The 57,671-nt window shown below is 69.3% G+C and carries 46 protein-coding genes and 1 tRNA gene (2 of these 47 only partly in view); 26 read left to right on the top strand and 21 right to left on the bottom strand.

What is annotated here, in order from left to right; translation table 11 throughout:
* From yjjJ to AC099J_RS23630, 3 genes are all read left to right on the top strand, one after another.
* Positions 1–1,172 carry the 3' portion of a type II toxin-antitoxin system HipA family toxin YjjJ gene (gene yjjJ, locus AC099J_RS23640; protein WP_479617746.1) on the top strand. The gene continues 142 nt to the left of window position 1, outside the view, so the window shows 1,172 of its 1,314 coding nt (coding positions 143–1,314); its start codon lies off the left edge, out of view; its stop codon occupies positions 1,170–1,172.
* 266 nt (positions 1,173–1,438) lie between these two features.
* A complete protein-coding gene (locus AC099J_RS23635; protein ID WP_479617745.1) occupies positions 1,439–2,836 on the top strand; it encodes a phosphomannomutase/phosphoglucomutase in 1,398 nt (465 codons plus the stop codon).
* Positions 2,837–2,897: 61 nt separating this feature from the next.
* Positions 2,898–4,157 (top strand): 3-deoxy-D-manno-octulosonic acid transferase, encoded by a 1,260-nt coding sequence (locus tag AC099J_RS23630; protein WP_479617744.1) that lies wholly within the window; start codon positions 2,898–2,900, stop codon positions 4,155–4,157.
* 279 nt (positions 4,158–4,436) lie between these two features.
* On the opposite strand, the gene tnpC is transcribed toward AC099J_RS23630, so the two are convergent.
* The 10 genes from tnpC to AC099J_RS23580 all read right to left on the bottom strand — a co-directional run bounded on the left by tnpC (position 4,437) and on the right by AC099J_RS23580 (position 15,734).
* Positions 4,437–6,002 (bottom strand): IS66 family transposase, encoded by a 1,566-nt coding sequence (gene tnpC, locus AC099J_RS23625; protein ID WP_479617743.1) that lies wholly within the window; start codon positions 6,000–6,002, stop codon positions 4,437–4,439.
* 63 nt (positions 6,003–6,065) lie between these two features.
* The gene (tnpB, locus tag AC099J_RS23620) at positions 6,066–6,386 is read right to left on the bottom strand and encodes an IS66 family insertion sequence element accessory protein TnpB (protein WP_479617742.1); all 321 of its coding nucleotides are present in this window, start codon (positions 6,384–6,386) and stop codon (positions 6,066–6,068) included.
* A 5-nt stretch (positions 6,387–6,391) separates the two neighbouring features.
* Positions 6,392–6,742 carry an IS66-like element accessory protein TnpA gene (gene tnpA, locus AC099J_RS23615; RefSeq protein WP_479617741.1) on the bottom strand — a complete coding sequence of 117 codons (351 nt, stop codon included), beginning with the start codon at positions 6,740–6,742 and terminating at the stop codon, positions 6,392–6,394.
* A gap of 688 nt (positions 6,743–7,430) precedes the next feature.
* The gene (locus AC099J_RS23610; protein ID WP_479617740.1) at positions 7,431–8,753 is read right to left on the bottom strand and encodes a TolC family outer membrane protein; all 1,323 of its coding nucleotides are present in this window, start codon (positions 8,751–8,753) and stop codon (positions 7,431–7,433) included.
* Positions 8,754–8,784: 31 nt separating this feature from the next.
* Positions 8,785–9,135 (bottom strand): rhodanese-like domain-containing protein, encoded by a 351-nt coding sequence (locus AC099J_RS23605; protein ID WP_479617739.1) that lies wholly within the window; start codon positions 9,133–9,135, stop codon positions 8,785–8,787.
* Positions 9,136–9,162: 27 nt separating this feature from the next.
* Positions 9,163–9,849, bottom strand: coding sequence for a protein-L-isoaspartate O-methyltransferase family protein (locus AC099J_RS23600; protein ID WP_479617738.1), 687 nt, complete (start codon positions 9,847–9,849; stop codon positions 9,163–9,165).
* 67 nt (positions 9,850–9,916) lie between these two features.
* The gene (locus AC099J_RS23595; protein ID WP_479617737.1) at positions 9,917–13,078 is read right to left on the bottom strand and encodes an efflux RND transporter permease subunit; all 3,162 of its coding nucleotides are present in this window, start codon (positions 13,076–13,078) and stop codon (positions 9,917–9,919) included.
* Positions 13,079–13,098: 20 nt separating this feature from the next.
* Complete coding sequence (locus AC099J_RS23590; protein ID WP_479617736.1) at positions 13,099–14,229, bottom strand: efflux RND transporter periplasmic adaptor subunit; 1,131 nt, start codon at positions 14,227–14,229, stop codon at positions 13,099–13,101.
* On the bottom strand, positions 14,226–14,879 hold the full coding sequence (locus tag AC099J_RS23585; RefSeq protein ID WP_479617735.1) for a TetR/AcrR family transcriptional regulator: 654 nt from the start codon (positions 14,877–14,879) through the stop codon (positions 14,226–14,228). Before AC099J_RS23585 ends, AC099J_RS23590 begins: the two co-directional genes overlap by 4 nt.
* Before the next feature lie 75 nt (positions 14,880–14,954).
* Positions 14,955–15,734, bottom strand: coding sequence for a YdcF family protein (locus AC099J_RS23580; protein WP_479617734.1), 780 nt, complete (start codon positions 15,732–15,734; stop codon positions 14,955–14,957).
* A gap of 175 nt (positions 15,735–15,909) precedes the next feature.
* Here AC099J_RS23580 and AC099J_RS23575 point away from each other — a divergent pair, with 175 nt between their 5' ends.
* The 3 genes from AC099J_RS23575 to AC099J_RS23565 all read left to right on the top strand — a co-directional run bounded on the left by AC099J_RS23575 (position 15,910) and on the right by AC099J_RS23565 (position 19,439).
* Positions 15,910–16,287, top strand: coding sequence for a hypothetical protein (locus tag AC099J_RS23575; RefSeq protein ID WP_479617733.1), 378 nt, complete (start codon positions 15,910–15,912; stop codon positions 16,285–16,287).
* 78 nt (positions 16,288–16,365) lie between these two features.
* Positions 16,366–18,462 carry a TonB-dependent receptor gene (locus AC099J_RS23570; protein WP_479617732.1) on the top strand — a complete coding sequence of 699 codons (2,097 nt, stop codon included), beginning with the start codon at positions 16,366–16,368 and terminating at the stop codon, positions 18,460–18,462.
* A 35-nt stretch (positions 18,463–18,497) separates the two neighbouring features.
* Entirely contained in the window at positions 18,498–19,439 is a 942-nt protein-coding gene (locus tag AC099J_RS23565) for an AEC family transporter (protein ID WP_479617731.1), read from the top strand.
* Here AC099J_RS23565 and AC099J_RS23560 read toward each other — a convergent pair.
* Positions 19,417–20,229 carry an IclR family transcriptional regulator gene (locus AC099J_RS23560; RefSeq protein WP_479617730.1) on the bottom strand — a complete coding sequence of 271 codons (813 nt, stop codon included), beginning with the start codon at positions 20,227–20,229 and terminating at the stop codon, positions 19,417–19,419. The two genes, AC099J_RS23565 and AC099J_RS23560, sit on opposite strands and share 23 nt — an antisense overlap.
* A 136-nt stretch (positions 20,230–20,365) precedes the next feature.
* Between AC099J_RS23560 and AC099J_RS23555 the strand changes: the two genes are divergently transcribed.
* The 6 genes from AC099J_RS23555 (at position 20,366) to fahA (ending at position 26,969) form a co-directional block, all read left to right on the top strand.
* On the top strand, positions 20,366–21,328 hold the full coding sequence (locus AC099J_RS23555; protein WP_479617729.1) for an MBL fold metallo-hydrolase: 963 nt from the start codon (positions 20,366–20,368) through the stop codon (positions 21,326–21,328).
* Between the two features lie 31 nt (positions 21,329–21,359).
* A complete protein-coding gene (locus tag AC099J_RS23550) occupies positions 21,360–23,015 on the top strand; it encodes an FAD-dependent oxidoreductase (protein WP_479617728.1) in 1,656 nt (551 codons plus the stop codon).
* 11 nt (positions 23,016–23,026) lie between these two features.
* Complete coding sequence (locus tag AC099J_RS23545) at positions 23,027–23,230, top strand: DUF2783 domain-containing protein (RefSeq protein WP_479617727.1); 204 nt, start codon at positions 23,027–23,029, stop codon at positions 23,228–23,230.
* Positions 23,231–23,424: 194 nt separating this feature from the next.
* Complete coding sequence (locus tag AC099J_RS23540; RefSeq protein WP_479617726.1) at positions 23,425–24,393, top strand: Bug family tripartite tricarboxylate transporter substrate binding protein; 969 nt, start codon at positions 23,425–23,427, stop codon at positions 24,391–24,393.
* Positions 24,394–24,405: 12 nt separating this feature from the next.
* Positions 24,406–25,698: a homogentisate 1,2-dioxygenase gene (hmgA, locus tag AC099J_RS23535; RefSeq protein ID WP_479617725.1), complete on the top strand. Its 1,293-nt coding sequence runs from the start codon at positions 24,406–24,408 to the stop codon at positions 25,696–25,698.
* Positions 25,695–26,969: a fumarylacetoacetase gene (gene fahA, locus AC099J_RS23530; protein ID WP_479617724.1), complete on the top strand. Its 1,275-nt coding sequence runs from the start codon at positions 25,695–25,697 to the stop codon at positions 26,967–26,969. The genes hmgA and fahA overlap by 4 nt, the downstream gene beginning before the upstream one ends.
* Before the next feature lie 23 nt (positions 26,970–26,992).
* Here the strand turns inward: fahA and AC099J_RS23525 are convergent, their stop codons facing one another.
* The 7 genes from AC099J_RS23525 to msbA all read right to left on the bottom strand — a co-directional run bounded on the left by AC099J_RS23525 (position 26,993) and on the right by msbA (position 41,395).
* A complete protein-coding gene (locus AC099J_RS23525; protein ID WP_479617723.1) occupies positions 26,993–29,407 on the bottom strand; it encodes a putative bifunctional diguanylate cyclase/phosphodiesterase in 2,415 nt (804 codons plus the stop codon).
* Between the two features lie 70 nt (positions 29,408–29,477).
* Complete coding sequence (locus AC099J_RS23520; protein WP_479617722.1) at positions 29,478–30,848, bottom strand: metallophosphoesterase family protein; 1,371 nt, start codon at positions 30,846–30,848, stop codon at positions 29,478–29,480.
* 58 nt (positions 30,849–30,906) lie between these two features.
* Positions 30,907–33,375, bottom strand: coding sequence for a CHAT domain-containing protein (locus AC099J_RS23515; protein WP_479617721.1), 2,469 nt, complete (start codon positions 33,373–33,375; stop codon positions 30,907–30,909).
* A 16-nt stretch (positions 33,376–33,391) separates the two neighbouring features.
* Positions 33,392–36,751 (bottom strand): CHAT domain-containing protein, encoded by a 3,360-nt coding sequence (locus tag AC099J_RS23510; protein ID WP_479617720.1) that lies wholly within the window; start codon positions 36,749–36,751, stop codon positions 33,392–33,394.
* A 129-nt stretch (positions 36,752–36,880) separates the two neighbouring features.
* Positions 36,881–38,395, bottom strand: coding sequence for an L-piperidine-6-carboxylate dehydrogenase (amaB, locus tag AC099J_RS23505; RefSeq protein ID WP_479617719.1), 1,515 nt, complete (start codon positions 38,393–38,395; stop codon positions 36,881–36,883).
* A gap of 10 nt (positions 38,396–38,405) precedes the next feature.
* Positions 38,406–39,647, bottom strand: a complete 1,242-nt coding sequence (locus tag AC099J_RS23500; protein ID WP_479617718.1) for an MFS transporter — start codon at positions 39,645–39,647, stop codon at positions 38,406–38,408.
* Positions 39,644–41,395: a lipid A export permease/ATP-binding protein MsbA gene (msbA, locus tag AC099J_RS23495; RefSeq protein WP_479617717.1), complete on the bottom strand. Its 1,752-nt coding sequence runs from the start codon at positions 41,393–41,395 to the stop codon at positions 39,644–39,646. The genes AC099J_RS23500 and msbA overlap by 4 nt, the downstream gene beginning before the upstream one ends.
* Before the next feature lie 366 nt (positions 41,396–41,761).
* Between msbA and tolB the strand changes: the two genes are divergently transcribed.
* The 12 genes from tolB (at position 41,762) to AC099J_RS23435 (ending at position 53,497) form a co-directional block, all read left to right on the top strand.
* On the top strand, positions 41,762–43,051 hold the full coding sequence (gene tolB, locus AC099J_RS23490) for a Tol-Pal system beta propeller repeat protein TolB (RefSeq protein WP_479617716.1): 1,290 nt from the start codon (positions 41,762–41,764) through the stop codon (positions 43,049–43,051).
* Between the two features lie 41 nt (positions 43,052–43,092).
* The gene (gene pal / locus AC099J_RS23485) at positions 43,093–43,635 is read left to right on the top strand and encodes a peptidoglycan-associated lipoprotein Pal (protein ID WP_479617715.1); all 543 of its coding nucleotides are present in this window, start codon (positions 43,093–43,095) and stop codon (positions 43,633–43,635) included.
* A 5-nt stretch (positions 43,636–43,640) separates the two neighbouring features.
* The gene (gene ybgF, locus AC099J_RS23480; RefSeq protein WP_479617714.1) at positions 43,641–44,447 is read left to right on the top strand and encodes a tol-pal system protein YbgF; all 807 of its coding nucleotides are present in this window, start codon (positions 43,641–43,643) and stop codon (positions 44,445–44,447) included.
* 57 nt (positions 44,448–44,504) lie between these two features.
* Positions 44,505–45,623, top strand: coding sequence for a YeeE/YedE family protein (locus AC099J_RS23475; protein WP_479617713.1), 1,119 nt, complete (start codon positions 44,505–44,507; stop codon positions 45,621–45,623).
* Positions 45,620–46,399, top strand: coding sequence for a tRNA threonylcarbamoyladenosine dehydratase (locus AC099J_RS23470; protein WP_479617712.1), 780 nt, complete (start codon positions 45,620–45,622; stop codon positions 46,397–46,399). Before AC099J_RS23475 ends, AC099J_RS23470 begins: the two co-directional genes overlap by 4 nt.
* 24 nt (positions 46,400–46,423) lie before the next feature.
* Positions 46,424–46,499, top strand: a tRNA-Lys gene (locus AC099J_RS23465).
* Between the two features lie 122 nt (positions 46,500–46,621).
* A complete protein-coding gene (locus tag AC099J_RS23460; RefSeq protein WP_479617711.1) occupies positions 46,622–46,900 on the top strand; it encodes a hypothetical protein in 279 nt (92 codons plus the stop codon).
* Between the two features lie 16 nt (positions 46,901–46,916).
* The gene (gene tadA / locus AC099J_RS23455; protein WP_479617710.1) at positions 46,917–48,149 is read left to right on the top strand and encodes a tRNA adenosine(34) deaminase TadA; all 1,233 of its coding nucleotides are present in this window, start codon (positions 46,917–46,919) and stop codon (positions 48,147–48,149) included.
* Between the two features lie 31 nt (positions 48,150–48,180).
* Positions 48,181–49,194, top strand: a complete 1,014-nt coding sequence (locus AC099J_RS23450) for an LD-carboxypeptidase (protein ID WP_479617709.1) — start codon at positions 48,181–48,183, stop codon at positions 49,192–49,194.
* Positions 49,195–49,265: 71 nt separating this feature from the next.
* Positions 49,266–50,189 carry an adenylate/guanylate cyclase domain-containing protein gene (locus AC099J_RS23445; protein ID WP_479617708.1) on the top strand — a complete coding sequence of 308 codons (924 nt, stop codon included), beginning with the start codon at positions 49,266–49,268 and terminating at the stop codon, positions 50,187–50,189.
* A gap of 22 nt (positions 50,190–50,211) precedes the next feature.
* Positions 50,212–52,725, top strand: a complete 2,514-nt coding sequence (locus tag AC099J_RS23440; protein WP_479617707.1) for a penicillin acylase family protein — start codon at positions 50,212–50,214, stop codon at positions 52,723–52,725.
* A 76-nt stretch (positions 52,726–52,801) separates the two neighbouring features.
* Positions 52,802–53,497, top strand: coding sequence for a flagellar brake protein (locus AC099J_RS23435; RefSeq protein WP_479617706.1), 696 nt, complete (start codon positions 52,802–52,804; stop codon positions 53,495–53,497).
* 38 nt (positions 53,498–53,535) lie between these two features.
* Here the strand turns inward: AC099J_RS23435 and AC099J_RS23430 are convergent, their stop codons facing one another.
* The 3 genes from AC099J_RS23430 to AC099J_RS23420 are packed head-to-tail and all read right to left on the bottom strand — an operon-like array spanning position 53,536 to position 56,092.
* Entirely contained in the window at positions 53,536–54,516 is a 981-nt protein-coding gene (locus AC099J_RS23430; protein WP_479617705.1) for an isopenicillin N synthase family dioxygenase, read from the bottom strand.
* 59 nt (positions 54,517–54,575) lie between these two features.
* Positions 54,576–55,070 (bottom strand): nucleoside deaminase, encoded by a 495-nt coding sequence (locus tag AC099J_RS23425; RefSeq protein WP_479617704.1) that lies wholly within the window; start codon positions 55,068–55,070, stop codon positions 54,576–54,578.
* Positions 55,071–55,075: 5 nt separating this feature from the next.
* On the bottom strand, positions 55,076–56,092 hold the full coding sequence (locus tag AC099J_RS23420) for an ABC transporter substrate-binding protein (protein ID WP_479617703.1): 1,017 nt from the start codon (positions 56,090–56,092) through the stop codon (positions 55,076–55,078).
* A 344-nt stretch (positions 56,093–56,436) separates the two neighbouring features.
* Here AC099J_RS23420 and AC099J_RS23415 point away from each other — a divergent pair, with 344 nt between their 5' ends.
* Both AC099J_RS23415 and AC099J_RS23410 read left to right on the top strand, forming a co-directional pair.
* Complete coding sequence (locus tag AC099J_RS23415; RefSeq protein ID WP_479617702.1) at positions 56,437–57,168, top strand: PEP-CTERM sorting domain-containing protein; 732 nt, start codon at positions 56,437–56,439, stop codon at positions 57,166–57,168.
* Positions 57,169–57,494: 326 nt separating this feature from the next.
* On the top strand, positions 57,495–57,671 hold the beginning of the coding sequence (locus AC099J_RS23410; RefSeq protein WP_479617701.1) for a TRAP transporter substrate-binding protein. Its footprint extends 834 nt past the window's final position; only the first 177 of its 1,011 coding nucleotides appear in the window; its start codon is at positions 57,495–57,497; the stop codon falls past the right edge of the window.

Below are 57,671 nucleotides of genomic sequence, written 5' to 3'. Positions count from 1 at the left end.
TGCGCAAGGTGGGCGCGGCACGTTCGCAGCGCTACATCGTGCCGCGCGCTGTGGCCGGCGTCGGTGCCGAGGTACCCGTCATGCGGGTCGACGCACAAGGCCGCGCTTCGCCGTTCGGCCGCATGGTGCCGCTGGAGGGCGGCGCGTTCTGGGTCGATGAGGCCGATGGCGTCAGCGCCCGGCATGGCGGGCTGCCCTGGTTTCTGGACGACATGCGACCGCAGGGGTTCATCGGCCGCACGTTTGGCCACGCGCACCCTGAGTTGCAATTGAGTGCCGACCCGCGCAACTGGAGCGATGACGAGGTGCTGCGTGCGCTGGCCACGTTCGGCGAAGACCTGCCCGGCAATCTGATCGCCGGGGCGGTGGCGTTCGAGCGGTTTCACACGCTGGCGCTGCGGGCTTCGCGCGTGGCGTCGGCGGCCGACTACCCGCGCCTGGCCAAGCAGGCCATGCAGGGCACGCATCCAGGGTCATTGGCCGGAGGTGAGCAGCCCAAGTTCTGCACGATCACGGCAGGGCGGCACGTCATCGTCAAGTTCTCGCCCGCAGGCAGCGCCCCGGCCGACCAGCGCATGCGCGACCTGCTGGTGTGCGAGCACCTGGCGCTGCAGACGCTGGCGGGCGCGGGTGTCGCTGCGGCGCGGTCGCAGATCTTCGAGGCCGCAGGGCGCGTGTTCCTGGAATCCGAGCGCTTCGACCGCACCGCCCAGGGCCGCATTGGCATGGTGTCGCTGCAGGTCTATGACGCCGAGTACGTGGGCGAGATGGACAACTGGGCCGCCACCGCCAACCGCATGGCCGCCCGCCAGCTGCTGCCCGAGGGCGACGCCCGCACGCTGCGCCTGCTGGAGGCGTATGGCGTGCTGATCGCCAACACCGATCGGCACTACGGCAACATCTCGCTGCTGCTGCAGGGCGACGATTGGGCGCTGGCGCCTGCCTACGACATGCTGCCCATGCTGTATGCGCCGGTGGCCGGTGAAATCGTGCCGCGCGATTTCGCGGCCCGGCCGCTGCAACCCGCCGCCGCCACGCTGCCCGAGTGGGCACGGGCGCTGGATCTGGCGCGTGTCTTCTGGCAGGCAGCGGCGGCGGACAGCCGTGTGTCGGACGCGTTCCGGCAGGTGGCGCTGGCCAATGCACGAACGCTGGACCAACTGGCGGGCTGAATCCGCGCCACCGCGCTGCCATCCTCCCTCGGCTCTCGCGGCAGACGGCGGGTAGGAGGGCGCGCAAGGCGGCGGAATGTGACGCGGAGGGTGGCGGGGGATGTGCGGTAGGTGGCGGGGATGTGGCGCGGGCTGTCGCGGGGGACGTGGCGTGGAACGCGGCTGGGGAGTGGATCTTCAGCTGCCCAAGGTCGCCGCCGCACATCAGGGCTTACCCGATAATCCCCGCGCATTGCGGCCGCCCCGGCCAGCGCACAAGGACATCCATGCAGCTTGCAGCTTCCATCTTCAAGGCCTATGACATCCGCGGCATCGTGCCGGCCAGCCTGAACGAGGCCGTGGCCGAAGGCCTGGGCCGGGCCTTCGGCAGCATCGCCCGGCAAGAGGGAGAGACCACGGTGGCGGTGGGGCGCGACGGCCGGCTGTCCGGCCCGGCGCTGTCGGCCGCGCTGATCCGCGGGCTGGTGGCCAGCGGTGTCGAGGTGATCGACGTCGGCATGGTGACCACGCCGATCCTGTATTTCGCCGCGCACACGCTGTGCAAGAGCGGCATCCAGATCACCGGCAGCCACAACCCCAGGGACTACAACGGCTTCAAGATGATCATGGGCGGGCGCGCCATCTATGGCGAGGAGATCCAGGCCCTGCGCAAGATGATCGAGGCCGAAACGTGGCTGCTGGCCGAAGGCGGCAGCGTGCGCCAGGCCGACGTGCTGCCAGCCTACCGCGAGCGCATCGTCGCCGACGTGAAGCTGGCCCGGCCAATGAAGATCGTGGTCGATTCGGGCAACGGCATCGCGGGCGCCTCGGCACCGGCCATCCTGCGCGCGCTGGGCTGCGAGGTGACCGAGCTGTTCAGCGAAGTCGACGGCAACTTTCCCAACCACCACCCCGACCCGAGCAAGCCCGAGAACCTCACCGACCTGATCGCCGCGCTGAAGACCACCGGCGCCGAACTGGGCCTGGCCTTCGACGGCGACGGCGACCGCCTGGGCATCGTCACGCGCGAGGGCAACAACATCTACCCCGACCGTCAGATGGCCTTGTTCGCGCAGGATGTGTTGAGCCGCGTGCCCGGCGGCACCATCCTGTTCGACGTGAAATGCTCGCAGCGCCTGGCGCCGGCGATCGAGGCCGCAGGCGGCAAGGCGCTGATGTTCAAGACCGGCCACTCGCTGATCAAGGCCAAGATGAAGGCCATCGAGGCCGAGGGCGGGCAGGCGCCTCTGGGTGGCGAGATGAGCGGCCACATCTTCTTCAAGGAGCGCTGGTTCGGCTTCGACGACGGCACCTACGCGGGCGCGCGGCTGCTGGAGATCCTCAGCAAATCGCCCGATGCCAGCGCCGTGCTGGATGGGCTGCCGACCAGCTTCTCCACGCCCGAGCTGAACGTCGGCTGCGCCGAGGGCGAGCCGCATGCGCTGGTGGCCCAGTTGGTCGCCGCGGCCCGGTTCGATGCACCGGCAACAGTCAACACCATCGACGGCCTGCGCGTGGACTGGCCGGACGGCTTCGGCCTGATCCGCGCCAGCAACACCACACCGGTGCTGGTGCTGCGCTTCGAAGGCCACACGCAGGACGCTCTGGCCCGCATCGAGGCGCAGATGATGGCGCTGCTGCGTACCGTCAAGGCCGACGCGCAGATCCAGGCGGCCGCGCATTGAGCGCCGCGCCGCAGGTTCGGCGCATGCAGCAGGTGTTCACGCCCGACGCCACGCGCACACCATGATGTTGCGCCTGTACGGTTGGCTGATGTGGCTGGTGCAGCCACTGCTGCGGCGCAAGCTGGCGCGCCGCGCCGTCGCCGAGCCCGGCTACGGCCAGTGGGTGGACGAGCGCTTTGGCCGCTACACGCAGATGCCATCGGCCGGCTGGGTCTGGGTGCATGCCGTCTCGCTGGGCGAGACGCGCGCCGCCGCCGTGCTGATCGCCGCGCTGCGCGATCGCCGACCGGGCATGCGCCTGCTGCTGACGCATGGCACCGCCACCGGCCGCGCCGAGGGCGCACGGCTGCTGCGCGAGGGCGACCTGCAGGTCTGGCAGCCCTGGGACACGCCGGGCGCCGTGGGCCGCTTCCTGGCGCAGCATCGCCCGGCAGTGGGCGTGCTGATGGAAACTGAGATCTGGCCCTGGCTGATCGCCGCCTGCGCGCAGGCCGGCGTGCCGCTGGCGCTGGCCAATGCGCGGCTCTCTGACAAATCGCTGCGGGGCGCCCAGCGCGTGCCGCTGCTGCCGCCGGCCTATGCGGCGCTGGCGGCAGCCTACGCGCAGACCGAGGCCGACGCCGCGCGCCTGCGTGAGGCGGGTGCGCCGGTGGCTGGCGTCTTCGGCAACCTCAAGTTCGATGCCACGCCCGATGCGGCGCAGCTGGTGCGGGGCCAGCAGTGGCGCGCCCAGGCCGGGCGGCGCATCGCGCTGTTCGCCAGTTCGCGCGAAGGCGAGGAAGACGCCTTGCTGCAGTTGCTGCGCACGCAACCCGCGCTGGTCGATGGCCTGCAGTGGCTGATCGTGCCGCGCCATCCGCAGCGCTTCGATGCCGTCGCCGCGCTGGCGCAGACGCATGGCTTTGCCGTGTCGCGCCGCAGCACCTGGGCCGACGGCCCGCCCCCCCAGGGCGCCGTATGGCTGGGCGATTCACTCGGCGAAATGGCGCTGTACTACGGCCTGGCCGACCTCGCCTTGCTGGGCGGCAGCTTCGAGCCGCTGGGTGGCCAGAACCTGATCGAGGCCGCCGCCTGCGGCTGCCCGGTGGTGATGGGCCCGCACACCTTCAACTTCGCCGAAGCGTCTGCGCTGGCGGAGGAGGCAGGTGCAGCGCTGCGGGTGGGCGACCTGGCCGCCGCAGCCGCCACCGCACTGCGCCTGGCCGGCGACGACGCGGCCCGCACGCAGGCCGCCGAGGCCGGCCTGGCCTTTGCACAAGCGCACCGTGGTGCAGCGGGCCGCACGGCCGATGCGGTGCTGGCGTTGGTGCCACGCGTTTGAGCTCAGCGCTGCCGGACGCAGCAACCCGAGCTGCCACCGCAGGGCCGCGGACCGTGCGCTGACCACCTACTGCGCCTCGGCCTCTGGCCACAGCCTGGGAAAGTAAGAGCGCAGCGCATGGTCGGATTGGAGGCGACGCGGGCTGGGCAAGGCCGCCCGGCCTGGGGTGCCCGGCGCGGTGCGGGCGCATTGCACAACTCATGCTACTCACTGCGTTCGCTGCATTCGGACAAGTGTATCCGTCCGGTCAAGGCATCTTGACGCCGGAGGATTGGCCAGTCAGGCCGCCGGCTTCCAGCGATACGGCAGCAGGTCCGCTAGTGCCGAGGCTGGTTGCGTAGGCAGTCGTTCGAGCACGTCCTTGAGGTACGCGTAAGGCTCATGCCCGTTGAGCCGCGCGGTGTGCAGCAAGCTCATGATGGCCGCGGCCCGTTGACCAGCGCGCAAGCTGCCGGCGAACAGCCAGTTCTTCCTGCCCAGCGCGATGGGCCGGATCAGGTTCTCGATGCGGTTGTTGTCGGCTGCCAGCTCGGCGTTGTCGATGAAGCGCGTGAGCGCCGCCCAGCGCTTGAGGCTGTAGTCGATGGCCCGGGCCGTTGCTGTGCCATCGGGTACCTTCTGGCGGTTGGCCAGCAACCAGGCATGCAGCAAGTCGGCCACCGGCTTGGACTTGAGTTGCCGAATGCGAAGCCGCTCGTCGCGGTCCAAGTCCTTGATCTCGCGCTCGATGTCGTACAGGGCGCCGAACAGCTGGAGCGCTTGCTCGGCCAATGTGCTGCTGTGGTTGGCCCACAGCTCGTGGAACTTACGCCGGGCGTGCGCCAGGCAACCGGCCTCGGTCACGCCGGCGCTCATGAGTTGCTTGTAGCCGGCGTAGTCGTCACAGATCAGCGTGCCGCGCCAACATCCGCTGCCGTCCTCGGTGATGCCCAGGAAGCGCCGCGCGTTGTGCCCGGCCCGGCTCTCGGCGAAGTCAAAGACCACGGCGTTGATGTCGTCCCAGGCCGTGGTGCAGTAGCTCCACAGGTAGGCCCGGTGGGTCTTGCCATCGCGTTGGCTGGCCGGCTTGAGCATGGCCACCGGCGTCTCGTCGGCGTGCAGCACGCTGCGGCTCAGCAGATCGTCGCGCATCGCCTGCACCAGGGGCGCCAGCTCGACACCGATGGCGCCGATCCACTCGGCCTGCGTGGAGCGTGGCACGGCGAAGCCCGCGCGTCCGAGGATGCCTTCTTGGCGGTACAGCGGCTGGTGGTCGATGTACTTGGCCACCACCACATGCGCCATCAGCGCGGCCGTGGCGATTCCTTTGTCGATGACGCAGGCCGGCACGGCCGCCTGGACCAAGGTCTGGCACTGGGCGCAGGCCCACTTGCCACGCACATGGCGCTCCACGCTGAAGCGGCCCGGCTCGTAGTCGAGCTTCTCGGACACGTCTTCGCCGATGCGCTTCATCTGGCAGCCGCAGCCCGGCGTGGTGCAGGTGGTGCTTTGCGGTTCGTGCTGGACATCTCGGCGCGGCAGGTTGGCCGGCAGTGCCTGGCGCTTGGGCTTGTGCTTCTCGCCCGGCTTGTTGGCCGGCCGCTGGAGCTTGCCGATCTCCCGGTCCAGCGCCTCCAAATCCTCGTCGACGGCTTCCTCCAGCAGGCTCTTTTGCTCAGGGCCGAAGCGTTCCGACGTGGCGGCGAACTTCAGCCGCTTGAGCACGGCCATCTCGTGGGCCATCTTGGCGTTCAGGGCGCTGATGTGCTTGATCTGCGCTTGCTGCCTCTGAGCCAGCGCGCATACGTCGGCGAAGCTCATGCCCGCGAAGGCTGGATCGATGACGTGGTTGTTGCTGCTGTCCATCACGGCGGTGATGCTGCCAGCGCCACCTGCAGGGTGCCATCAGCACTGTCCGCAATGGACGGCTCACACCAGCGTGATCACACCGGCCTCGCCAATGCGCTGCCAAGGCAAACCCAGCACCAGCGCGTCCATCTGCGCCCGTGTCAGGGCCAGCGTGTTGCCGTCCTTGGGCCAGACGAAGCGGCCCACGTTCAGCTGTCTGGCCGCCAGCCACATGCCAATGCCGTCGTGCACCAACGCCTTCATGCGGTTGGCCCGCCGGTTGGCAAACAGGTAGGCGTGGTGGGGCCGCGCCTGGCCGAAGACCTGGACCACGCGGCCCAGCGCGGTCTGCGTGCCGGCACGCATGTCCATGGGCTCACAGGCGAGCCAGATCGCGTCCACCCGGATCACCGCAGCAGCTCGCGGGTCCACATGGCGAAGTCTGCCGCTGCGCTGGCAGGCCAAGTGACGTTCATCGTGACCGCGCCGCGGCGCAGCTCGACGCGGATGTCCGCTGGTGTCACTGCGGGAACTGCCGGCATGGCAAGCGGCAACGCGATGAACTCGCCTGTCGTGGCAGGTACCTGGAACTTGGCCTCACGGGCCAGTTGCCGCCATCGGTGCACGACGTTGGCATTGATGCCATTCGCCATCGCGACCTTGGCCACTGACGCACCGGCCTTGCCGCACTCGGCCACGACCTGGGCCTTCATTGCCGCGCTGTACCGCCGCCGTGTCTCTGTCTTCTCGCTTGTCATCGTGTCCACCTAAGTTACGTGGACGCGATCCTTGCCGCTGCACGCGGGCGATTCAAGATGACTTGGGCGGACGGATACGGACAAGTGCAATGAGTCAGTCATTGAGGCGTGCTGCGCCGCCGCCCGCAGTCCTGCGCTCCTCGGCGCGGCCACAGGTTGGCCACGGCGGGCACCCCAGGCCGGGCTACGTTGCTGGTGGCTGAAGCGCTGTCGGGGGAACCGGGGACAGGCTCGCGTGACGCGGGCTCGCCCTCCGGACGACAGCGGCCCACCCTCGGGACTACCAGCACGCACCGCGCATCGGGTTCAGCCGCACCGAGCCCGGCATGGGGTACCCCCAGGGCCGGCCCTGCAGACGCGCCGAGGAGCGCAGTGGCAGGGGCGGCGGCGCAGCACGCTTCGTGAACTGACTCATTGCACCTGTTCGAGGTGAACGAACGAAGTGAGTGGTGCGAGTTGTGCAATGCGCCCATGCCGCGAGCACCGCAGGGGACCCCGAGCCCCTGGGCGAGGGGCGCGGAGCCGGGCCGGCCCTGGGGGTGCCCCATGCCGGGCGGCCCCCGGGCCGCGTCCCACCAACCCACCGAGCACACCGGGCACACCGGGCACACCGGGCACACCGGGCACACCGGGCACACCGGGCACACCGGGCCACGCTCCGGCCCCAAGATCCCGAAGGGCCGGGCCCTCAGCGCGCCAGCAGCGCGTTGACCGACTGCAGATCTTCGGCGCGCAGGGTGCCGTTGGCCTGGCGCAGGCGCAGGCCGCCCATCAGCACGTTGTAGCGCGCCTGGGCCAGATCACGCTTGGTCTGGAACAGCTGGCTCTGCGAGTTCAGCACGTCGATGTTGATGCGCACGCCGACCTGGTAGCCCAGCTTGTTGGCGTCCAGCGCGATCTGGCTGGAGGCTTCGGCGGCTTCCAGCGCCTTGATCTGGCCCTGGCCCGATACCACGCCCAGATAGGCGGTGCGCGTGTTCTGCACGACGGTGCGGCGCGCAGCTTCCACGTCGGCTGCGGCCTTGTCTTCCAGCGCCAGCGTTTCGCGTATGCGGTTTTGCACTGAGAAGCCGGCGAACAGCGGCAGGTTCAGCTGCACGCCCACGCTGGCGAGGTTGCTGCGCGTGCTGAGCGGCGAGGTCGGGCTGCCTTGCGGGTTGCGGTTGATGGCGTAACTGGCGGTCAGGTCAACGGTGGGCTTGTGGCCGGCGCGGGCCTTCACCGTTTCCAGCCGGGCGATGTCCAGCGCGACCTGGGCCTGCTGCAGCACGGGGTGCTGCGTCTCGGCCAGCCGCGCCAGGCTGTCGATGTCGCCCGGCAGCGGCGGCGGCGCCATGGGCAGAGCCAGCGGGGCCGGTTGCGTGTCGGTACGGCTGACCACGGTGTCCAGGGCCAGCTTTTTCACGCGCAGATCGTTCTCGGCGGCAATCTCCTGGGCCAGCACCAGGTCGTAGCGCGCCTGCGCCTCGCGGGTGTCGGTGATGGTGGCGGTGCCGACCTCGAAATTGCGCCGGGCCGAGGCCAGCTGCTCGGCCACGGAGGTCTTCTGCGCCCGTACGAAGGCCAGCGTGTCCTGCGCGGCCAGCACGTCGAAATAGGCTTGCCCGACCCGCACCACCAAGTCCTGCTCAGCCACCAGCAACTGTGCCTGCGCTGCATCGACCGACCGCATGCCCTGCTCGTAGCCGGCCCAGTTGCCCGGCCGGTACAAGGGCTGCGAGGCGCCGATGGACGCGGTGACCGCGGTGTAGGTGCGGTCGATCGGCGGCGCCGTGTTGTCGAACACGTTGCGCGTCACGCCGGTGGACAGGTTGGCGCTGGGCAGGATCAATGCCCGCGACTGGTCAGCCTTGGCCAGGTTGGCGTCGTATTGCGCGCGCGCCGACTGATAGGTGGCATCGCTGGCACGGGCCGATTCGTACAACTCGACCAGCGTCTGCGCCTGAAGTGGTGCGGCACCCAGGGCCAGAACCGCAAGACAGATCGACGCGAGACGGTGGTGAGAGGTCATGGGTGTCCTTGCAATGCGCAGTGGAAGGCGGTCAGTACCGGGGAACTGCGGGGTCGCGTTGCTGTGACCAGGCGTCGATGCCGCCCGTGATGTTGGCCAGGTGCACAAAGCCGTTCTGCGCCAGGTATTGCGCCACCCGCATGCTGCGCGCGCCGTGGTGGCACAGGCAGGCGATGGGCTGGTCGCGGTCGAGCTCGTCCAGCCGCGCCGGGATCTCGCCCATGGGGATGGCCAGGAGGGTGAAGCCGTCGGGCTGCACGCTGGCCGTGGCCAGCTCGCCCGGTTCGCGCACGTCCAGCACGACGACACCAGGCCCCTGCCCGGCGGCGGCTGATGTGGGGTTCCAGTGGGCCAGGCCGGTGGGCGTGATGTGCTCGATCATGGTGGGCAATGGGCTCCGGTCGGGGCGTCAGAACTGGAAGGGCGAGGGCTCGGGGAAATTGCGCAGGCGCGGCGTGATGGCGTCCCAGGGCTGGGCGGTCTCGAAGCGGCCTTCGCCGACGCGGGTGACCACAGTGGCGCGCATCATCGGTTCCTGGCCGACGATGGCGAACAGCCGGCCACCGGGTTTGAGCTGCTGCAGCAGCGCCGGGGGCACGGCAGCCACGGAGCCACTCAGCACGATGGCGTCGAACGGGCCCTGGCCGGGTGCGCCGTTGGCGCCGTCGGCGTGGCGCACCTCGACATTCGTGACGCCGGCCTGGCGCAGGTTGGCGCGGGCGGTGTCGGCCAGCGCTGCGTCGATCTCCAGGGTCAGCACCTGGGCCGCCAGGTGCGACATCAGCGCTGCGGTGTAGCCCGAGCCGGTGCCGATCTCCAGCACCGTGTCGGTGATGCGAAGGTTCAAGTCCTGCACGGTGCGGGCCTCGACACGCGGCGCCAGCATGCACTGGCCGCTGCGCAGGGCTTCGTCGTGCGGGGCGCGCAGCGGGATTTCGGTGTCCATGAAGGCCAGCGACTGCAAGGCCGCAGGCGCGAACTGCTCGCGGCGCACCTGCCCGAGCAGCGCCAGCACGGTGGTGTCCAGCACATCCCAGGGGCGGATCTGCTGCTCGATCATGTTGAAGCGGCTGAGTTCGATTTCGGCGGGGGTCATGATGGGGAGGTAGGTGCAAGCGTGGAAGTCACGACACGGCGAGGATTTTAGGGGGGCTTGCTGCTGCTCACGGCCCCCGTGCGGGGGAAAAACGACGCTTGCACCAGGCGGCCAGGTCGTCCATGTAGCAATACACCACCGGCACCACGACCAGCGTCAGCAGCGAGGAGGTGATGACGCCGCCGATCACGGCCTGCCCCATGGGCGCGCGCTGCTCCGAGCCCTCGGTCAGCGCGAAGGCCAGCGGCACCATGCCGAACACCATGGCCAGCGTGGTCATCAGGATGGGGCGCAGCCGCACGCGGGCGGCCAGCAGCAGCGCCTCGCTGCGCCCGATGCCGGGCTCGATCACGGCGCCGTCGTCGGCCCGCACGCCCTCGCGCGCGCGGATCGCGAAATCGACCAGCAGAATCGCGTTCTTGGTCACCAGCCCCATCAGCATGACGATGCCGATGATGGAGAACATCGACAGCGTGGAGCCGAACAGCATCAGCGTCAGCACCACGCCGATCAGCGTCAGTGGCAGCGAGGTCATCAGTGCCAGCGGCTGCACAAAGCTCTTGAACTGGCTGGCCAGGATCATGTAGATGAACAGGATGGCCAGCACCAGGGCCGACACGGCGTAGCCGAAGCTTTCCTGCATGTTGCGCGTGGCGCCGCCGAACTGCGTGCGGTAGCCGGGCGGCAGGGCGATGCTGTCCAGCACCTGGCGCACGTCGGCCGACACTTCACCGGCCGAGCGGCCCGACACGTTGGCATTGATCGCCACCTCGCGCGCCAGCGCGCGGCGGTTGATCTGGTTGGGGCCCGTGGTCTCGCCGATGCTGGCCACCTGGTTCAGCCGCACGATCTCACCGTTGGGGCCTGTCGTCAAAGGCAGGCGTTCCAGATCCTGCGGCGTGTTGCGCGCGTCGGGCTCCAGCCGCACGATGACGTCATAGGTCTGGTCGTCCGGCGCGCGCCAGTTGCCCACGGTCTGGCCGGCGACCATGGTGCGCAGCTGCGTGGCGATGCCAGCCACCGACAGGCCCAGGTCGGACGCCGCCTCGCGCCGGATCTCCACGTTCAGCGTGGGCTTGTCCGCCTTCAGGCTGGTGTCCAGGTCGACCAGGCCGGGGATGGTGCGCAGCCGCGCTTCGACCTGGCGCGTGATGCGCTGCAACTCGGCCAGGTCCGGCCCCTGCAGTGAAAATTCGACCTGCTTGCCGCCGCCCACCGCATCGGCCTGGCCCACGTGCGTCACGGTGATGCCGGCCACGCGCTGCAGCCGCTCGCGCAGCACCGCCGAGAGCTGGCCGACGCTGCGGCTGCGGTCCTTGCGGTCGACCAGCCGTACGTAGATGGACGCGAACATCTTGCCCTGTGCGTTGCCGGTGTTCAGGGTGGCGACGGTGGTGCGCACCTCGGGCAGCTCGCGCACGAGGGCCTCGACCTGCCGGGCCTTGGCCTCGGTCACCTCCAGCGACGAGCCGACCGGCGTGTAGAAGCTGATCGAGGTCTCCGAGAAGTCGGCCTGCGGCACAAACTCGGTACCCAGGAGTGGCAGCAGCAGCACGCTGGTGACGAAGATCGCCAGCGCCAGGGCCAGTGTCTTGAGCTTGTGCACCAACGACCAACGCAGGATGCGCTGGTAGACATCCGACATGCGCTCGGTCGCCCGGTCGAACCATCCGGTCACGCGGCCGATGGTCTTGTCGTAGAGCGTGCGGGGCCGGTCCGAGCGCGCGCCGTGGATGCTCGGGTCCTCCCAGATGCTGGAGAGCATCGGGTCCAGCGTGAAGCTGACGAACATGGAGATCAGCACGGCCGCCACGATGGTGACGCCGAACTCGTGGAAGAACTTGCCGATGATGCCGCCCATGAAGCCGATCGGCAGGAACACGGCGACGATGGACAGCGTGGTCGCCAGCACCGCCAGCCCGATCTCCTGCGTGCCCTCCATGGCGGCGCGGTAGGCGCTCTTGCCCATCTGCACATGGCGCACGATGTTCTCGCGCACGACGATGGCATCGTCGATCAACAGCCCCACACACAGTGACAGCGCCATCAACGTGATCATGTTGATGGTGAAGCCGAACAGGTACATGAACAGAAAGGTGCCGATCAGGGCGATCGGCAGCGTCAGGCCGGTGATCACCGTGGAGCGCCACGAGTTCAGGAACAGGAAGACGATCAGCACGGTGAGCAGCGCGCCCTCCACCAGAGTTCGGCGCACGTTGGAGACCCCGACGCGGATCGCGCGCGAGGCGTCGATCACCGGCTCCAGCCGCACGCCGGGCGGCAGCTCGCCGGCCATGGCGGCGACCGTGCGCGCCAGGCCGTCCACCGTGGCGATGGTGTTCTCGTCCTGCGCCTTTTGCACCGTGAGCAGCAGCGTGCGCTGGCCGTTGTAGAGCGCCAGGCTGTCCAGCTCCTGCGCGCCGTCCTGCACGCGGGCCACCTGCTCCAGGCGGATCGGGCCGCCGCTTCTGCGCGCCACGATGATGCGGCCCATGTCTTCGGGCCGCTGCACGCGGCCGTCGATCTGCAGCACGCGGTCCGACTGCAGCGAGCGCACGGCTCCCAGGGGCAGGTTCTGGTTCTCGCCGCGCACCGCGTCCACCACCTGGGCGGTGGTCACGCCCAGCGACTCCATGGCCTGCGGGTTCAGGTAGAGGTTGATCTCGCGCCGCGTGCCGCCCACCAGGGTGACCGAGCCGACGCCGCGCACGTTCTCCAGCCGCTTCTTGAGAACCTGGTCGGCCCAGTTGGTCATCTCCACTGGCGTGGGCGCGGTGGCGCCGGGGCCGGCGTCCGGCAGCACGGCAACCGACCACACCGCCCGGCTGGCCGGGTCGAAGCGCAGCACGCGCGGCTCTTTCACTTCGTCGCGCAGCAGCGGGCGCATGGCGGCCACCTTCTCGCGCGTGTCCTCTGCGCCCTTGCGGCCATCAATGTGCAGCTGGAATTCGATGATCACCACCGACATGCCCTCGTAGCTGCGTGAGGTCAGCGAGTTGATGCCGGCGATCGAATTGACGCCTTCCTCGATCTTGCGGCTGACCTCGGCCTCGACGATCTCGGGCGAAGCGCCGGGGTACTCGGTGGTCACCACCACGACCGGGAAGTCGATGTTGGGAAACTGGTCGACCTGCAGCCGTTGGTAGGAGAAGGCCCCCAGCACCACGATGGCCAACATCACCATGGTGGCGAAGACCGGGTTGCGCAGACTGACGCGGGTGAACCACATGCGCGGTGTGCCTGGGTCCGTCAGGGTTTGGTGATGGGCAAGCGCACGGCGGCGCCCTCGGGCAAGGTGCCCACGCTGCCGCGCAGCACCACCGTGCCGGCCTCGATGCCGCTCACGGCCACCAGCGTCTCGCCACCGTCCTGCCCGCGCAGGCCGGGCTGCACGGTGCGGTGGACGACGCGCCCGTCCTGCACCAGCTGCAGATAGGGCGCAGGCTTGTCGGTGCGCACGGCCGCGAGCGGCACGCTCAGCGCGGCCTGCTGGCCGGTGTCCAGCAAGCCTTGCACGAACAGGCCCTGGCGCAGGCCGGGGGCCGGGTCCAGCAGCAGGTAGACCAGCACGCTGCGGCTGTCGGCCTGCACGCTGGGGTTGATGCGCTGCACGCGCGCCTTGAACGGCTGCGCCACACCTTCCATCTGCACGTTGGCGTGCTGACCCACCTGCACCTGCAGCGCATCGGCCGCAGCCAGCATGGCCTCCATCTCCATCTGGCGCAGGTCGACGATCTCGACGATGCGCGCGTCCACGGCCACGCGCTCGCCGCTCTGTGCCAGGCGCTGCGCGATCTGGCCGGCAATCGGCGCGCGCATCTGGGTATCGTCCAGCCCCTTGCGCGCCAGGTCCACCGCCGCCAGCGCTGCGCGGTGCGTGGCCTGGGCCGAGCGCAGGCTGGATTCGGACGTCTCCAGCGCCGTGCGCGAAATGAAGCCCTGGTCTACCAACGCCTGGTTGTTGCGGTACTGGCGCTGGGCGATGTCGATCTGCGTACGCGCCGCGTCGGCCTGCTCCTGCGCCTGGCGCAACCGGGCATTGACCTCGGCCGGGTCGATGCGCGCGATCAGCTGGCCGGCCTGCACGCTGTCGCCCTCGCGCACGCGCAGCTCCTGCAGCTCGCCTGCCACCCGGGCCTTGAGCAGGGCCGAGCGCGTCGCCTTGAGCGTGCCGGAGATCGGCAGGCCCTGCACCAGCGTGCGTTCGCGCACCTCGGCGACATCGGAGGACACGAGTTCCAGTGCGGGCGTCGCCTGCACCGTGGCGGCGGCGGTGCGCTGGGCCACGCGCTTTTGCTGCCAACGCCACCCGCCCGCCAGCAGCAGTGCCAGCACCACCAGGGCAACCCCCCAACCGATTGCGCGACGACCAGCCGTCATGCACCGCGGCGCTGCAGGCCGTTCAGAATGATGTCGGCCTGCGAGGCCAGGTAGCGCTCGGGATCGAACGGGAGCCCGGGTGGCAGGCAGGTATCCATGGAATGCTTCCAGGCAATGAGGTAGGCGAAGGTGCCCAGGATGCTGAACACGGCGTAGTCGGGGTCGACGGGTTCGAATTCGCCGCGGTCGATGCCGCGCTGCAGTATCCGCCGCACCAGGACGGCTGCCGGATCGATGACCTTGGCCTGGTAGTAGGCCGCGACCTCGGGGAAGTTGTGGGCCTCGGTCATGATCAATTTGCTGATGCCCGACGCTTTGGTCTTGCCCACGTGCGTCCACCAGGCGGCCAGGCAGTAGCGCAGCATCTCGGCGGTGCTGCCGGTGAAGCTGTCGTACTCGGCGTTCCAGGCCACGAAGCGTGTCGCCAGGTTCTCGTGCACCACGGCCTTGAACAGGTCTTGCTTGGTGGGGAAGTACAGGAACAGCGTGCCCTTGGACACGCCGGCAAGCGCGGCCACTTCTTCGGACCGGGTGGCGGCAAAGCCCTTTTCGACAAACAGATCCAACGCCGCGTCCAACAGCTCGCCCGGGCGCGCGTCCTTGCGTCGCGCGCGCTTGGGCTGCGATGAACGCGAGGAGAGGGTTGGCACGGAGGAAGGGAGTTGCTAATGACTGGCGGGTTATTAATGTAGCCAGCGGGGCTTTGGCGTGTCAAGGCGCGGGCGTCATCGCCCCATGCGCCAGGCCAGCCATTCGCGCATCACCAGGTAAGAGGCGTCCAGCCCATAGCTGCTGGGCAGCCACTCGAGCAGTGGCCGCTGGTGCGGCACGACGAAGCCCATGGGCGCGGGCAGCACCGAGAGGCCGGCCGCCTCGAACGCCCGCACCGCGCGCGGCATGTGCCAGGCGTGGGTGACAAGGGCCACCCGGCCGATGCCCTCGGGCTGCAACTGCCGGGCGATGTTGCGGCCGTTCTCGGCGGTGTCGCGCGAGCGGTCGTCCAGCCAGCGCGGCGTGGGCGCGCCGGCGCGCTCCAGCAGCGCGCGGATGGATGCGGCCTCGCTGGGGTGGTCGGCGTCGCCCGCACTGGCCCAGCCCAACCCACCGGCGAAGGCCAGCGGCAGGCCGCTCTGGCGCGACAACCAGGCGCCGTACTGCACGCGCGCGGCTGTCATGCTGCCCGGCAGCGGGCCATCGAACTCGGGCACATGGCGCTGCACGCCACCGCCCAGGACGACGATGGCCTGCACCTGCTGTTGCGCCAGCAGCTGTGCCGCCGTGGCGGGCGGCAGGTGCTGCACGGCGGGCAGCAGCGTGTGCGACAGCCAGATCGCCGTGCCGTTGCAGCACAGCAGCCACAGCGTGGCCAGGCCCGCCAGCCCCAGCGTGCGGCCTGCCGTGCGCCACCTGCGCGCGACCAGCCAGCCAAGCAGCGCCAGCAGCAGCGGGCCGGTCGGCGGCAGCACCAGGCCGGAGAGGATGGGACGCCACTCAGCGCTGTCCATGGCGGGCCTCGCAGGGGGTCATGTGGGGGAGGGGTTGGGTGGGCACTTGACCCGGGGCGCTGTCGCGCAGGCGGACGTTTACACTCACTTTTCCAGTGTACCGGCCCGGTTTTGCGGGCCGTCGGTGCGGTCACCCGCCCGGCCCATCCACCCCCGCTCGCCGTCTCTGCATCCCTTGAACCTGCGCCTGCGCACCCACCGTACACCCCGGCAGTCATGGCTGCTCGGCCTGCTGCTGTGCGCCTGCCTGCTGGCACAGACGCTGGGGCTGGTGCACCGCGTGCAGCATGGCGGCGCGGGCGCACCGGCGCAGCTGTCGGCGGCCAGCGCGGGGCCGCACGCCGACGGGCATCTGCACCTGTTTGCCGGCCATGTCGATCGGTCGGACTGCCAGCTGTTCGACCACCTGGGCGTGGCCGAACTGCTGGCCGGCGTGCCCATGCTGGCCGTGGCGACGCTGCGTGTGCCGACTGCCCGGGCCGGCGCACAGGCAGGCGTGGTGGTGCGCCGCACGCTGGCCTTCCAGGCCCGCGCACCGCCTTCTCTTCGCTGAACTCCCTCATCGCCGTTGGACCGCTCCGGGCTTGCCGCCCGGCGCGGCCGCGCCCTTGTCCGATTCATCGAAGGTCCTATGTCTCCACGCTTTTCCCGCAGCGCCATCGCCGCTGCCGTCCAACTCGCAAGCCTGTCGTTCGCATCCCTGAGCGCCGTTGCCCAGAGCGCCCCGCCGAGCCTGCAGGCGGTCACCGTCACAGGCAATCCTTTGGGCACGACTGGCATCGCCACGCCCACCTCCCGCCTGGAGGGCGATGCGCTGACGCTGCGCGCCAAGCCGACGCTGGGCGAGACGCTGGACGGCCTGCCCGGCGTCAGCAGCACCTACTTCGGCCCCAACGCCAGCCGGCCCGTCATCCGCGGGCTGGACGGTGACCGCATCCGCGTGCTGCACAACAGCGGCGCCAGCCTCGACGCCTCGGGCCTGAGCTTCGACCACGCGGTGCCGTCCGACCCGCTCGCCATCGAGCGCATCGAGGTGCTGCGCGGCCCCGGCGCGCTGCTCTATGGCGGCAGCGCTGTGGGCGGCGTGGTCAACGTGATCGACAACCGCATCCCGCGCCAGCCGCTGTTCGACGCGGCCGGCGGCGTGACCGGCAAGGCCGACCTGAACGCTGCCACGGGCAACAAGGAGCGCGGTGGCGGCTTGCTGATCGAAGGCGGCAATGACCGTTATGCGCTGCATGCCGATGTGTTCAAGCGCCGCACCGGCGATGCGGCCGTGCCCCTCGACCTGGCCTGCACGCGGCCCGGCGCACCGGCGCTGGCGCGGCGCATCTGCAACTCGGCCAGCGAGACCGAGGGCGGGGCGGTCGGCGGATCGCTGTTCTTCGACCACGGCAGCATCGGTGCGTCCGTCAGCCGCTACCAGAGCGACTACGGCACCGTGGCCGAGGACGAGGTCACCATCGGCATGCGCTCGACCCGCTATGCGCTGCAGGGCGAGTGGCGCAACCTGCCAGGCTGGATCACCGGGGTGAAGGCCCAGTTCAGCCACACCGATTACGCCCACACCGAGTTCGAGGGCCTGGACGCCGGCACCCGCTTCGCCAACCGCGGCAACGACCTGCGGGTCGAGGCGCGGCACGCCAGGCTCGGCCCGCTGGAGGGCGTCATCGGCCTGCAGGGCGAATCGAACCGCTTCTCGGCCGAGGGCGAGGAAGCCTTTGCGCCGGCCAGCCGCACGCAGCAACTGGCGCTGTTCGCCTATGAAGAATGGCCGATGGCCTGGGGCAAGCTCAGCTTCGGCGTGCGCACCGAGCGCGTCGAGATGCAATCGCAAGGCAGCAGCGACCCGGCGGTGACCCGCTTTGCCACCGGCACCCGGCGCTTTCACCCGCACAGCCTGGCACTGGGCGCGCAGATGCCGCTGGCCCCGGGCTGGCAATTCACCTCGCACCTGGCGCACACGCAGCGCGCACCCAAGGACTACGAGCTGTACGCCAACGGCCCGCACCTGGCGACCGTCGCCTGGGAGACCGGCGACGCCACGCTGCGCAAGGAAAAGTCGAACAGCCTGGATGTGGGCCTGGCCTGGGCGCGCGAGCACGATCGCTTTGCGGTGAACGGCTATGTCACACGCTTTGCCAACTACATCGGCCTCATGGACACCGGCAACACGCGCAGCCCGGCCGGCACGCTGAACCCCGACCCGGCCAGCGGCGAAGAGGCGCTGACCGAGCTGCGCTATGCCGGCGTGCGCGCGCGCTTCATCGGGGCCGAGGCCAGCGGCAATGTGCGCGTGCTCGGCCCGGCAGGTTGGGCGCGGGCGCCGGGCGGCGCGTCGCTCGACGTGCAGTGGCGGGCCGACGTGGTGCGCGCCACCAACCTGGACAGTGGCGAGCCGTTGCCGCGCATCGCCCCGGCGCGGCTGGGGGTCACGTGGATCTGGGGCCAGGGCGCGTTCGGCGCACGCCTGGGCTTCGACCACGCGCTGGCGCAGCGCCGCGTGCCGGCCACCGGCCAACGCACCACCGGCGCCTACACCCTGTGGAATGCCGCGCTGACGTACAAGCAGCAGGCCGGCGCCTCGCAGTTGCTGTGGTTCGCCCGCGTGGACAACCTCACGAACCAGCTGGCCTACAGCGCCAGTTCGGTGCTGACGACGACAGCGTTCCCGAAAGCGCCACTGCCGGGGCGCAGCCTGAAGGTCGGCCTACAGGTCGCGTTCTGAGCGACGGGGTGGGGTCGGCGCAGACAATCCTGCCCGTGAACCACCCCGTCGTCTCCTCGCTGTTCCCGGTCGTGCTGATGATCGCGCTGGGCTTTTATGCCGGCCGGCGCGGCCTGATCGCCGCGCGCTCGGTCAAGGACTTGTCGGCGTTGGTGTTCTACCTGCTGTCGCCAGCGCTGCTGTTCCGCTCGATGAGCGCGGTGCGCGTGCAGGATCTGGACCTGCGGCCGGTGGCGGCGTATTTCATCGCCGCTGGCCTGATCTTCGCGCTGACCATCTGGCGCGGCCGGTTCACACGCCGGGCCAGCGTGATCGCCATGGCCAACACCTACAGCAACTCCGTGATGATCGGCATCCCGCTGATCGGCCTGGCGTATGGCCCGGCCGGCATGGTCACGCTGCTGACGCTGATCTCGCTGCACGCGCTGGTGCTGCTGAGCACGGCCACGCTGTCGGTCGAGTTGGCCATCGCGCGCGAAGCCGGGGCGCACGGCGGCGAGCGGCCCGGCCTGCTGAAGGTGGTGGCGCCGGCGCTGCGCAGCGCCTTGATCCACCCGGTGCCGATCCCCATCGTGCTGGGCCTGCTCTTTGGCCAGACCGGCTGGGTGCTGCCCGAGCCGGTGGACAAGACGCTGCAGGTGCTGGGCGGGGCCTTCGCGCCGCTGGCACTGATCATGGTGGGCATCACGCTGGCGACCACCGCCATCGGAGCGCACCTGCGCGCCGCGCTGGGCATGGCCGCGATCAAGAACCTGGTGCACCCGGCCCTGGTCGCGGGCCTGGGCTGGGCGCTCGGCCTGTCGGGCCTGCCGTTGGTGATCATGGTGGTGGCGGCGGCGCTGCCGATGGGCGCCAACGTCTTCATCTTCGCGCAGCGTTACGACACCGCCGAAGACCTGAGCACGGCGGCCGTCGCGGTCTCCACCGTGATGGCGCTGGCCACCGTGCCGGCGGTCATGCTGCTGATGGGGCGCTGAAGCCGAGCCGGCGCGAGATCTCCGCCGCCGCTGCGCGCACGGCCAGCGCGGCGCTGCTGTCCCATTCCGAAGGAAAGTGGTCCTGGTGCCCCAGCGCGGTGATCACCAGCGATGGCACGCCCTCGTGGTCGAAGGCCGCTGCGCTGAACGCATTGACGCCCGGCATCGGCCGGCCCATGGCGCGCGCCACGCCGTGGGCCTGCATCTCGGCCATCGCCGCGCCCAACTCGTCGCGTTGCGCTGCGCTCAGTGGCCGGCCCTGGGCCTCGGGCTCGCCCAGTGGGCCACCCAGGGCGTGTTCCAGCTTCTCGATGGGCAGCACCGCTGCGAATGCACGCCCCGTCGCCGTGCCCAGCAGCGACATCACCGTGCCCGCGCGCATCGACACATGCAGCGGTTGGCGCGCGTCGATCATGCGCACGATGGTGGCGCCGAAGTTGCCCCACACCGACAGCGCCACCGCGTAACCGGTGCTGCGGGCCAGGGTCTCGGCCACCGGCAGCGCCGCCTTGAGCGGGTCCAGCTGGTACAGGCAGGTCAACCCCAGTTGCAAGGCCGCCGGCCCCAGCGCGTAATGGCCGGCCGAGTCTTGTTCGATCAAGGCGAGCTTGCCGAAGCTGACCAGATACGGGTGGGCGCGCGATGGCGGCATGTCGGCCGCGGCGGCCAGATCTTTCAGCGTCATCGCGCCCGGCTGTCCGGCCAGTGCCAGCAGCAGCCGGCCCCCGACCTCCGCTGACTGGACGCCGCGCTGGCCGCTGTCTTCCGGCCCGTCGTGTTTGTTCTGCATGTCGCTGGTGGTGGTGTCGAGAGCGTATGAGTTTGTCTTACGCAAATTCTTTTGACAAGAACGAATTCAGGCGAAATAATGCAAACCAGTTTGTCAATGGCGAATTGATTCGCCGCAACCCACGGAGACGCACCCCATGAACACCGAGAAAAAATTCGCCTCGCAAGCCGACCTGGAAGAAAAGAAGGTCACCTTCAGCCAGATCTCTGAACACGCCTGGGCCTACACGGCCGAGGGCGACCCCAACACCGGCATCATCATTGGCGACGACGCCGTGCTGGTGGCCGACACCCAGGCCACGCCGGCCATGGCGGCCGACGTGATCCGCCGCATCCGCGAAGTGACCGACAAGCCCATCCAATACGTGGTGCTCACCCACTACCACGCCGTGCGCGTGCTGGGCGCCAGCGCCTACCAGCCGCAGCACATCCTGGCCAGCCAGGACACCTATGACCTGATCGTCGAGCGCGGTGAGCAGGACAAGGCCAGCGAAATCGGCCGCTTTCCGCGCCTGTTCCAGAACGTGGAGACCGTGCCCCCGGGCCTGACCTGGCCGACCATGACCTTCACCGGCAAGATGACGCTGTGGCTGGGCAAGCTCGAGGTGCAACTGCTGCAGCTGGGCCGTGGCCACACCAAGGGCGATACGGTCGTCTGGCTGCCGGGCGAGAAGGCGCTGCTCTCGGGCGACCTGGTCGAGTTCGGCGCCACGCCGTATGCCGGCGACGCCTACTTCAAGGATTGGCCGCAGACCCTGGACAACATCGCCGCCCTGCAGCCCAAGGCCCTGGTGCCCGGCCGCGGCGCCGCACTGACCACCCCCGAAGACGTGGCCAAGGGCCTGCAGGAGACGCGCGACTTCATCGCCGACGTGTACGCCAACGTGCAAAAGGGCGTGGCTGCCGGCAAGGACCTGAACGCCGTCTACAAAGACACCTTCGCGGCCATGAAGCCCAAGTACGGCCACTGGGTCATCTTCGACCACTGCATGCCCTTCGACGTGACGCGTTGCTACGACGAGGCGACGCAATACACCGACCCGCGCATCTGGACGGCCGAGCGCGATGTGCAGATGTGGAAGACGCTCGAAGGCCAGTAAGGCACGGCCGCACCCATCGAGGAGACAAGACATGCATGTGCAAGACCTTGCCAAGTCCACCGGCGCCGTGGACTACCAGAACGTCGTGTTCGACTATGTCGCGCACGCCGACCAGCGGGCCGCCACGCCTGCCCGCCACCCGGTCGTCATCGTCGGCGCCGGCCCCGTGGGCCTGGCGCTGGCCATCGACCTGGCCCAGCAGCAGGTGCCCGTGGTGCTGCTGGACAACGACCACCGCCTGTCCAGCGGCTCGCGCGCCATCTGCTTTTCCAAGCGCTCGCTGGAGATCTTCGACCGCCTGGGCTGCGGCGAACCCATGGTGCACAAAGGGGTGTCGTGGAACCTCGGCCGCGTGTTCCTGCGCGGCGAAGAGGTCTACAGCTTCAACCTGCTGCCCGAAGAAGGGCACGCCCGCCCGGCGTTCGTGAACCTGCAGCAGTACTACGTCGAAGGCTTTCTGGCCGAGCGCGCGGGGCAGCTGCCGCTGATCGACATCCGCTGGCAGAACAAGGTCGTGGGCGTGGAGCAGCACGCCGACCACGCGCTCTTGACCATCGAGACGCCGGACGGCAATTACCAGCTGCAAGCCGACTGGGTGGCTGCCTGCGACGGTTCGCGCTCGCCGGTGCGCCAGCTGATCGGCCAGGAGAGTCACGGCCGCCAGTTCAAGGACCGGTTCCTGATCGCCGACGTGAAGATGGCGGTGGACTTCCCGGCCGAGCGCTGGTTCTGGTTCGACCCCGACTTCCACCGCAACCAGAGCGTGCTGCTGCACAGCCAGCCCGATGGTGTCTGGCGCATCGACTTCCAGCTTGGCTGGGACGCCGATCCCGAGGAAGAAAAGAAGCCCGAGAACATCATGCCGCGCGTGCAGGCGCTGCTGGACGCCTCGCCGTTCAAGGGCGCCGAAGTCACGCTGGAATGGGCCAGCGTCTACACCTTCTCGTGCCTGCGGATGGACGCCTTTCGCCATGGCCGCGTGCTGTTTGCGGGTGACTCGGCCCACGGCGTGTCGCCCTTCGGCGCGCGTGGCGCCAACTCGGGCCTGCAGGACGCCGAGAACCTGGCCTGGAAGCTGGCCGCCGTGCTGCGCCGCCAAGCCCGGGATGCGCTCTTGGACAGCTATGCCCGCGAACGCGAGATGGCGGCCGACGAAAACATCCTCAACTCCACGCGCGCCACCGACTTCATCACGCCCAAGAGCGAGATCAGCCGCTTGTTCCGCGACGCCGTGCTGCACCTGGCGCGCCGGCACGACTTTGCGCGGCGCATGGTCAACAGCGGGCGCCTGTCGGTGCCGGCCACCCTGCACGACTCGACGCTGAACACGGCCGACGTCGAGCCCTTCGCCGGCCGCATGGTGCCGGGCGCCGTGGCCACCGATGCGCCGGTGGCGGGCGGCTGGCTGCTGCAGCAACTGGGCAGCACGCGCTTCGCCGCGCTGGTGTTCGGCGACGGGGCGGGCGCACAGGCCAGCCTGCGTGCGCTGGCCGATGCCGACCTGCCGCTCGAAGTCGTGCGCGTACCGCTGGATGCCGCGCATGCGCTGGCGGCCGAGCGCTATGACGCACAGGACGGCAGCACCTACCTGCTGCGGCCCGACCAGCATGTCTGCGCGCGCTGGCGCCAACCCACGGCCGCCGCCGTGCGCGCCGCGCATGGCCGCGCCCTGGCGAAGAACAACTGAAGGAGCCCCACATGACTGTCCAAGAACAGCACCTCAACACCGCCCCGAACCTGGCCGTGCCCGACGACTTCTACGAAGCCCTGATCGATGCGCACCAGGGCTTGTCCACCGACGAAAGCCATGCCTTCAATGCACGCCTCGTGCTGCTATTGGCCAACCACATCGGCACGATGCCGGTGCTGCGCGAAGCCCTGGCCGCCGCGCGCGCTGCATGAAATGAATCACCCCCCAGTCTGCGCGCTGCGCGCTCCGCCAACCCCCCTCTGCTGCGCGAGGGGGGCGCACCCAGCGGCCTGGCAGAGCCAGTTCCGCGGGTGCCCTGGCCTGGACCCGTTTGTTCGTGGGCTGGTAGTTGGCGCGACGCACCATGAATCACCGTGACGTTTACACGACCCCTGGAGACAACCCCATGATCAAGACCTTCCTGCCCCTGCTGGCCGCCGCCAGCCTCTCGTTCACTGTGTCCCTGCCCGCGTCGGCGCAGTCCGGCAAGCCCATCGAATGGGTGGTGGGCTATGCCGCCGGCGGTGGCTCCGACGCTGTGGCCCGCGCCACGGCCGAGGCCATGTCCAAGACGCTGGGCGCCTCCATCGTCATCAACAACAAGCCCGGCGCGGCAACCAACATCGCCGCTGAATACGCGGTGCGCGCCAAGGACCTGGAGAACACCGTGTTCACGGCCGACTTCGCCACGCTGGCGGTCAACCCCGCGCTGTTTCCCAAGCTTTCCTACAGCGCTGAAAAGGACTTGAAGCCCGTCGGCCTGCTGGCACGCTTCCCCCTCGTGCTGGTGGTCGGCCCGCAGGTGCCGGCCAGCAACTGGACCGAGTTCCTGGCCTGGGCAAAGGCGCAGCCCGGTGGCATCAACTACGCATCGGCCGGCATCGGCAGCCCGCACCATCTGGCCACCGAACTGCTGGCCGAGCAGAGCGGCCTGAAGATGACGCACGTGGCCTACAAGGGCGCGGCGCCGGCGGTGGCGGACGTGCTGGGCGGCCAGGTGCCGTTCATGCTGGTGGACACGGCCAGCGGCAACCAGTTCGTTCTCTCCGGCAAGCTCAAGGCCCTTGGCGTCGCCAGTGCCAAGCGCATCGCCAGCCTGCCCAACGTGCCCACGTTGATGGAGCAGGGCCTGGCCGGCTACGAGGCCTATGCCTGGCAGGGACTCACGGTGCCGGCGGGCGCGACCGACGCGACGGTCGCGCGCTACAGCAAGGCCTTGCAGGAGGCGTTGGCCTCCCCCGCCGTGAAGGCGCGCTATGACGCGCTGGGTGTGGAGGCATTGCCCGGCACGTCCGAGCAGATGGCCGCCTATGTGAAGCAGGAACGCGAGCGCTGGGGCCGCCTCATCCGTGCCAACAACATCAAGATCGACTGAAGAGGCACAACCATGAGCCCAGACACCTTGCGCTACCAGAGCGGCTTCGGCAACGAATACGCGAGCGAGGCCGTGGCAGGCAGCCTGCCCCAGGGCCGCAACAGCCCGCAGCGCGCACCCATGAACCTGTACCCCGAGCTGATCTCGGGCACGGCCTTCACCGCGCCGCGCCATGAGAACCGGCGCAGCTGGCTGTACCGGCGCCAGCCCTCGGTGGCCTCGGGCCGCTACCAGCCCTACGCCCAGGCGCGCTGGACCACCGGCGCCGACCGCGAGACGGCGCTGGCGCCCGAGCCCATGCGCTGGCACCCGATCCCGTTCGCGGGAGACGCCGACTTCGTCGACGGCATGGTCACCCTGGCGGCCAATGGCGACGCGGCGGCGCAGGCCGGCATCGGCTCGCTGGTCTACCTGGCCAACAAGTCCATGGACCGGCGCGCGTTCGTCAACGCCGATGGCGAGCTGCTGCTGCTGCCGCAGCAGGGCCGGCTGGTCATCACCACCGAGATGGGGGTGCTGGAAGTGGCGCCAGGCGAAATCGCGCTGCTGCCACGCGGCGTGGCGTTCAAGGTGGCCTTGCCCGATGGCCCCTCGCGCGGCTATGTGTGCGAGAACTACGGCGCGCAGTTCAGGCTGCCTGAGCTGGGGCCCATCGGCTCCAACGGACTGGCCAATGCGCGCGACTTCCTGGCGCCTGTTGCCGCGTTTGAAGAAACCGCAGGCCCGTATGAAGTGGTCAAGAAATTCGGTGGCCGCTTCTGGACGGCACCCTTGAAGCAGTCACCCTTCAACGTCGTGGCCTGGCACGGCAACCTGGCGCCCGTGAAGTACGACACCAAGAACTTCATGACCATCGGCTCGATCAGCTACGACCACCCGGACCCATCGATCTTCACAGTGCTGACCTCGCCCAGCGACACGCCGGGCACGGCCAACTGCGACTTCGTGATCTTCCCGCCGCGCTGGCTGGTGATGGAAGACACCTTCCGCCCGCCGTGGTACCACCGCAACCTGATGAGCGAGTTCATGGGCCTGGTCTATGGCGAGTACGACGCCAAGCCGGGCGGCTTCAAGCCCGGTGGCGCCAGCCTGCACAATGCCATGGTGCCGCACGGGCCGGACGAGGAAGCCTTCGAGAAAGCCTCGTCCATGGACCTGAAACCGCAGAAGCTCGACAACACACTGGCCTTCATGTTCGAGAGCCGTTTCTGTTTCGTGCCGACTGCGTTCGCGCTGCAAAGCCCGGCGCTCGATCAGGACTACGCCGACTGCTGGGCCGGCCTCAAGGACCAATTCAAGCCATGACCACTCTGAACGCCACCCACGATCCCGCGCTGCGCAGCTGGGTTGTCTCCGCCAACGCCGCTGGCGCGGATTTCCCCATCCAGAACCTGCCGTTCGGCCGCTTCCGCAAGGCCGGCAGCCCGGATGCCTTCCGCATCGGTGTGGCCATCGGCGACCAGGTGCTGGGCCTGAAGGCTGCAGGCGTCATCGACCACGACGACATGAATGCGCTGATGGCCGCATCGCCGGCCGAGCGCCAGGCCTTGCGCGCGCGCTTGTCTAAAGGCCTGCGCGAAGGCAGCGCCCAGCAAACCGCATGGGCCGCCGCGCTGCTGCCGCAAGCCGATGCCGAGTACACCGTGCCCTGCCGCATCGGCGACTACACCGACTTCTACACCGGCATCCACCACGCGACCACCGTCGGCAAGCTGTTCCGCCCCGACCAGCCCTTGATGCCCAACTACAAGTGGGTGCCCATCGGCTACCACGGCCGCGCCTCGTCGATCGGCGTGAGCGGCCAGCAGTTCAAACGCCCCAAGGGCCAGACCCTCGCCCCCGGTGCCACCGAGCCCAGCTTCGGCCCCAGCAAGCGGCTGGACTACGAGCTGGAACTGGGCTTCTACGTGGCACAGGGCAATGCGCTGGGCGAGCCGATCGCCATGGCGGATGCCGAGCAGCACCTGTTCGGCGTGGGGCTGTTCAACGACTGGTCGGCGCGCGACCTGCAGGCCTGGGAGTACCAGCCGCTGGGGCCGTTTCTGGCCAAGAACTTTGCCTCCACCGTGTCGCCCTGGATCGTGACCACCGAAGCCCTGGCCCCTTTCCGCGCGGCCTTCACGCGGCCCGAGGGCGACCCGCAGCCGCTGCCCTACCTGGACGCCGCCAGCAACCGCGAACGTGGCGCGCTCGACATCACGCTGGAGGTCTGGCTGCAGACCGCGAAGATGCGCGCAGCCGGCGAGGAGGGCGTGCGCCTGACCCGCGGCAACACGTCGCAGGCGGCCTACTGGACGGCCGCGCAGCTGATCGCGCACCACACGGTGAACGGCTGCAACCTGCAGCCGGGCGATCTGCTGGGTTCGGGCACGCTGTCCGGCCCTGCGCAGTCGGAGGCCGGCTCGCTGCTGGAGCTGACGCTGGGCGGCAAGCAGCCCATGACCTTGGCCAACGGCGAGACGCGCACCTTCCTGGAAGACGGCGACACGCTGATCCTGCGCGGCTGGTGCGAGCGTGCGGGTGCGGTGCGCATCGGCCTGGGCGAGGCGCGGGGCACGGTGGTCGCGGCGGGCTGACGACACGGCCCCGCGCGCACCGTTCAGACTACGGAGCGCGCGTGGCCCAGGCCCACGTACTCGGCGCCTGCGGGCGAGCCGAACAGATAGCCCTGCACCGTGGGGCAGCCGAGCGCGCGCAGCATCTGCAACTGCTCGGCCTGCTCGACACCTTCGGCGGTGATGTCCAGGCGCATGGTGTTGGCCAGCAGCACGACGGAGGCGATGATCGACTGGGTCATGCCGCCGGTCGGCTCGCGCAGCAGCGCGGCGGCAAACGACTGGTCCAGCTTGATGCGGTCGAACGGCAGTTCGCGCAGTTGCGCCATGGACGAGTACCCGACGCCGAAGTCGTCGATGGCGGTGCGCACCCCCAAGGCCCGCAGCCGCTGCAGCGCGGTGCGCGCCCGGCTCGCATCCCGCGTCAGCGCGGTTTCGGTGACTTCCAGCTCCAGCCGGGCCGGCGACAGGCCGACACGCTGCAGCACGTCCATGACATCTTCGACAAACGTCGGGGTGGCCAGCTGGACGGCAGAGACGTTGACCGCCACCAGCATGTCCTGCGGCCACGCCATGGCGTCCCGGCAGGCCTGCTCCAGCACCCACATGCCGATCTGCACCACGGTGCCGGATTCCTCGGCCATCGGAATGAAATGGGCGGGGGACAGGCGGCCGTGTCGCGGATGGCGCCAGCGCACCAGGGCTTCATAGCCTTGCACGCGCAGGGAACCGGCTTCGCGCAGTGACATGTACTCGAGGTCGAACTGGCGGTCTTCAAGGGCCAACGACAGGTCGCTGGCCATGGCCAGGCGCGCGCGCACGCGGTCGCTCATGCCGGGTGCATGCAGGCGCACGGTGTCACGCCCCTCGCTCTTGGCCACGTACAAGGCCGTGTCCGCCTGGCGCAGCAGGTCGCCTGCGCCGAGCGTGCCATCGGTCCACGAGGCGCCGATGCTCGCGCGCACGTCGACGCGGTAGTCGCCGATGCGCTCCTGCACCCGCAGCGCATCGAGCAGGCCCAGCATGCGTCGCTCGATCTCGCTTTCCCAGCCGTGTGCGGGCAGCCCGCGCAACAGCATCGCGAACTCGTCACCGCCCAATCGCGCCAGGGCGTCTTTCTCCTGGGCGGCCTGGCGCAGGCGGCGCGCCACCGAGCACAACAGCTCGTCACCGGCGGCGTGGCCGAGACTGTCGTTGACCGTCTTGAAATGGTCCAGATCCAGCAAGGCCACGGCCCATCGGCCCCCGGCGGCCTGCTGCTGCTCGGCCACTTCCAGAAAGGCGCGCCGGTTGGGCAGGCCGGTCAGCGGGTCCTGGTGGGCGAGGTAATACAGCTGCTCGCGCACGATGCTTTCGGCCTCGCGGGCCCGCGCATCGGACACGTCGACCCCCACACCGCGCCAACCGGTCCACCCACCGTGGGCGGCCACCAGCGGCTTGGCGCTGACGGTCCAGCTGCGCAGATCACCCCCCATGTGCGCCTCCATCACCACACCGCCAAAGGGCTCGCACACGCCCATCAACCGGCGCAGTGCGTTGGGGCCGACCTCGCCATCGCTGGTGACCTTCAGCAGGCGCTGCTGGGCGAACAAGGTGTCCAGCGGCCGGCCCAGCAATTCGGTCTGGCTGCGCCCGAGCAGTTCGCACAAGCGCAGCCCCACGCGCGTCAGGGCGCCCTCGCGGTCGCTCTCCCACAGCCAGTCACGGGCGTCGGCTTCGAAGTCGCGCAGCAGCAGGCCGACGATCTGGCGCTCCTGTTCGGTGGCCTGCTCGGCTTCGATGCGCTTGACGAACAGGCGCGATGCAAACAGCAGCGACACCGTCAGCATGAGCGCATAGCTGCACAGGAGGCCGATGGTCGTGCCCTGGGCCACGAAGTCGTGCTGCGCGACCATCAGGCAGGCCGCCACCGTGAGCACGCCCAGCCAGGTGACGGACAGCAGCGGGGTGGTGATCCCCACCAGCACCCCGGTGGCGATGAGGCCCGGCGTGTAGGCGGTGAACAGCACGCGGCTGCGCTCGTCGCCTGCCAGCAAGCCGCCGAAGTAGATGCCCAGGCCGCAGACGAGAGCGCTCAAGACACACCAGAGCGCAGACATGCGCAGGTCGGCCATCCCCAGCAGGCGCCTGCCAGCGCGGTCTGCGCGGCGCACGGACAGCACGGCATGGCCGGCCCAGGCGGTGTGGACCAGCACAAAGGCCGTCAGCCAGGGTTGCCACGTCTGATCACGCACGAATGGCCACAACTCGTGGAAGACTGCGCTGCCGGTGCCGACGATGGTCGCCGCATACCAGGGCACCACGCGCAGCAGGTTGCGCAGCTGCCCGTTCAGAAGGATGGCGCGCACCTGCACGCTGGCATCCGGCAGGGCCCAACATCTGCGCAACCGCATCCATTGCATACCGGCCCACGTGATCACGAGATTTCCCTCAATGACGACGAGATGATCGTAGTGCATACCATCTCTACCGTCGATCATAGTGGCGCCGGCCCATGACGAGGGCATGTCTTGCGCCGTGCGCGCCCGTTCAGGGCAGGCCGGCCACCGGCGCGCTGCGCTCGAAGCAGACCATCTGCGCGGCCAGCGTCCCGTCAGCGCCAGCCTGCACGCGCACATAGTTCAGCGCGTAGGGGAAACGGCTCTCATCGCGCAGGTCGGCCATGCGCACGTTCTGGCCCTTGGCCAGCTCCAGGTAGCGCGTCCAGCTGCCGGGGTTGAAGTAGTGCAGCGCGCCATCGTGCACCTCGTCCGCCTGGTGCGTATGGCCCATCACGATGACGGGCGCGCCGGTCTCGTCGGCGCGCTCGCGGGCGCTCTTGCGCAAGAGGGCCTTGCCGTCTTCGAAGGCGGCCTTGCGCAGCGCGCCCAGGGTCACGCCGTCGACCGCGCCGGGCTCGCCGCCGGCCGACAGCGTCACCCCCGGGGGCGGGGCGAACAAGCGGTCCCACGCGGCCTCGTCGAGCTGGTCCAGCAGCGCCTCCATCGCCTGCGCCAGAAGGGCCTGTTTCCAGGGACCGGCCTGCCAGCGCTGCGCCAGGTCGTGCTGGCCGGCGGCGCTCAGGGCCGTGCCGATCTCGGCGCGGTAGGCGGGCTCGTCGCGCACGCGCTGCAGCAGCGCGGCGGCCAGGTCGGGCGCGCCGTCTGCGCCCAGCGTGCTGAGGCTGGTGGTGGCCGCCAGCTTCAGCCCCAGCCAGGCGACCGAGGCCAGGCCGCCCTTGTCCTCACGCGCCAGCACGGGCAGCAGCTTGGTGACGGGCAGCAGGTTGTCGGCGAACGGGTAGCGCGCTTCCAGCCGGTTGACGAACTTGACCATGAACAGCGTGCCGGGGCACATCTCCAGCTGCGCCACGCCGCCGGCGCCGGGGCGGATCGGGTCGGCCCAGTGCTCGAAGCGGTTGGCCACGTCCTGCTGGTGGCCGTGGCCGATCTGCAACTTGCCGCCGTGCCGCGTGATCCAGTCCTGCCCGATCTCAAAGCGCGTGGCCGCACCGGCCACCTCGCGCAGCCGCGCCTGCACCTGGGGCCACGCGATGTCGACGTCATGGTTGCCGGCGGCGATCGTCACGCGGTTGCCTGCGGCCTGGAAATCGCGCAACGCCGCAAAGATGTTGGCGTGGCCTGCGAGGATGGTCTCCAGCTTGGCCAACGACTCGGATTCGTTGCACCAGAACTTGTCGCTGGCGTGTCCGAAGGCGCGCGTGTTGACTTGCGCGAACTCCAGGAAATCGCCGTTGAAGAACAGCTCCACTTCACCGGCCCGGCCCTCGGGCGTGGCCGCCTGCTCGGCGATCAGCCGGGCCAGCGGTGCACCCTGATGGATGTGGTCGTCGCCCGGATCGGCGGGGCCGCCGCCCAGGTGCAGGTCACTCAGTACGAGCGTGATGCGGGGTGTGGTCATGGGATCTCCTTCGCGCTGGCGCGCTGCGTTGCAAGCTGTTCGGGCTGCCGGACGAGGCTCATGGAGGGGCTGCCGCGGGATTGGAGGGTGCGACGGCTGCGATGCGGGGAAAGTTCAGCTTGCACTGCAGCGTGTAGAACAAGGGCACGGGGTTGCCCTGCGCCAGGTGTGCGCGCCGCAGCTGGCGCAGCATCTCGGACAGCGGGCCTTCGCACTGCAGGTAGCGGTCCACCAGCTGCGGGCCGAAGTGGGCGGCAAAGCTGATGGGCACGGCATTGGTGGTGGCGATCAGCCCGATGGCGCCGCGCTGGCAGAACTCGCGCAGGAAGCTGGCGAACGCCAGCGGCGATGGCATGCCCGAATCGCAGGCGTTCAGGAACACCAGCGGCGCGCCGCGGTAGTCGGCGTCGCCGGCCAGATCGCCAGGGGCCAGCGGGCAGCCTTCGTCCAGCACCAGGCGTTCGTCGCTGCCGCCGAAGGGCTGGGCCGACTGGCCATGGCAGTACAGGTAGATCAGCGAGGCCTGGTGCTGCGCGTTCTGCAGCACCTCGCGCATGGGGTCGCAGGTGGCGTTCAGCGCGCCGTCCAGTGTGCTGGCCTGGGCCAGACGCGCGGCCCACTGCTGGTGCAACTGCTGCGGCTGGCGCGCGTCGTCCAGGCCGTCGAGCTCGATGTCGGGGTTGACGTTGACGCTGATGCGCCGGGGCGCGGCGCGCAGGTGCGCCAGCGCCCGCTCGCCCACCGGCAGGCGGCGCGGTGTGGTCTCGATGGCGAAGCGCGCGCCCCAGAAGCGTTGCGCGTCCAGTGGCTGCTTGTCGCGCTGGGCCTGGGTCCAGCGCTTGCCCCACTTCTGCGGCGTCAGCAGTTCCCAGGGCAGGAACACACGGTCGGTGGTGATGGTCAGCACGGCGCCGTCGGGTACCTGTTCAACGACATCGAGCAGGGCGGCGATGCCTGCGTCCTGGCGCAGTTCCTGGTTCAGCGTGGCGCCGGCGGCGGCGGCGCACCACAGCGCGTATTGCAGGCCATCCGTCGGGTCACTGGCGGCAAGCGTGCCGTCGAAGCGCCGCCAGAACGCGACCTGTTGGCTGTAGCAGTCGGCCAACTCGCTGCGCGCGCGCATGGCCAGGGCCGCGACGCCGGCGGCGTCGTAGGCCTGCGAGGTCGCGTCGCCGGACCACCAGAGCTCGCCGTCCACGTGGTGATCCAGCTCCATGCGCAGGCTGGCGCCGTCGACCGACAGGCTCAGCCGCAGGGTGTGGCGTTCCGGCGGAGCTGCACTGGCGGCCGCAGCCAGCAGGCCGGCAGTGGGGCCGGGCACCGGGGTGGCCTCGGCCGGCACCGGCGTCCGCACAGCACTGCGAGAGCGTGTCTGCGCGGGCTGCACCTCGATGCCGAGCATCTGCTGGTGCACGGTCTCGCCGCGCACCACGAACTGCACATGCACGCCGTGGTCCTCCTGCGCGTCGGGCCCCGCAGGCACCGCCAGCGCGCGCAGCCGGAACTGCACCGGCGTGGCGATGCGGCCTCCGCGCAGCTGCACCGTGGCGCGGCGCTCGCCGACGATGGTGACCGCGCCGCACGGGGTCAGCTGCAGGGCCACGTCCAGGTCCTGCGCCCGGGCGGTGTCCAGCGCGTCGTGCTGCACGGTGGCGAGCGCGTCCACCGGCGGTGCGTCGTAGCGGAAGTGCAGATCGGCCTCGGTGTGCTCGCGCATCTGCTGGCCCTGGGCGTGGTCGCCTTGCAGGAGGAAGTGGAAACAGGCGGGCTGCGGGGCGGGCGCGGGTGTGGCGACGTGCGGGTCGAGCCCGGGTGCGGAGCGCGTGCGCCGCGGACGGGCGGGCGAAGGCTCCACGGCCTGCGCCGCGCCCCGTTTCGGGGCGCCGTTCTTCTCGACCTGTTCACCCAGCCCGGGGTTCACGGGCTTGCCGACCCACACCTTCTTGGGCTCGCCCATCATGGAGCGGACGGCGGCGGCCTCGGCCTCGGCCTTGCGGCGGCGCTCCGCAAGGTCGAAGGCATTGCCCGCTTGTTCGCGCGCGTCGCGGTCGCGCGGCACGGCCGTGCTGGCGCTCTCGGCGGCCAGAGACGGCCCCTCATCCAGCGCCTGCAGCTGCCACTGCAGCAAGGTCGTCAACTGCACCAGCGCCTCGCGCAGCGGGTCCAGCGGCCGCTGGCTGGCCAGCTCGGCGGCGGCAGCGGCCGGCCACTGCGCCAGCGCTGCGGCGAACAAGCGCTGGGCGGTGGGCGGGTCCAGCGCGCGCAGCATCTCCAGGTCGTGCCATGGCAAGGCGAGCGCGCCGGCGTGCCAGAGTCCTTGCTCCAGTTGCACGGCGAGCAGCTCGGCCTCCAGCCGCTCCTGCACTGAGGCCGCAGGGCTGGGGCGGCGCGCGGCGGGCAGCAGGTCCACGTCGGCCGCGGCGCGCAGCAAGGCTTCGCGCGCGGGGCTTTGCTGCTCCCCGGCCAGCGTCCGCAGCAAGGCGGCGAGTGCCTTTGCCGGCGCGGGATTGGGAGGTGCAGGTGGCATGGCGTGCTCCTGGCGCTCAGCGCGCGTCACCGGTCAGCAGGAAGGCGGCCCAGGCGCGCGGGTCGGCGTCTTCGGCCCGCAGTGCCAAGGTGGCGGCGCGAAAAGCGGCGGCGCGCGATGGGGGCGCCTGGCCGGCCCGTGGCACCCAGGCGGCGTAGAACTGGGTCATCCAGCGCAGCGTGCTGTCCGAATACACCCGCCACAACGCCACCAGCACGCTGGCAGCGCCGGCCTGCAGCAGCACGCGCGCCAGGCCTAGCATCTCGTCGCCGTGCGGGGCCGATTGGCGGCCGGTTTCGCAGGCGCTGAGCGTGGCCAGCTCGCAGCGCAGCGGCACGGGCAGCAGATCGGCCGCCGTCAGCGGGCCATCGGCCAGCAGCAGGCGCGACTGCAGCGGATCGGCCGCGTCGTAGGCGCCATGGCAGGCCAGGTGCACCAGCGGCGCGGCTTGGATACCGCGCAGGAACTGCGCGCGGCCCACCTGCCGGCGCGGCGCCGCGCGGTGCAGCCGGGCCACGGCCTGCGCCTCGGCTTCGAACTCGGCCCGCTCGTGCAAATCGTCGGCATGGCTGCCGATGAATGGGCTGCCCGGCAGGGTGATGGCGGGAGGCCGCTCGCGCAGCGACGCCAGCACGGCCAGAGAGGGCGCGACCGACACGGCCACATGGGCGATCAACGGCTGCCCGTGCAGGTGCAGCGCATGCAGCGGCAAGCCGTGCAACGGGCCGTGCGGCAGCAGCACCAGCTCGTCCAGCCCCTGCAGCCGCGCGGCGAACGGGGCGAACAGGGTCTCGCCGAAGTCCATCCACCCGTGGTCGGCCCGGGAGGTGTCGTCATCGCCCAGCACTGCGCGCTCGAAGGGGGCCAGCAGGCGCGCGCGCAGTTGCGCCGCATCCAGCTCCAGCGCATGCACCTCGGGCGCGCTGCCATGGGCCAGCCAGGCTGCCACCAGGCGCGTGCTGGTCGCGAACAGGCTCAGGCAGGCGCGCCGTGGCCCCAGGCTGGCGGCCAGGCGGCGCAGGGCGCGGCGGTCGGGCACCTGGGTGCGGCGCAGCGCCACATGCCGGCGGCCGGCGTCGCTGGCCGCGGCCCAGTCGTCCCATAGCGCGTCCAGTGCCTGGCGCGCCTCGCGCTGCGCGCGCAGCCGGTCGGCGGAGGGCTGCGGGTCGGCCGTGGCGCCGGCGAGCGTCCATTGCAGCGCGTCGATCAGCGCCTGTTCCTGCGCCAGTTCGGCGTTGTCCATGCCTGGCTGCGGCGCCAGCGGGCGCAGGCCCATCATGTCCAGGAACAGCCGGGCGCGCCCGCGCTCCATGGCCTGCAGTACGGCCCAGCCCTGGCGGGCGGTGGCGGGGCTGCCGGGTGGGGGCTGCTGGCGACTGAGCGCGTCGATGTGCAGCGCGTGGACCTCGGCGTTCGGCTCGGTCTCGGCGTGGCGGCGGGCGCTGGTCTCGGTGCGCGTCAGCAGGCGCTCCGACGCCTCGCACGCGATACCGAACGCGCTGGCGGCCTGGCTCCAGCGGCCCGCCTGCGCCAGCAGCCGGCCCAGATTGGCGTGCACATGGCGACAGTTGTCGGGGTCGGCGTCGGGCGTGAGGATGCGACCGGCGTTGCGCAGGCTGCGGATGGCCCCGGCCCGGCCGGCCGGCGTGGGTTGCCATTCGCGCAGCACACCGGCTCGCATCATCTCGTTGCGGGCGTATTCGAACGGCGCCACGTCGGCCGTGAACACGGCGCCGGCTTCTTCCAGCAGGGCGAGGACGGCGCGCAGGCCCAGCGTGGCGCCGCCGTGGTGCAGCCGGTCGGCCGCCATGCGGGCGCGCAGCCGGGCCAGCAGCGCAGCTTCGTACGGGCTGTCGGCGGCCTGCGCCATGGCGTGGGCGCGCGCGGCCAGGGCGAGCGCCTCGTCCAGCGTGTCGGCCGGTTGGGCGTGACCCGCCATCTTGGCCTGGCGGGCCAGCGCGACGGCCAGCGTCTGCAGCAGGTTTTGCTGGTGCGCGGGCTCCAGCGCGCCGATGTGGTCCGGATGTTCGAGGACGCGCAGCGTGGCGATACCAGCGGCCAGGCGTCGGCCGCTGGTGTCCAGCAGGTCTTCCACGTCGACCAGCGCGCGGTTGAACTGGGTGATCAGGGCCAGCGAAGTGCCGCGCGCCAGCTCGACCGCGCGGTCCAGCGCCTCGCGCGCGTCGGCCAGGTGCGAAGCCGCGTCGCCGCTGATGCTGCGGGTGTGCAGCAACCCGACCTCCATCGCCGATTCGGCGCGCTCTTCGGCTGGCAGGTCGGCGGCGAGCCGTTCTGCCTCCTGCGCCAGCACCAGGGCCTGGTCGATGTTGGCCATGCGCGTGCCGGCGACGCGCATGTCCAGGCAGGCGCACAGGTTCAGCAGCGTGCGCCAGCGCGGCAGCGCGTCGGTGGCGGGCGTCAGCGCCAGGGATCGGTTGTAGGCGTCGACGGCGCCTTCCAGGTAGTCGGCACGCGCCGCGCCATTGCGCTTGCGGTACAGGTCGCCCAGCCGGCCCCACACTTCGGACGCCGACACCGGCAGATCGCGCGCCTGCAGCGTGTGGGCGAGCTGGCCGGCCCGTGCCAGGGCGGCGTCGTCCAGCGCGTCGGGCTCGGCGCTCAGAAAGGCGAGCACGGTGTCGTCCAGGTCGGGCGCCATCTGGCGCAGGTCTTCGATTGGGGCGGTTGCCTGGTCCTCGGCCTGCTGCGCGGCGTCCACGCCCTGGCGGCGCGCGCGGTCCAGGAACTGGCGCGCCTGTACGGCCAGCGGCACCAGCTTGTCGCCATGCACGGCGAGATACCCCAGGCGCACCTCGATGTGGGGCCGCGCCAGGTCGGGGCAGGCACGCAGCAGGGCAGCGCGGCTGGCGCCATCGGGCGCCAGCACGATGTCGAACATCGGGCGGTCCAGCAGGGCCAGAGGGGGCGGCAGATCGGGCCAGCACTCCTCCACGAATTCTTCGACCTGGTCAGGCCGGTCGAACAGGCGGCTGCCGACCGGCTCCAGCGCGATGCCGGCCTGCTGGCGGTCCAGCTGTGCGCGCAGCGCGCCGTGCAAGGCGCCGGCCACGTCGGCAACGTCGGGCGTGCCCCAGGGAATCAAGTAGACCAACTGCACGCCGCCGGCCACACGGCGCGCCAGCAACACGGCGCCGCCGGTGTCCACGCCGGGGCCGATGCACTGCGGGCAAAAGCTGCGCTGCAGGCTGCCATCGCAGGCGTGCAGCAGCCGCAAGGGGTCGCGGTCGACATCGACGACCTGCCAGCGCAGGGCCTGGAACGCGGTGCCGCACAGGGGGCAGGCGGCAGGCACGCTGGTGTGCATGGCCACGTCCACGTTCTGCACCAAGTCCTGCACCAAGCCGTGCGTTCCCATGCGCCGCCCTCCTGGCGACGATCATGCCACCGGGTGAGGGCGGGCGGGGCGGGTGGTATCCGTCAGGGTGCGGATGCGGCGCTGACCGCCTGTTGGGTGTGCACGATGCCGACCGTTCGCGGGCGTCTGCTACACGTCGAACCGCACCCCTTGCGCCAGCGGCAACTCGCGCGAGTAGTTGATGGTGTTGGTCGCCCGCCGCATGTAGTTGCGCCAGGCGTCCGAGCCCGATTCGCGGCCGCCGCCAGTTTCCTTCTCGCCGCCGAAGGCGCCGCCGATCTCGGCGCCCGAGGTGCCCAGGTTGACGTTGGCGATCCCGCAGTCCGAACCGGCGCTGGACAGGAACAGCTCGGTCTCCCGCAGGTCGTTGCCGAAGATGGCGGACGACAGGCCCTGGGGCACGGCGTTGTGCAGGGCGATGGCGTCGGCCAGCTCGGTGTAGCCCAGCACGTAGAGGATGGGCGCGAAGGTCTCATGGCAGACGGTGGCGGTCTGCGCCGGCATCTCCACGATGGCGGGCCGCACATACCAGGCCTCGGGGCAGCTGGCCACGGGCACGCGCTCGCCGCCGTGCACCGTGCCGCCCTCGGCGCGGGCCGCAGCCAGCGCCTGCTGCATGGCGTCGAAGCTGCCTTGGTCGATGAGCGGGCCCACCAGCGTGCCGGCCGTGCGCGGGTCGCCGATGGGCAGCGCGCCATAGGCCTTGCGCAGCCGTTCCACCAGCGTGCCGCGCAGGCTCTCGTGCACGATCAGCCGGCGCGTGCTGGTGCAGCGCTGCCCGGCGGTGCCGACGGCCGCGAACACGACGCCGCGCACCGCCAGGTCCAGGTCGGCAGAGGGTGTGACGATCACGGCGTTGTTGCCGCCCAGCTCCAGCAGGCTGCGGCCGAAGCGTTGCGCAACGCGCGGGCCCACTGCGCGGCCCATGCGTGTGCTGCCGGTGGCGCTGACCAGGGCCACGCGCGGGTCGTCCACCAGTTGTTCGCCCACGTCGCGTCCGCCCAGCAGCAGCTGCGACAAACCTTCTGGTGCGTCACCGAAACGCGCTGCCGCGCGCTCGAACAAGGCCTGGCAGGCCAGCGCCGTCAGCGGCGTTTTCTCCGACGGCTTCCACAGCACCGGGTCGCCACACACGATGGCCAGCGCGAAGTTCCAGGACCACACCGCCACCGGGAAGTTGAAGGCGCTGATGACGCCCACCACGCCCAGCGGGTGCCAGGTTTCCATCATGCGGTGGCCGGGCCGCTCGGACGCGATCGTCAGCCCGTGCAGTTGGCGCGACAGGCCTACCGCGAAGTCGCAGATGTCGACCATCTCCTGCACCTCGCCCTGGCCTTCGCTCGTGATCTTGCCGGCCTCCAGCGAGACCAGCAGCCCCAGCGATTCCTTCTCGGCGCGCAGCTCTTCGCCCAGCAGGCGGACCAACTCGCCACGGCGCGGCGCCGGCACGCTGCGCCAGGCGTGGAAGGCCGAATGCGCAAGCGCGATGCGACGGTCTACCTCGACGCGTGCGTGCGTGGCGACGTGGCCCAGCGTGCTGCCGTCGATGGGCGAGCGCACGGTGAGCGCACCCTCGGCGTAGGCGGTGTCGGGCACGCCCAGGCGCTGCAGCAGCTGGCGGGTCTGGACAGGGGGGGTGGTCATGCGTCGGTCCTCAATGGTTGACGCCATTGTTGGCGCCCCGGGCTTGCAGCAATCGGCCGATGGCCTGCGCCAGCACGATGCCGGCCACGCAGCAGGCGCCGGTGGCGGCCCAGGTCCAATGCCAACCACCCGCCTGCCCCGCCACCCAGGCCACCAGCGGCGGGCCGACGAACTGGCCGACGGCCGAGCACTGCTGCATCCAGCCGACCGTGGTGGACACCGTGTCGCCGCCCGGCGCCAGCCGCAGGCACAGCGCAAACAAGGTGGCCGGCACCAGCCCTCCGACCAGCGAGAACAACAAGATGGCGGCGTAGCGGGCCACGGCGCCGCCATCCAGCGCCGGCATGAAGGCACCCGCCGCCCCGATGGCCATGGCCACGAAGCCGGTGCACAGGAGTGTGCGCGGCGCCCAGTCACGGCGCAGCATGCGCCCGGCGGTGATGTTGCCCAGCACGTTGACGGCCGCGGCCAGCGCCGTCAGCGCACCCGCCGCAACGCCGGAGACCTGCGCCTGCGCGTAGACCGTGGGCAGAAAGCCGATGACGGCCAGCCACTGGCCCGAGTACACCGCGAAGCTCAAGCCCAGCAGCCACGGCCCCGGCGCGGCCAGCGTGCGCCCCGCGCGCTGCGCCCACACAGTGCGGCTGGCCAGTCCCGTGGTGCCATCGGCCGGCACGGCGCTGCGCACCCACGCCGCCATCCCCAGCGAGCCGGCCGCCAGCAGCCAGCACCAGCCGCGCCAGCCGCCCAGCGGCAACAGCCATGGCCCGGCGAGCAGCGCCAGCGCGGTACCGAAAGGCATGTAGCTGCCCCACAGGCCGAGCTTGGCGTCGATATCGCCAGCCGCCACCGTGCGGCGGATCAGGCTGGGCCCGGGCGTCACCGCCAGCAGAAAGCCGAAGCCCTCCACCGCCCGCAGTGCCAGCAGGCTGGCCGCGTCCTGCGCCAGGCCGCCGATGGCGCTGGCCGCACTCAGCGTCAGCAGGCCTGCCAGCATGCAGCGCCGCAGGCCCAGCCCGTCGCTGGCCAGGCCGACCAGCAGGCCCAGGGCCATGCCGGCCAGCTGCACCAGCGACAGCAGAAAGCCAGACTGCACCAGCGTCACGCCCAGCTCGGCCTGCAGCAGCGGCAGCGCGGGCGGCAGTTTGCCGATGTGCAGGGCGGCGGAGACGCCGGCCAGGACGATGACCAGCGCCGGGTCGAGGCCTCGGTGCGGGCCGGTTGCGGCGCTGGTGTCGCCGATCAAGCTCAACCCCCCTGCAGGCCCAGCCCGTAGAGGCGGGCATAGGCGCCGTCCTGCGCCAGCAACTCGGCATGCGAGCCGATCTCCACGATGCGGCCCGCGTCCATCACGACGATGCGGTCCGCGTGCTGCACAGTGGACAGCCGGTGCGCGATGACCACCGTGGTGCGGCCCTGCATGAGGCGCTGCAGCGCGCTCTGTACCGCGCGTTCGGATTCGGTGTCGAGCGCCGAGGTGGCCTCGTCCAGGATCAGCACCGGCGCATCCTTGTACAGCGCACGCGCAATCGCAAGACGCTGGCGCTGCCCGCCCGAGAGCTGGGTGGCGTTGTGGCCGCCGATGCTGTCGATGCCCTGCGGCAGCTCGGCCACCATGCGGTCCAGGTTGGCATCGGCCAGGCACTGCAGCACCCGCGTGCGGTCGATGGTCTGGCCCAGCGCCACGTTGGCGGCGATGCTGTCGTTGAGCATCACGACGTGCTGGCTGACCAGTGCGAACTGGCGCCGCAGCGCGTTCAGCTCCCAGTCGCGCACCGGGTGGCCGTCGAGTGCGATGTAGCCGGACGTCGCCTCCAGAAAGCGCGGCAGCAGGTTCACCAGCGTGGTCTTGCCGGCCCCAGAGGCGCCCACCAGGGCCACGGTCTCGCCGGCGGCGATCGACAGGGTGAGATCGTCCAGCGCCGGCTGGGTGGCGTCGGCAAAGCGCACCGAGACGCCCTGCAACGCAATGTCACCCCGCGCGCGGGGCAGGCTGAACGTGCCGCCGCGCTCGTCCTCGGTGTGCCGCATCAGCTCCAGCCCGCGTTCGATCGCCGCCAGCCCGCGCGTGATGGGGCTGGCCACTTCGGACAAGTGCTTGATCGGCGCCACCAGCAACAGCATGGCCGTGATAAAGGCCACGAAGCTGCCGACCGAGGTGCCGCCGTCGGCGCTCTGCCACAGCGCGATGGTGATCACCGCCGACAAGGCCGTGGCCACCAGCATCTGGGTGATGGGCGACATGACGGACTGGGCGACGACGGACTTCATCGACAGCTGGCGCAGCCGGTTGCTGAGTTCGGCGAAGCGCGCCTCCTGCAGCGGCTGGGCGGCGTGCAGGCGGATATCGCGGTGGGCGAGCACGTTCTCTTCCACCACGTAGGCCAGCGCGTCGGTCGAGGTCTGGCTGGAGCGGGTGAGCTTGTAGAGCCGGCGCGACAGCACGCCCATGACCCAGGCCACGGCCGGGATCAGGAGCGTGACGATCAACGTCAGTTTCCAGTTCAGATACAGCAGGTAGCCGACCAGTGCCAGCAGCGTCATGCTGTCGCGCGAGAAACCCATGATGGCGCCCACCAGCGTCTGCGAGCCGGTCTGCACCTCATACACGACGGTGTTGGCCAGCGAACTGGCGGACTGGCTGCCGAACATGCGCAGGTCGCCGGAGAGGATCTTGCCGAACATCTCGCGGCGCAGCCGCAGCAGCCCGTGGTTGGCGATGCGGCCCAGCGCATAGTTGGCGGTGAACGCGGCCAGGCCACGCAGGCCGAACAGGCCCAGCAGCGCCACCGGCACCATCCACAGCGCCAGGCCGTCGCGCTGGAAGCCGCGGTCCAGCAACGGCTTGAGCAGGGCCGGGATCATGGGCTCGGTGGCGGCCACGACCATCGTGGCGAGCACCAGTAGCACCCAGCCGGCGCGGGCGTCGCGAAAGTAGGGCCAGACGCGGCCCAGGCGCTGGCGGACGGATTCTTTGGGCAGTTCGACCGGTGTGTTCATAAGTGGGCGGTGGATTATCGGCATGCGGTGCGGCCGGCCCGCACGGCCGTGCAATCGGCTCCTTTGTGCATGACCCTCTGCTATGCTTACCAGCCTCCAGGCCGCAGCGCCTGCTCTGCACGCCGTACCCTCCGTCAGTGCAGCCGTCGGCCAACGCTGACAAGCGATCTGGCTGTTGACGTTCAAGGATTGCCAAAGCTTCTGGCCACAATACGCGGCGATGCGCCTTTGGCGTCTGCGCACAGCGCGGGCCGAGGCGTCGGATCGGTTGGGCGATGTGCGAACGCAGATAAAACGTTTTGAAACGATGCCGGGAACTTCTCGGATTGATCCGAACCCATGACGGGCACTCACTCTACTTCCCCCATGCAACTTGATTTTTCTCCGGCCCGCAGGCAGTGCATCGCTGGCTTGGTGGGCATGGCTGCGCTGCCGGCCTTTGCCCAGTTCCGTGTCGAAATCACCGGCGTTGGCCTGACCCAGCTGCCCATTGCCATCGCCGGCTTTCGTGGCGAAGACCAGTCCCCTCAGAAGATCGCCGCCATCGTGCGTGCCGACCTCGAACGCAGCGGTCAGTTCCGCAGCGTCGATGCCAATGGTGTCGCACTGGACGAAGCCTCGCGACCCGACGTGGCGATGTGGCGCCAGCGCGCAGCCGATTCGCTGCTGACCGGCAGCGTCACCCGGCTGGCCGATGGCCGCTATGACGTGCGCTTTCGCCTGTGGGATGTGGTGCGCGGCCAGGATCTGGGCGGCCAGAGCTACAGCGTGGTCACGGCCGATCTGCGCTTGTCGGCCCACCGCATTGCCGATTACGTCTATGAGAAGCTGACCGGCGAGCGCGGCGTGTTCTCCACCCGCATCGCCTATGTGACGCGGGCCGGCGCACGCTACACCCTGTGGGTGGCCGATGCCGATGGCGAAAACAGCCAGACCGCGCTGGCCAGCCCCGAATCCATCATCTCGCCGGCCTGGTCGCCGACGGGCCAGCAGTTGGCATATGTGTCTTTTGAGTCGCGCAAACCGGTGGTGTACGTGCACGACGTCGCCTCGGGTCGCCGTCGGTTGGTCGCCAACTTTCGTGGCTCCAACAGCGCACCCGCCTGGGCGCCGGACGGCCGCACGCTGGCCGTCACGCTGACGCGCGACGGTGGTTCACAGCTCTACACCATCGACGCCAATGGCGGGGGCGAGCCGCGCCGCTTGACGCAGTCCAGCAGCATCGACACCGAGCCCTGTTTCTCGCCCGATGGCAGGAGCCTGTATTTCGTCAGCGACCGTGGCGGCGCACCGCAGATCTACCGCATGAACGCGTCGGGCGGCGCTGTCGAGCGCGCCACCTTCACCGGCAGCTACAACATCTCGCCGTCGCTCAGCGCCGATGGGCGCTGGCTGGCCTACGTGTCGCGCATCGGCGGGGCGTTCAAGCTGCAAGTCATGGAGCTGGCCACGTCCACCGTGACCTCGATCACCGAGACCACGGCCGACGAGCGGCCCAGCTTTGCGCCCAACAGCAAGCTGCTGGTCTACGCCACCGTGCAGCAGGGCCGCGAGGCGCTGATGACGACCACGCTGGATGGCAAGATCAAGGCCCGCCTGGCCGGTCAGGGCGGCGACATCCGGGAGCCGGACTGGGGTCCGTTCCTGAAGTCCTGATACGCAATCGGGCAGCATTTTTTACAACAGGGAGTATGGGCATGAAGCAATTTCTTTTGACGGTCATCGTGGCAGCGGCGCTTGCCGGCTGCAGTTCCCCCGTGAAGCTGGACGACGTGCCGGTGCAGGACCGTTCGGGCACGGCCGCCGGCGCGATTGGCAGCGGCAGTGCCGGCGCCGGGGCCGGCAGCGTCGGGCAAAGCGGTGTCACGCCGGTGGACCTGAGCAAGCCGGCTGACATGGCAGGCGGCCCGACGGGTGCGCGCGTGGTCTATTTCGACTACGACAGCTACAGCATCCGCTCCGAAGAACAGGCCACGGTCGAGAACAACGCGCGCTACCTGCGTGCCGACCGCAACCGCAAGGCCGTGGTCGAAGGCCACACCGACGAGCGTGGCGGCCGCGAATACAACCTGGCGCTGGGTCAGAAGCGTTCCGAGGCCGTGCGGCGTGCGCTGGGTCTGCTCGGCGTGTCCGACGGCCAGGTCGAAGCCGTCAGCTTTGGCAAGGAAAAGCCTGCGGCGCAGGGCGCTGACGAGGCGAGCTTCGCCAAGAACCGTCGCGCAGAAATCACCTACCGCTGAACACCATGCGGACAGGCTTGATGCGCCCGTTTGCGCGGGCGGCGCTGGTCCTGGCGCTGAGCGGTGGCGGCTGGTGGGGCAGCGCGCAGGCGCAGCTCTTCGACGACGCCGAGGCGCGCCGCGCCATCCTGGATCTGCGCCAGCGCTTCGATGCCGCGCGCGCGGCATCCGAGGCGACGAACCAGAAGCTGGCGGAAGACCTGCGGCGGGTCAGCGAAGAGAACGCGCAGATGCGCCGCAGCCTGCTGGAGCTGCAGACGCAGATCGACGGCCTGCGCTCTGACCTGGCGCGCGGCCGCGGTCAGGACGAGCAGATTGCGCGCGACGTCGCCGAATTGCAGCGCCGTCAGAAGGACATCGCCCAGGGCGTGGACGAGCGGCTGCGCAAATTCGAGCCCGGCAAGGTGACAGTCGATGGCCGCGAGTTCCTGGCCGATCCGGCCGAGACGCGCGACTACGAGGGCGCGCTGGCGGTGTTCCGCAAGGGCGATTTCGCCGCCGCGCAGACCGCGTTCGCCAACTTCGGCAAGAGCTACCCCAAGAGCGGCTACACGCCCTCGGCCTTGTTCTGGCTGGGCAATGCGCAGTACGCGACGCGCGAGTACAAGGAGGCGATCGTCAACTTTCGCAACCTGCTGAGCGTGGCGCCGGATCACCCGCGTGCGCCCGAGGCTGCGCTGTCGATCGCCAACTGCCAGACCGAGCTGAAGGCCGTCGCGGGCGCACGCAAGACCTTGGAAGACCTGATCAAGGTCTATCCGCAGTCCGAGGCGGCCGTGGCCGCCAAGGAACGCCTGGCCAAGATGCGCTGAGCGCGCAGAGCCACGCCGACCGGTCCGGGCCGGCGGCGCGGTTCATAGAATCCGGCGATGCCGTCTCTCGATGATCTCCAGGCGCTCGCGCAGCAGGTGCTGTGGGCGTCTTTTGCGCTGTCGCTGGCCTTTGGCGCCATCGCCCAGCGCACCCACTTCTGCACCATGGGGGCCATCAGCGACGTCGTGCACATGGGCGACTGGACCCGCATGCGCCAGTGGGCACTCGCGGCCGGCGTGGCCGTCGTGTGCTTCGCCGTGCTGGTCCAGACGGGGCAGATCGACCCGAGCAAGACACTCTACGCATCGACGCGTTGGATCTGGCTGTCCGCGTTGGTGGGTGGCGCGCTCTTCGGGTTCGGCATGGTGCTGGCGTCCGGTTGCGGCAGCAAGACGCTGGTGCGCATCGGTGGTGGCAGCTTGAAGTCGCTGATCGTGTTCGTGGTGATGGGTGTGGCCGCGTTCGCCACGCTCAAGGGCATCACAGCGGTGCTGCGGGTGGAGACGGTGGACCGGGCGGCGGTGCCGTTCGCCACTGTCGCGTCGCTGCCGCAACTGCTGGCGCCGGTGCTGGACTGGCCGACGCCGGTTGCGGGTCTGGCTCTGGCGATATTGCTGGGTGGCGCGCTGGTGGCCTGGGCCTTGGCAGGGCGCGGCTTTCTGCACGCCGACAACCTGCTCGCCGGCCTGGGCATCGGTGCGCTGGTCGTGGCGATGTGGTGGGTCAGCGGCCACCTGGGCCATGTGGCCGAGCACCCGGAAACGCTGGAGGAGATCTATCTGGCGACCAACTCCGGCCGCATCGAGTCACTGAGCTTCGTGGCGCCGTTCGCCTATGCGCTGGACTGGCTCATGTTCTTCAGCGACAAAAGCAAGCTGCTGACGGTGGGGATTGTCTCGGTGGTCGGTGTCGTGGTCGGCTCAGCGTTGATGGCGCTGGCCACGCGCCGCTTCCATTGGGAAGGGTTCGGCGGCACCGAGGACGTCGCCAATCACCTGCTGGGCGCCGTGCTGATGGGCGTTGGTGGCGTGACGGCCATGGGGTGCACCGTGGGCCAGGGGCTGAGCGGCCTGTCGACGTTGAGCCTCACCAGCTTCGTCGCCGTGGCTGCCATCGTGGGGGGCGCCGTGTTGGCATTCAAATATCAGGTTTGGCGGATGGAGCGCAGTGCATGAACGCGGCAACGCAAGCCACGGACGAGGTGGATCTGGAGCGGCGCTTCGGCGGTCTTGCGCGGCTCTACGGCGTGGCCGGCGCCGCGGCGATCCGCAGCGCGCACGTCGTCGTCGTGGGCGTTGGCGGGGTGGGCTCGTGGACGGTGGAGGCGTTGGCACGCAGCGGGGTGGGGCGCTTGACGCTGGTCGACATGGACCACGTGTCCGAGTCGAACATCAATCGGCAGATCCACGCGCTTAGCACCACGCTCGGGCAGTCCAAGGTGCTGGCGATGCGCGAACGCATCGCGCTGATCCACCCCGGCTGCGAGGTGGTGTGCATCGACGATTTCGTCACGGCCGACAACTGGCTGGCACTGGTGCCGCAGGACGTCGATGCCGTGGTCGACGCCTGTGACCAGGTGCAGGCCAAGACCGCCATGGCGGCCTGGGCCGTGGCGGGCAAGCGGCGCTTCATCACGGTCGGCGCGGCGGGCGGCAAGCGGTTGGCGCATCGGGTCGAGATCGACGACTTGAGCCAGGTGACCCACGATCCGCTGCTGGCCCAGGTGCGCCAGCGGCTGCGCAAATTCCACGACGCGCCGCAGAGCGGCAAACGCATGCGGGTGCAGACGGTGTTCTCGCGCGAACCGGTGGCGCCACCCGACGCGTCGTGCGCGATCGAGGGCGATGGCTCGCTCAATTGCCACGGCTACGGATCGGTCGTGAGCGTGACCGCGACATTCGGCCACTGTGCGGCCGGGTGGGTGCTGGATGCTCTTGCCCGCGGGCTATAATCGCCGGCTTTGCTGCACCACAGCGGGACGTTAGCTCAGTTGGTAGAGCAGCGGACTTTTAATCCGTTTGTCACTGGTTCGACCCCAGTACGTCCTACCACCCTTTCCTGGCATGCGGAGTTCCACTGCCATGTCTGAACAGCCCTTCGCCACGGCGCCCTGCGGGCTCTGTTCCTGTCCCGGCAGGTTGTTCTTCCCCTTTCCTGCATCCTGGCGGTGCGTGTGCCGGCCATCACCGGTCAGCCGATCATGCGGCTGCTGCTGAGCGTGCTCGGACTGCTGATGGTGGTGGCCATCGTCGGCTGGCTCAGCACGCGTCAGCTGGCCAGCATGGCGCCGGTGCCGACCGTGCCTGGCGGCACGCGCCCAGCGTCCTCGGCGGCGGCCCCCATGCCGGCCAATTCGCAAGCGCAGCAGGCCCGGCAGCTGCAGCAGGATTACAAGCAAGCCATCGAAGATGCCATGCGCCAGCCGCGCCCGACCGGGGACGAGGCGCGATGAGTGCCCCATCGTTCGCATGACAGACGACGAGGCCATGGGCCTGGCGCTGGCGCAGGCGCGCTTGGCACTGCAGGCGGGCGAGGTGCCGGTGGGGGCCGTCGTGGTGCGCGAAGGCGTGGTGATCGGCAGCGGGCGCAACGCGCCGATCGGGGCGCACGACCCGACGGCGCATGCCGAGATCCTCGCGCTGCGTGCTGCGGCAGCGGCGTTGGGCAACTACCGTCTTGACGGCTGCGAACTGTTCGTCACGCTGGAGCCCTGCGCCATGTGCAGCGGCGCCATGCTGCATGCGCGGCTTGCGCGCGTGGTTTACGGCGCGGCCGACCCCAAGACCGGTGCCGCCGGATCGGTGCTCGACCTGTTCGCGATAGCACCGTTGAACCACCAGACTAGCTTGCGCGGCGGTGTGCAGTCAGAGGCGTGCGCCGCACTCTTACGCGGGTTCTTCCATGCGCGGCGTGTCGAGGGCCGGGCGCTGCACCCGCTGCGCGACGATGCGCTGCGCACACCCGACGCGTGCTTTGCGGGCCTGCTGGGCGACACGGGCGTCGGCCACTACCTCAGTGACCTTCCCGCGCTGGCGGGTCTGCGGCTGCACTACGTGGATGTCGGCGGCAACGGCCAGCCCGGGCAGGCCACTGTGCTGTGCGTACACGGCTTGCAGACCTGGAGCCATGCGTTCCGCGCGATGGTGCCGATCTGGGTGGCTGCGAGGCACCGTGTCGTCGCACCCGATCTGCCCGGCTTTGGCCGCAGCGACAAGCCCAAGAAGGCCAGCGCGCACCGGCCAGAGTGGCATCAGCAGGTGCTGCAGGAGTTCGTTGCGCAACTGTGTTTGCGCAATGTCGCGCTGGTGGGGCAGGGCGTTGGCGGTCTGCTGGGCTGGTCGCTTGCCGCGCGCGACGGCATACGTGCGCTGGTGGCGGTGAACGCGACGCTGAGCCATGCGGCCGCATCCTGCGCTGGCCCCCCAGCGCGCACTGACGGCTGGGTGCGGGCCGACACCGCCGATGTGCTGGACGTGCTGGACGGCCGCACAGACGTGGCCGTGGACCTGGGCGAAGACGCTGCCCGGTCGGCACCATTCCCCGACCGGGGCCACCGCGCCGGCCCATTGGCACTGGCCGGGCTGTCGTCAGCCGATGTCGCCGTGCCGCCCGGGCCCGGCCCGGCCCCCACGGCCTGGCGGCTGGCCGCACCGGCCGACCCGCACGCACTGGCGCACCTCATCCACACGCTCCTGGGCTGATCGCCGTGCGGCGTGCGTGATACTCCCGCGGGTGAACAAGCACATCTACATCTATTCGCCTTCGGGCGCAGTGCGGGACAAGGCCGCGTTCAAGCGCGGGCTGGCGCGCCTGCGCGCGTTGGGGCACGCTGTTGAAGTCGACGAGGCCGCGCTGAAAAGCCACATGCGCTTTGCCGGCGATGACGACACCAGGTTGGCCGCCGTGCACCGGGCAGCGGCCAGCGGCGCCGACATCGCGCTGATCACCCGCGGCGGCTATGGACTGACGCGCATCCTCGACCGCATCCGTTACCCCGCTCTGGCCCGCGCCGTCACCCGTGGCTTGCGCTTCGTGGGGCACAGCGATTTCACGGCGCTGCAGATGGCGCTCCTCGCCCGCACCGGCGCCATCAGCTGGGCTGGCCCGGCGTTGGGCGAAGACTTCGGCACCGAAGACCCGCCGGACGACATCATGGAAGCCTGCTTCGACGACTTGCTGCAGGGCGTGGGCGAGGGCGCCGGCTGGCGTCTGGGGCGCGACGATCCAATGCCGGCCAAGCGTGGCCAGCCCGGTGAGCCGGCGCAGGCCTGGTCGGTGCGCAACGCGGTGCTGTGGGGCGGCAACCTGGCGGTGCTGGCGTCGCTGGTGGGCACGCCCTACCTGCCCGGCGTGCGGGGCGGCGTGCTGTTTCTCGAGGACGTGCACGAACATCCCTACCGGGTCGAGCGCATGCTGACGCAACTGCTGCACGCCGGCATTCTTGGGCGGCAAAAGGCCATCGTGCTAGGCCAGTTCACCAACTACAAGACCACCGCGCACGACCGCAACTTCCGCCTGGCGACCGTGGTGGCCTGGCTGCGCAGCCAAGTCAAGACACCCCTGTTCACCCAGTTGCCGTTCGGCCATGTGGCGACCAAGGTGTTGCTGCCGGTGGGCGCGCCGGTGCAGTTCGCCGTGGAGGACCGCGAGGCGCTGCTGTTCTGGGGCCATCTTGGTGCCGATGCACGCCACGCCCACGGCCGCGCGCACGGTCACGATGACCCTGCGCGCCCTGGTGTTGGCTAACCTGCAATCACTGCGCCGCGCGAACGACTTCCCCTACACTCAAACTCCGATCGCTTTCCAACATCAGCAGCATGGGTGTGCAGGCCACAGTTGTATTTGCAGATCTCACCGACAGCACGGCGTTCTTCGAGGCGCTGGGCAACGAGAAAGCGACGACGGCGATCACGCGCTTGACGCAGTGGATCGGTGAAGTCTGCGAAGCGCACCATGGCCGTGTCGTCAAGAAGCTGGGTGACGGCGTGCTGGCTGTGTTCGAGCGAGCGGTCGACGCCATCGACGCCACCATCCAGATGCAGCGCGGCCACCGCGAACGGCTGGAGAAATGGCCTGAAGCCATCCGCATGGAGATCAAGTCCGGCATCGCACGCGGTGAGGTCGTCGAGGTCAACGGCGACTGTTATGGCGACGCCGTCAACGTGGCCGCACGGCTGAGTGACCTCTCCGGCGCGCGGCAGATCTGGCTGACCGAATCGGCGGTCGACGAAATCGACGATCGTCTCGGTCTGCGCTTCATCAGCCTGGGGCCGGTGGTGTTGCGCGGCAAGGCCGAGCCAGTCGCCTTGTACAAGGTCGAGTGGGACGACGCCGTGGTGTCTGATTTTTTTACGCAGCAGGCCATGCTGGCCCATACCGAGCCCGACATCGGCGCGCGCGCCCGCATCCAGCTCGGCCACCTGGACCTCGCGCGTGACTATGCGGCCGACGAGCTGCCGGTGCACCTGGGGCGTGCCGACCATGCGGAGGTGGTCGTCAACGACCCGCGCGTGTCGCGCCTGCATGCCCGTGTCGAGTGGCGCAACGGCAGCTTCGTGCTGGTCGATCTGAGCAGCTTCGGCACCTGGATCCGGTTCGCCGGCAGCGAGACCGACGTGCCGCTGCGGCGCGAAGACTGTGTGCTGCATGGCTCCGGCGAGATCGCACTGGGCGTGCCACTGGGCGACCTCAGCGCGCCCACCGTGACCTTCACGGTCGTCACTGGCCAGACGCTGCGGTGAAGGCCGCAGCCGGGAGGCCCCTGTGATCTGGTTCAAACGCCTGGCCTGGCTGGTGCTGCTGCTGTTGCTGGCCGCGCTGGTGGCGGGTGGCCTGTACGCCTGGCGCAGCTTTCCCGCATTGGACGGTGAACTGCGGGCCGATGGTCTGCGCGCAGCCGTCACACTGGAGCGCGACGGCGCCGACGTCACCCACATCAAGGCGCAGAGCGCGCGCGACGCCTGGTTTGCGCTGGGCTTTGCACACGCGCAGGAGCGTGGCTGGCAGATGGAATTCAACCGGCGCGTGCTGCGCGGCACCTTGTCCGAGCTGCTGGGCGAGGCCACGCTGGAGACCGACAAGCTGCTGCGCACGCTGGGCATCGTGCAAGCTGCCGAGCGGCAGCTTGCACGCATGGAACCGCAGACGCGGGACGCGCTGCAGGCCTACAGTGAAGGTGTGCAGTCCTTCTACCGCGACCGCCGCCAGGCGCTCTCGCCCGAGTTCCTGGTGCTGGGCGCGCGCCCTGGCGATGACGGCAGCCAGGCGTGGGAACCGGTGGACAGCGTAGGCTGGTCGCTCATGATGGCGTTGGACCTGGGTGGCAACTGGGGCACCGAGTTCGCGCGCTTGTCTGCCGCGCAGGTGGTCGATACGCGCCGTCTGTGGGAACTCTTCCCACCGTATCCCGGGGAGGCGCCCGCTTCGGCCGTCGACTTCACGTCGCTGTACCGGCAACTGGGCGTCTACAAGGCCCCCGGTGCGCTGCCGGCCCAGACATCGGGCGTGCAGGGCAATCTGCGCGCCGGACTGGATGCGGCGGCCTGGGCCTGGTCTTCGGCCTTCGTGCGCGATGTCGGCACGGTGGAGGGCAAGGGCAGCAACACGTGGGTCGTCGATGGTTCGCGCACTGCGAGTGGCAAGCCACTGCTGGCCAACGACCCGCACCTGGGACTGAGTGCACCGGCCATCTGGTACTTTGCCCGCTTGCAGGCGCCAGCTGCCGCGGGCATGCCGGCGCTGGATGTGATGGGCGCGACGCTGCCTGGCCTGCCGTTCGTCGTGCTGGGGCGCACCCGGCAGGTGGCCTGGGGATTCACCAACACCGGCCCCGACGTCCAGGACTTGTACCTGGAGCAGCTCAACCCCATGGACCGAGGCCAGTACCGTGTGCCAGGGCCCGACGGCACACTGCCCACCTGGGCCGCGTTCGGGCAACGGCGCGAAGTCATCCGCGTCAAGGACAAGCCCGACGTCGTGTTCACCGTGCGCAGCACGCGCCATGGCCCGGTGCTCAGCGACGCACAGCGCGCGCATGGCGAACTGCTCGATCTGGACCGCCACGTCATCGCATTGCGCTGGAGCGCGCTGGACACCGACAACACCACGCCCATGGCCATGCGCAAGGTGAACGAGGCCGCCAGCGTGCAGGACCTGGTCGACGCATTCGCCCACTACCACTCGCCGATGCAGAACGTCGTCATGGCCGACACCGCCGGCCGCATGGGCTTCAAGGCCGTGGGCCGGGTGCCGTTGCGCGCCGCGGACAACGACATCCGCGGCATCGCACCGGCGCCGGGGTGGGAAGCGCGCTACGACTGGGTCGGCTGGATACCGTACGCGCAGACGCCAGAGCATGGCCTCTCGCCCGGCCCCGAGGGCACGCCCGCCTGGGTGGCCAATGCCAACCAGCGCATCACACCGCCGGGGTATCCCCATTTCATGGGGCAGGACTGGGCCGTGCCGTATCGGTTCGACCGCATCGTGGCGCTGCTGTCCGCCACGCCCAAGCACGACGCCGACAGCATGGCCCGGCTGCAGGCCGACCAGCTGTCCCTGGCCACTCGCCGGCTCTTGCCGTTTCTGCAAGCCGCCCGTTCCCCGCACCCGCTGGCCGCGCCCGTGCAGCGGCAGTTGCAGGGCTATAGCGGCGATACAGCGGGCGACAGCGCGGCGGCATTGGTGTTCGCAGTCTGGGTGGACGAGCTCACGCGCGGCATGCTGGTGCCGCGCCTGGGCGCAGCACGCTTTGCCGCGCTGTACGGCAAGCGCCAGTTTCGTGGCACGGTCGAGCTGGCCCTGGAGACCAACGACGCCTGGTGGTGCGCACCCGGAGGATGCGCCGCGCACAGCGCCGACGCGCTCACGCGCGCGCTGGAGCGCATCCAGGCCCTGCACGGCGCCGATGTGGCCCAGTGGCGCTGGGGCGATGCGCACCCGGCGCTGAGCGCGCACAAGCCCTTCGGCAACGTACCCTTGCTGGCCCGGTGGTTCGATGTGCGCGTCGCCTCTGGCGGCGATACCTTCACTGTCAATGTCGGACAGTACTGGCCGAACGACGCCAAAGCTCCGTTTGCCAACCGGCATGCCGCCTCGCTGCGCGCCATCTACGATCTGGCCGACCTGGAACGCTCGCGGTTTATCTTCCAGACCGGGCAAAGCGGGTTGGTCTTTTCAGACCGTTACCGCGACATGGCACAGGAATGGGCACAGGGACGGTATCGTCCTTTACAGATGGATCCGCAAACTATTCCGCATACACTCAGGTTGACACCCTGAATCGTTCGTTTTGTGAGCAGTTGAATCTGAAACGGACTTTTTCCACGGCGGCTTGACAGCCGCCGCCTGAACCAGTATGAACAAAAAAGCCAAGATCGAATTTGAAGACATGAATTTGCAGGTCGGCGTACGGCTGCAGATCATGCCCAAGAGGACGAACAGCCCGACGGTGCTGTACACCTCGCTGATCGGCTTCGTCAAAGATGAGTATCTGCTGCTGCAGATGCCACAGCACGAGGGCGAGGTGGTCGACATCGCGGAGGGCTCTGATGTCGCGATGCGGGTGTTCTCGGGCGTCTCGGTGTTCACATTCGAGGCGCGCATGGAAACCGTCGCGAAGACGCCGCGGCCCTTTCTGGTGCTTTCGTTCCCCGACAACATCCAGAAGGTGGGTCTGCGCAAGGCGGTCCGCGTCAAGGCGAACATTCCTGTGCGCATCGTCGACGCGGCCGATCGCGCGGTGTTGAAGGAGGCCACGCTGTCGGACATCAGCTTGTCGGGTGCGCTGGTGTCCACCTCCACGCCGCTGGGCATGGCCGGTGAGACGATCCACATCGAGTTTTCGATCACCGTGCAGTCACAGAACGCCGATGTCTCGATCGGCACCAGTGCCTCGATCCGCAGCGTGCAGCAGGCGGTCGGTTCAGCGCCTGGCGGCGGCGCGTTCTATACCGTCTACACCTACGGTATCAACTTCCTGGACATTGACCCGGCACACCAGGCCATCTTGCAGAACTACGTCTACGAGACGCTGCTGATCCACCGCAACTGACGGCCTCTGGCCGCTGGTTGGCCTGGCGTGCCTGCCGGTCATTGCGATTTGAAGTTGGCTGCAATCCGCTGGTTCAGATAATCGCCCGCCGTGATCGCCGGGTACTTGCCTGTGGGACTCTCGATCAGCACATCGCGATTGGCCTGGGCAAAAAATGCCAAGCTGTAGCGCGCGCCTTGGTACTCATGCTGGTCGGGGTTCTTGACGCGGTGGAAGTTGCTGGGCAATTGGTCATCGCTCCAACGCATCAGCATGTCGCCGATGTTGCAGGTGATCAGGTCGTCCGTCGGCGTGATCGAGGTCCAGGCCTGCGAGTCCATATCCCTGCCCGGCAGCAGCTGCAACCCGCCCTGGCCTGTGCGCTGGAACAGCAGCGTGAGGCAGTCGAAATCGGTGTGCGCGCCAGCGCGCCACAGGCCGATGCGGTCGCGCTCGGCAGGGTCGATGGCGTAGTAGTGCAGCATGCGCAGCGTGCTTTGGTAGCTGGGCTGCGCCGGGTCATGCGCCCTGGTGAAGAAGTCGCGCGCCAGGCCCAGCTTCACGGCAAAGCACGACAGCACGCGCATGGCCACGGTGCGGGCCTGCGCCTCGAAGGCCAGCATGGTGGCCTGAAAGCCGGGCAGCGCTTCATCTTCAGGCCATAGCCCGTCCATGTGCGGTCGCGTGATCTGGTAGGACTCCTTCTGGTCGGGCGTGCCGGTGGAAGGGCGGACCTGGGCGCGGCTTTCCCAGCCCGCGTTCAGACCCTTCTTGAGCGGGTGCCGCGCCTTCACGGCATCCGGCAACGCGAAAAAGCGCTCGGTCATCGCGAAGGCTTCGCGCACGTCGCCCAGCGCAATGCCGTGGTGGGACAGCTGGAAGAAGCCGACGTCCACCGCCGCATCCCACAGCTGGTCTGCAATCTGCGCATGGCGCGTCTCGAAATCCGACAGGTCGATCACACGGACCTCGCGTGCCGCCTCGACGCCGACGGCGCCCATGCGTGATTCCTTGTTCAGTTCATGCAGTGCATAGGGCATGTGGATTCCTTCAGAGTGAGGGCCATCGACGCGGGCGCCTGCTGGTGGCCGGACGGTGTTCATTGGGTTCCCCAGTACGCGTGGTGCGGCGCGGCCGCTTCGTCGATGAGTGCGGGGCCGACCACGGTGAACGGCTCCGCGCTGGTGGCGAAAACGTCGCGGCAGGACAGTGGCAGATCTGCCGCGCCGGCCTGCGTAGCGCGGAATGCGCGCAGGCGGACGGCGTCGATGCCGAACACGACGCGGCGGATGCCGCTCCAGAAGATGGCGCCTGCGCACATGACGCAGGGCTCGCCCGAGGCGTACAAGGTGGCGCCACTCAGTGCAGCGCGCGGCTGGCCGGTGGTCGCGATGCGCAGTGCATTGACCTCGGCATGGGCCGTGCAGTCGCCCGTGGCAGCGTTGTCGTTGAAGGCCTCGGCCAGCACTTCGCCCGTCGCCGCGACCACCACCGATCCGAAGGGCCGATTGCCCTGGGTGCCGCCGGTGGCAGAGAGCGCGATCGCCTGGCGCAGGTAGCGCGCGTCGGCGTCGGAAAGCATGTCGTTCAGCATGGCGATCAGGCCTTGACGGCACGCTCGGCTGCAGCCGGCAGGAACGCTGCGTTGAACACCGCATCGGCTGCAGGTCGTGATTTCAGGCTGAAGGTCTGCTGCAGCTCGTCGATCTGCTTGTTCACCAGCTCGGGCCGCACGGCGCCCAGGCCGTGCGCGCGTGTGTCTGCGGTCACCATGTACTGCGCAGTGATGGCAAAGCGCTGGCCTTCCAGCTTCTCGTCCAGCATCGGCTCGCGCTGTTTCACAAAAGCGGCGGCGGCGCCAGGGTTGGCCAGGGCCTCCTGCACGCCGCGGTTGGTGGCCCGCAGAAAGGCGCGCACCAGCTCCGGCTTCTTCGTGGCGAACGCGGTCGAGGCCAGGATGGCATTGCCATAGAGGCTTGCGCCGATGTCGGCGTACGACAGGACGGCCAGCTGTTCGGGCGCGATGCGCTGAAACAGCGACAACGCCGAATCGTGGAAGTAGGTCGCGCCATCGACATCGCCGCGCACGATCACGTTGTCGCGCTGCGAAAAGTCGGTCGTCACCCATTCGAAGGCGTTGGCCGGCATGCCGGCGTGCTTGGCGGCGATCGGCCATGCCCGTCGTGTGGACTCCACGGCCGCAGCGGCAATGCGCTTGCCGGCCAAGCTCTTGAAGTCAGTGACGCCCCGGTCCTTGCGGCCGATGATGACGAAGGGCGCGCGGTTGTAGTACTGGTAGACGGCCTGTACGAGCGGGCCCTGCACGGCGTGGAACTCGACCAGCGCACCGGTGTCGCCGAAGCCCATGTCGTAGGCGCCGCTGGCCACGCGGGTAATCGCCGCCACTGAGCCGCTGCCGACGTCGAAGGTGGGCGCGATGCCCTCGTGGGCGTAGTAGCCCTTGGACAGCGCCAGCAAAAATGGCGCGACCTGGCCGCTGATCCGAAAGTCCAGCGTGAATTTCAGTGGTGTCAGCTCGCGCTGGGCCTGTGCAAGGGGGGCTGCGGACATTGCGGCGAGGCCGGTGCCCAGGGAGAGGAAGTGGCGGCGGTGCATCGTGAAGCTCCAGGTGTACGGGTAGGCTGGAGTCTAGGAATGGACAGGGAACGGCAATAGCCATGTGAGAGCCATGGCGGACATGGCCCAGCCGCCATGACGCTGCGGGCTGTTCAATCTTCGGTTGCCTAGCCGACCTCCAGCTGCGCGCCGAAGGTTCGGCACACGAGCGCCCGCGGGGTTTTCGATCAACACGCGTAGATAGTTTGCATACTATGTCGAATAGGACAGTTTTCTAATCACAAGTTGTGAACAAGCTCACTACTTGATTCATCGAAGTTACATAGTATGCAAACAGTTCGGGCATGCCTGATGCCAGGACGACACTTTCTAAGGAACTATCCATGCGCAAGATTTCTCCCCGTCTCGTTTCCATTTCAACGCGGTTGGCCGGTGCCGCAGCGGCCGTGTGCTGCCTTGCCGCAGGCCAGTCTCACGCTGCTGTCACGCTTGCCTACCAGGGCTACGTGCAAGGCAGCCAGAGCGTGGATTTCGTCAGCCTCGACCCCGCCCATGTCGACACCTACAACGCAGGCGAGTCGAAGTTTCTGAAGAACGAAGACGGCGTCACAAGCCTGTTCGAGGCTTACTGTGTCGACATCTTCCAATACCGTAGTGCAAGCCAAAATGTGTACACCCTGGTGGACGGTACTAGCTACTTTGGCGCGGAAAAAGCCGATGACCTTGGTCGTTTGATGACCCTGTTCGGTCAGTGGAACGGCACCACCTCCATCACTGCGCAGGAGACCGGCGCAGTGCAGATGGCCATCTGGGAAATCGTGCAGGAGACGGCCACGGTCAACGGAGCATTCGACTACGCGCTGTCCTCCGGCGTCTTCACCCAGACTTCCAGCGGTGTCGGTACGGCCGCTCTTGCGCAGAGCTGGCTCGATAACTTTGGAAGCGTGGACAGCCAGTATGAGGTCAGCGTCTATCGCAATCCGACCTACCAAGACTACCTGGTCCTGAGCAACATCACCAACACCGTCCCGGAACCAGGAACCCTCGCGCTGGTCCTGGGCGCGGTCGGTGTGATGGGCGGCGTCGCACGTCGCCGCAAGTCGCAGGCGGCCTGAGCGACCTGCCAACCCATCCAGCGCACAGCAGGAAAGCTACTGTTTCGCTGGGTGGTGTTCCACCTGCTCGTGGTCAGCGCCGACCTGGCTGCGATCTCAGCTGACCACGATCTGCACAGCCCGCGAAGCATCTCTGCCCGGGTCGACGTTTGCGGTTTCGCCCGGAAAACTTCCACAAGCCATCGGCATTCGGCGCGATGGCTGCAACATTGAGTAGGTCAATCCAAAGGACGGTTAACCTCGGCTGGCGCCAGAGCTCCTGCACCGGACGAGCGAGGCGTCGATGGGCATTCCATCGCAGGCAAGTCAATCCATTGGAGACCCTCATGAAGTTGAAATCCCTTGTCATCGCCGCAACGGTGATGGCTGCGTTGACCGGCCCTGCCACTGCGCAGGTCAAGGACCGCATGTTCAAGGTCGGCATCGGTCTGAGTGACGATCATCCCCAGGCCCTGGCCGTCAAGTACTTCGCCGAACAGCTCTCGGCCAAAAGCGGCGGCAAG

Source organism: Rhodoferax sp. RT4P68 (genome assembly GCF_056521305.1).
Note: the sequence above shows the minus strand (reverse complement) of the source record. Positions and strands in the feature narration are given on the sequence as shown.

Coding starts and splice junctions, on each gene's coding strand:
- AC099J_RS23550 (WP_479617728.1), top strand. CDS start 21,360: ATGCATGTGCAAGACCTTGCCAAGTCCACCGGCGCCGTGGACTACCAG.
- tolB (WP_479617716.1), top strand. CDS start 41,762: ATGCAACTTGATTTTTCTCCGGCCCGCAGGCAGTGCATCGCTGGCTTG.
- tadA (WP_479617710.1), top strand. CDS start 46,917: ATGACAGACGACGAGGCCATGGGCCTGGCGCTGGCGCAGGCGCGCTTG.
- hmgA (WP_479617725.1), top strand. CDS start 24,406: ATGAGCCCAGACACCTTGCGCTACCAGAGCGGCTTCGGCAACGAATAC.
- AC099J_RS23570 (WP_479617732.1), top strand. CDS start 16,366: ATGTCTCCACGCTTTTCCCGCAGCGCCATCGCCGCTGCCGTCCAACTC.
- AC099J_RS23415 (WP_479617702.1), top strand. CDS start 56,437: ATGCGCAAGATTTCTCCCCGTCTCGTTTCCATTTCAACGCGGTTGGCC.
- msbA (WP_479617717.1), bottom strand. CDS start 41,395: ATGAACACACCGGTCGAACTGCCCAAAGAATCCGTCCGCCAGCGCCTG.
- ybgF (WP_479617714.1), top strand. CDS start 43,641: ATGCGGACAGGCTTGATGCGCCCGTTTGCGCGGGCGGCGCTGGTCCTG.
- AC099J_RS23595 (WP_479617737.1), bottom strand. CDS start 13,078: ATGTGGTTCACCCGCGTCAGTCTGCGCAACCCGGTCTTCGCCACCATG.
- AC099J_RS23430 (WP_479617705.1), bottom strand. CDS start 54,516: ATGCCCTATGCACTGCATGAACTGAACAAGGAATCACGCATGGGCGCC.
- AC099J_RS23605 (WP_479617739.1), bottom strand. CDS start 9,135: ATGATCGAGCACATCACGCCCACCGGCCTGGCCCACTGGAACCCCACA.
- tnpA (WP_479617741.1), bottom strand. CDS start 6,742: ATGACAAGCGAGAAGACAGAGACACGGCGGCGGTACAGCGCGGCAATG.
- AC099J_RS23610 (WP_479617740.1), bottom strand. CDS start 8,753: ATGACCTCTCACCACCGTCTCGCGTCGATCTGTCTTGCGGTTCTGGCC.
- AC099J_RS23635 (WP_479617745.1), top strand. CDS start 1,439: ATGCAGCTTGCAGCTTCCATCTTCAAGGCCTATGACATCCGCGGCATC.
- AC099J_RS23470 (WP_479617712.1), top strand. CDS start 45,620: ATGAACGCGGCAACGCAAGCCACGGACGAGGTGGATCTGGAGCGGCGC.
- AC099J_RS23520 (WP_479617722.1), bottom strand. CDS start 30,848: ATGACCACACCCCGCATCACGCTCGTACTGAGTGACCTGCACCTGGGC.
- AC099J_RS23435 (WP_479617706.1), top strand. CDS start 52,802: ATGAACAAAAAAGCCAAGATCGAATTTGAAGACATGAATTTGCAGGTC.
- AC099J_RS23445 (WP_479617708.1), top strand. CDS start 49,266: ATGGGTGTGCAGGCCACAGTTGTATTTGCAGATCTCACCGACAGCACG.
- AC099J_RS23510 (WP_479617720.1), bottom strand. CDS start 36,751: ATGGGAACGCACGGCTTGGTGCAGGACTTGGTGCAGAACGTGGACGTG.
- AC099J_RS23515 (WP_479617721.1), bottom strand. CDS start 33,375: ATGCCACCTGCACCTCCCAATCCCGCGCCGGCAAAGGCACTCGCCGCC.
- pal (WP_479617715.1), top strand. CDS start 43,093: ATGAAGCAATTTCTTTTGACGGTCATCGTGGCAGCGGCGCTTGCCGGC.
- AC099J_RS23475 (WP_479617713.1), top strand. CDS start 44,505: ATGCCGTCTCTCGATGATCTCCAGGCGCTCGCGCAGCAGGTGCTGTGG.
- AC099J_RS23420 (WP_479617703.1), bottom strand. CDS start 56,092: ATGCACCGCCGCCACTTCCTCTCCCTGGGCACCGGCCTCGCCGCAATG.
- amaB (WP_479617719.1), bottom strand. CDS start 38,395: ATGACCACCCCCCCTGTCCAGACCCGCCAGCTGCTGCAGCGCCTGGGC.
- fahA (WP_479617724.1), top strand. CDS start 25,695: ATGACCACTCTGAACGCCACCCACGATCCCGCGCTGCGCAGCTGGGTT.
- AC099J_RS23540 (WP_479617726.1), top strand. CDS start 23,425: ATGATCAAGACCTTCCTGCCCCTGCTGGCCGCCGCCAGCCTCTCGTTC.
- AC099J_RS23560 (WP_479617730.1), bottom strand. CDS start 20,229: ATGCAGAACAAACACGACGGGCCGGAAGACAGCGGCCAGCGCGGCGTC.
- AC099J_RS23525 (WP_479617723.1), bottom strand. CDS start 29,407: ATGCACTACGATCATCTCGTCGTCATTGAGGGAAATCTCGTGATCACG.
- tnpC (WP_479617743.1), bottom strand. CDS start 6,002: ATGGACAGCAGCAACAACCACGTCATCGATCCAGCCTTCGCGGGCATG.
- AC099J_RS23600 (WP_479617738.1), bottom strand. CDS start 9,849: ATGACCCCCGCCGAAATCGAACTCAGCCGCTTCAACATGATCGAGCAG.
- AC099J_RS23580 (WP_479617734.1), bottom strand. CDS start 15,734: ATGGACAGCGCTGAGTGGCGTCCCATCCTCTCCGGCCTGGTGCTGCCG.
- AC099J_RS23590 (WP_479617736.1), bottom strand. CDS start 14,229: ATGACGGCTGGTCGTCGCGCAATCGGTTGGGGGGTTGCCCTGGTGGTG.
- AC099J_RS23555 (WP_479617729.1), top strand. CDS start 20,366: ATGAACACCGAGAAAAAATTCGCCTCGCAAGCCGACCTGGAAGAAAAG.
- AC099J_RS23545 (WP_479617727.1), top strand. CDS start 23,027: ATGACTGTCCAAGAACAGCACCTCAACACCGCCCCGAACCTGGCCGTG.
- AC099J_RS23630 (WP_479617744.1), top strand. CDS start 2,898: ATGATGTTGCGCCTGTACGGTTGGCTGATGTGGCTGGTGCAGCCACTG.
- AC099J_RS23425 (WP_479617704.1), bottom strand. CDS start 55,070: ATGCTGAACGACATGCTTTCCGACGCCGACGCGCGCTACCTGCGCCAG.